The 57,259-nt window shown below is 53.2% G+C and carries 59 protein-coding genes (2 of these 59 running past the window's edge); 22 read left to right on the forward strand and 37 right to left on the reverse strand.

All coding sequences use genetic code 11. The annotated features are described in order from the left end of the window. From RIC05_RS18765 to RIC05_RS18775, 3 genes are all read right to left on the reverse strand, one after another. Positions 1-62: the 5' portion of a peptidase C39 family protein gene (locus tag RIC05_RS18765; protein ID WP_350041326.1), read on the reverse strand. 1,066 nt of this gene lie to the left of the window's left edge; 62 of the gene's 1,128 nt are visible here — the first part of the coding sequence; the start codon lies at positions 60-62; its stop codon lies off the left edge, out of view. Between the two features lie 400 nt (positions 63-462). Then, positions 463-876, reverse strand: a complete 414-nt coding sequence (locus RIC05_RS18770) for a protein tyrosine phosphatase family protein (RefSeq protein ID WP_350046053.1) — start codon at positions 874-876, stop codon at positions 463-465. Positions 877-1,046: 170 nt separating this feature from the next. After that, on the reverse strand, positions 1,047-1,271 hold the full coding sequence (locus tag RIC05_RS18775) for a YgaP family membrane protein (RefSeq protein WP_350046054.1): 225 nt from the start codon (positions 1,269-1,271) through the stop codon (positions 1,047-1,049). Between the two features lie 188 nt (positions 1,272-1,459). Between RIC05_RS18775 and RIC05_RS18780 the strand changes: the two genes are divergently transcribed. Both RIC05_RS18780 and RIC05_RS18785 read left to right on the forward strand, forming a co-directional pair. Then, a complete protein-coding gene (locus RIC05_RS18780) occupies positions 1,460-2,185 on the forward strand; it encodes a TenA family protein (protein WP_350046055.1) in 726 nt (241 codons plus the stop codon). Continuing rightward, positions 2,182-2,664 (forward strand): GNAT family N-acetyltransferase, encoded by a 483-nt coding sequence (locus tag RIC05_RS18785; protein ID WP_350046056.1) that lies wholly within the window; start codon positions 2,182-2,184, stop codon positions 2,662-2,664. The genes RIC05_RS18780 and RIC05_RS18785 overlap by 4 nt, the downstream gene beginning before the upstream one ends. 63 nt (positions 2,665-2,727) lie before the next feature. On the opposite strand, the gene RIC05_RS18790 is transcribed toward RIC05_RS18785, so the two are convergent. The 8 genes from RIC05_RS18790 to pcaD all read right to left on the reverse strand — a co-directional run bounded on the left by RIC05_RS18790 (position 2,728) and on the right by pcaD (position 9,755). Further along, positions 2,728-4,170, reverse strand: coding sequence for a 3-carboxy-cis,cis-muconate cycloisomerase (locus tag RIC05_RS18790; protein WP_350046058.1), 1,443 nt, complete (start codon positions 4,168-4,170; stop codon positions 2,728-2,730). A gap of 82 nt (positions 4,171-4,252) precedes the next feature. Then, positions 4,253-5,458, reverse strand: coding sequence for a 3-oxoadipyl-CoA thiolase (gene pcaF, locus RIC05_RS18795; RefSeq protein WP_350046059.1), 1,206 nt, complete (start codon positions 5,456-5,458; stop codon positions 4,253-4,255). Between the two features lie 23 nt (positions 5,459-5,481). After that, on the reverse strand, positions 5,482-6,255 hold the full coding sequence (locus RIC05_RS18800; protein WP_350041319.1) for a CoA-transferase subunit beta: 774 nt from the start codon (positions 6,253-6,255) through the stop codon (positions 5,482-5,484). A 14-nt stretch (positions 6,256-6,269) separates the two neighbouring features. Next, positions 6,270-7,124, reverse strand: coding sequence for a CoA transferase subunit A (locus tag RIC05_RS18805; RefSeq protein ID WP_350046060.1), 855 nt, complete (start codon positions 7,122-7,124; stop codon positions 6,270-6,272). A 147-nt stretch (positions 7,125-7,271) separates the two neighbouring features. Then, positions 7,272-7,859, reverse strand: a complete 588-nt coding sequence (gene pcaG, locus RIC05_RS18810) for a protocatechuate 3,4-dioxygenase subunit alpha (RefSeq protein WP_350046061.1) — start codon at positions 7,857-7,859, stop codon at positions 7,272-7,274. 3 nt (positions 7,860-7,862) lie between these two features. Then, complete coding sequence (pcaH, locus tag RIC05_RS18815) at positions 7,863-8,564, reverse strand: protocatechuate 3,4-dioxygenase subunit beta (protein ID WP_350046062.1); 702 nt, start codon at positions 8,562-8,564, stop codon at positions 7,863-7,865. A 5-nt stretch (positions 8,565-8,569) separates the two neighbouring features. Further along, entirely contained in the window at positions 8,570-8,962 is a 393-nt protein-coding gene (pcaC, locus tag RIC05_RS18820; RefSeq protein ID WP_350046063.1) for a 4-carboxymuconolactone decarboxylase, read from the reverse strand. Continuing rightward, positions 8,955-9,755: a 3-oxoadipate enol-lactonase gene (gene pcaD, locus RIC05_RS18825; RefSeq protein WP_350046064.1), complete on the reverse strand. Its 801-nt coding sequence runs from the start codon at positions 9,753-9,755 to the stop codon at positions 8,955-8,957. The genes pcaC and pcaD overlap by 8 nt, the downstream gene beginning before the upstream one ends. Before the next feature lie 143 nt (positions 9,756-9,898). On the opposite strand from pcaD, the gene pcaQ reads away from it, so the two are divergent. The 5 genes from pcaQ to RIC05_RS18850 all read left to right on the forward strand — a co-directional run bounded on the left by pcaQ (position 9,899) and on the right by RIC05_RS18850 (position 15,424). After that, on the forward strand, positions 9,899-10,840 hold the full coding sequence (gene pcaQ / locus RIC05_RS18830; protein ID WP_350043578.1) for a pca operon transcription factor PcaQ: 942 nt from the start codon (positions 9,899-9,901) through the stop codon (positions 10,838-10,840). A gap of 227 nt (positions 10,841-11,067) precedes the next feature. Then, positions 11,068-12,099, forward strand: coding sequence for a TRAP transporter substrate-binding protein (locus RIC05_RS18835; protein ID WP_350046065.1), 1,032 nt, complete (start codon positions 11,068-11,070; stop codon positions 12,097-12,099). A gap of 349 nt (positions 12,100-12,448) precedes the next feature. Continuing rightward, positions 12,449-12,946, forward strand: coding sequence for a TRAP transporter small permease (locus tag RIC05_RS18840; protein WP_350046066.1), 498 nt, complete (start codon positions 12,449-12,451; stop codon positions 12,944-12,946). Then, positions 12,939-14,330, forward strand: coding sequence for a TRAP transporter large permease (locus tag RIC05_RS18845; RefSeq protein WP_350046067.1), 1,392 nt, complete (start codon positions 12,939-12,941; stop codon positions 14,328-14,330). The genes RIC05_RS18840 and RIC05_RS18845 overlap by 8 nt, the downstream gene beginning before the upstream one ends. A 125-nt stretch (positions 14,331-14,455) precedes the next feature. Beyond that, the gene (locus RIC05_RS18850) at positions 14,456-15,424 is read left to right on the forward strand and encodes a helix-turn-helix domain-containing protein (RefSeq protein ID WP_350046068.1); all 969 of its coding nucleotides are present in this window, start codon (positions 14,456-14,458) and stop codon (positions 15,422-15,424) included. Positions 15,425-15,471: 47 nt separating this feature from the next. On the opposite strand, the gene RIC05_RS18855 is transcribed toward RIC05_RS18850, so the two are convergent. From RIC05_RS18855 to RIC05_RS18865, 3 genes are all read right to left on the reverse strand, one after another. Next, on the reverse strand, positions 15,472-16,317 hold the full coding sequence (locus tag RIC05_RS18855; protein WP_350046069.1) for an ABC transporter permease: 846 nt from the start codon (positions 16,315-16,317) through the stop codon (positions 15,472-15,474). Continuing rightward, positions 16,307-17,080 (reverse strand): ABC transporter ATP-binding protein, encoded by a 774-nt coding sequence (locus RIC05_RS18860; RefSeq protein ID WP_350046070.1) that lies wholly within the window; start codon positions 17,078-17,080, stop codon positions 16,307-16,309. Before RIC05_RS18860 ends, RIC05_RS18855 begins: the two co-directional genes overlap by 11 nt. 83 nt (positions 17,081-17,163) lie before the next feature. Continuing rightward, complete coding sequence (locus RIC05_RS18865; protein WP_350046071.1) at positions 17,164-18,237, reverse strand: ABC transporter substrate-binding protein; 1,074 nt, start codon at positions 18,235-18,237, stop codon at positions 17,164-17,166. Positions 18,238-18,689: 452 nt separating this feature from the next. Here RIC05_RS18865 and RIC05_RS18870 point away from each other — a divergent pair, with 452 nt between their 5' ends. Both RIC05_RS18870 and RIC05_RS18875 read left to right on the forward strand, forming a co-directional pair. Further along, positions 18,690-19,889, forward strand: a complete 1,200-nt coding sequence (locus RIC05_RS18870) for a TIGR03862 family flavoprotein (RefSeq protein WP_350046072.1) — start codon at positions 18,690-18,692, stop codon at positions 19,887-19,889. An 84-nt stretch (positions 19,890-19,973) separates the two neighbouring features. Further along, positions 19,974-21,149 carry a hypothetical protein gene (locus RIC05_RS18875; RefSeq protein WP_350046073.1) on the forward strand — a complete coding sequence of 392 codons (1,176 nt, stop codon included), beginning with the start codon at positions 19,974-19,976 and terminating at the stop codon, positions 21,147-21,149. Positions 21,150-21,631: 482 nt separating this feature from the next. Here RIC05_RS18875 and RIC05_RS18880 read toward each other — a convergent pair whose 3' ends face one another. Together RIC05_RS18880 and RIC05_RS18885 are read right to left on the reverse strand one after the other, a co-directional pair. Further along, positions 21,632-22,288: a hypothetical protein gene (locus RIC05_RS18880; protein WP_350046074.1), complete on the reverse strand. Its 657-nt coding sequence runs from the start codon at positions 22,286-22,288 to the stop codon at positions 21,632-21,634. A 74-nt stretch (positions 22,289-22,362) separates the two neighbouring features. Beyond that, on the reverse strand, positions 22,363-22,554 hold the full coding sequence (locus RIC05_RS18885; protein ID WP_350046075.1) for a hypothetical protein: 192 nt from the start codon (positions 22,552-22,554) through the stop codon (positions 22,363-22,365). Between the two features lie 157 nt (positions 22,555-22,711). Between RIC05_RS18885 and RIC05_RS18890 the strand changes: the two genes are divergently transcribed. The 4 genes from RIC05_RS18890 (at position 22,712) to RIC05_RS18905 (ending at position 26,368) form a co-directional block, all read left to right on the forward strand. After that, on the forward strand, positions 22,712-23,383 hold the full coding sequence (locus RIC05_RS18890; protein ID WP_350046076.1) for a class I SAM-dependent DNA methyltransferase: 672 nt from the start codon (positions 22,712-22,714) through the stop codon (positions 23,381-23,383). Positions 23,384-23,693: 310 nt separating this feature from the next. Continuing rightward, positions 23,694-25,103 carry an MFS transporter gene (locus tag RIC05_RS18895; RefSeq protein WP_350046077.1) on the forward strand — a complete coding sequence of 470 codons (1,410 nt, stop codon included), beginning with the start codon at positions 23,694-23,696 and terminating at the stop codon, positions 25,101-25,103. 10 nt (positions 25,104-25,113) lie between these two features. Next, positions 25,114-25,569 (forward strand): MarR family winged helix-turn-helix transcriptional regulator, encoded by a 456-nt coding sequence (locus RIC05_RS18900; protein WP_350046078.1) that lies wholly within the window; start codon positions 25,114-25,116, stop codon positions 25,567-25,569. 16 nt (positions 25,570-25,585) lie between these two features. After that, on the forward strand, positions 25,586-26,368 hold the full coding sequence (locus RIC05_RS18905; protein ID WP_350046079.1) for a siderophore-interacting protein: 783 nt from the start codon (positions 25,586-25,588) through the stop codon (positions 26,366-26,368). Positions 26,369-26,454: 86 nt separating this feature from the next. Here the strand turns inward: RIC05_RS18905 and fdhA are convergent, their stop codons facing one another. After that, the gene (gene fdhA, locus RIC05_RS18910; RefSeq protein ID WP_350046080.1) at positions 26,455-27,651 is read right to left on the reverse strand and encodes a formaldehyde dehydrogenase, glutathione-independent; all 1,197 of its coding nucleotides are present in this window, start codon (positions 27,649-27,651) and stop codon (positions 26,455-26,457) included. Between the two features lie 440 nt (positions 27,652-28,091). Between fdhA and RIC05_RS18915 the strand changes: the two genes are divergently transcribed. After that, positions 28,092-29,414, forward strand: coding sequence for a permease (locus RIC05_RS18915; RefSeq protein WP_350046081.1), 1,323 nt, complete (start codon positions 28,092-28,094; stop codon positions 29,412-29,414). A gap of 22 nt (positions 29,415-29,436) precedes the next feature. Then, the gene (locus tag RIC05_RS18920) at positions 29,437-29,667 is read left to right on the forward strand and encodes a thioredoxin family protein (RefSeq protein ID WP_350046082.1); all 231 of its coding nucleotides are present in this window, start codon (positions 29,437-29,439) and stop codon (positions 29,665-29,667) included. Between the two features lie 64 nt (positions 29,668-29,731). On the opposite strand, the gene RIC05_RS18925 is transcribed toward RIC05_RS18920, so the two are convergent. Continuing rightward, a complete protein-coding gene (locus RIC05_RS18925; RefSeq protein WP_350044546.1) occupies positions 29,732-29,950 on the reverse strand; it encodes a DUF3126 family protein in 219 nt (72 codons plus the stop codon). A gap of 368 nt (positions 29,951-30,318) precedes the next feature. Between RIC05_RS18925 and RIC05_RS18930 the strand changes: the two genes are divergently transcribed. After that, positions 30,319-31,065: a glutathione S-transferase gene (locus RIC05_RS18930; RefSeq protein WP_350046083.1), complete on the forward strand. Its 747-nt coding sequence runs from the start codon at positions 30,319-30,321 to the stop codon at positions 31,063-31,065. 27 nt (positions 31,066-31,092) lie between these two features. On the opposite strand, the gene RIC05_RS18935 is transcribed toward RIC05_RS18930, so the two are convergent. From RIC05_RS18935 to RIC05_RS18950, 4 genes are read right to left on the reverse strand one after another with little or no spacing between them, the layout of a single operon-like run. Then, positions 31,093-31,407 (reverse strand): AtuA-related protein, encoded by a 315-nt coding sequence (locus RIC05_RS18935; protein WP_350046084.1) that lies wholly within the window; start codon positions 31,405-31,407, stop codon positions 31,093-31,095. Beyond that, positions 31,407-32,744 (reverse strand): acyclic terpene utilization AtuA family protein, encoded by a 1,338-nt coding sequence (locus RIC05_RS18940; protein ID WP_350046085.1) that lies wholly within the window; start codon positions 32,742-32,744, stop codon positions 31,407-31,409. Before RIC05_RS18940 ends, RIC05_RS18935 begins: the two co-directional genes overlap by 1 nt. Continuing rightward, on the reverse strand, positions 32,741-34,609 hold the full coding sequence (locus RIC05_RS18945) for a TRAP transporter permease (protein WP_350046086.1): 1,869 nt from the start codon (positions 34,607-34,609) through the stop codon (positions 32,741-32,743). Before RIC05_RS18945 ends, RIC05_RS18940 begins: the two co-directional genes overlap by 4 nt. Positions 34,610-34,641: 32 nt before the next feature. Beyond that, a complete protein-coding gene (locus RIC05_RS18950) occupies positions 34,642-35,610 on the reverse strand; it encodes a TAXI family TRAP transporter solute-binding subunit (RefSeq protein WP_350046087.1) in 969 nt (322 codons plus the stop codon). A 138-nt stretch (positions 35,611-35,748) separates the two neighbouring features. Here RIC05_RS18950 and RIC05_RS18955 point away from each other — a divergent pair, with 138 nt between their 5' ends. Both RIC05_RS18955 and hpt read left to right on the forward strand, forming a co-directional pair. Next, entirely contained in the window at positions 35,749-36,702 is a 954-nt protein-coding gene (locus tag RIC05_RS18955) for a LysR family transcriptional regulator (RefSeq protein ID WP_350044553.1), read from the forward strand. 198 nt (positions 36,703-36,900) lie between these two features. Further along, positions 36,901-37,437, forward strand: a complete 537-nt coding sequence (hpt, locus tag RIC05_RS18960) for a hypoxanthine phosphoribosyltransferase (RefSeq protein WP_350044554.1) — start codon at positions 36,901-36,903, stop codon at positions 37,435-37,437. A 34-nt stretch (positions 37,438-37,471) separates the two neighbouring features. Here hpt and RIC05_RS18965 read toward each other — a convergent pair whose 3' ends face one another. The 4 genes from RIC05_RS18965 to RIC05_RS18980 all read right to left on the reverse strand — a co-directional run bounded on the left by RIC05_RS18965 (position 37,472) and on the right by RIC05_RS18980 (position 41,041). After that, positions 37,472-37,972: a hypothetical protein gene (locus RIC05_RS18965; RefSeq protein ID WP_350046088.1), complete on the reverse strand. Its 501-nt coding sequence runs from the start codon at positions 37,970-37,972 to the stop codon at positions 37,472-37,474. Then, a complete protein-coding gene (locus tag RIC05_RS18970; RefSeq protein ID WP_350044556.1) occupies positions 37,969-38,262 on the reverse strand; it encodes an ElaB/YgaM/YqjD family protein in 294 nt (97 codons plus the stop codon). Before RIC05_RS18970 ends, RIC05_RS18965 begins: the two co-directional genes overlap by 4 nt. 506 nt (positions 38,263-38,768) lie before the next feature. Beyond that, on the reverse strand, positions 38,769-39,935 hold the full coding sequence (pobA, locus tag RIC05_RS18975; RefSeq protein WP_350046089.1) for a 4-hydroxybenzoate 3-monooxygenase: 1,167 nt from the start codon (positions 39,933-39,935) through the stop codon (positions 38,769-38,771). A 221-nt stretch (positions 39,936-40,156) separates the two neighbouring features. Beyond that, positions 40,157-41,041, reverse strand: a complete 885-nt coding sequence (locus tag RIC05_RS18980) for a substrate-binding periplasmic protein (protein ID WP_350046090.1) — start codon at positions 41,039-41,041, stop codon at positions 40,157-40,159. Positions 41,042-41,335: 294 nt separating this feature from the next. Here RIC05_RS18980 and RIC05_RS18985 point away from each other — a divergent pair, with 294 nt between their 5' ends. Together RIC05_RS18985 and RIC05_RS18990 are read left to right on the forward strand one after the other, a co-directional pair. After that, positions 41,336-42,175 (forward strand): HAD-IIB family hydrolase, encoded by an 840-nt coding sequence (locus RIC05_RS18985; RefSeq protein ID WP_350046091.1) that lies wholly within the window; start codon positions 41,336-41,338, stop codon positions 42,173-42,175. Continuing rightward, positions 42,168-43,400: a glycosyltransferase family protein gene (locus RIC05_RS18990; protein WP_350046092.1), complete on the forward strand. Its 1,233-nt coding sequence runs from the start codon at positions 42,168-42,170 to the stop codon at positions 43,398-43,400. Before RIC05_RS18985 ends, RIC05_RS18990 begins: the two co-directional genes overlap by 8 nt. A gap of 52 nt (positions 43,401-43,452) precedes the next feature. Here RIC05_RS18990 and RIC05_RS18995 read toward each other — a convergent pair whose 3' ends face one another. The 6 genes from RIC05_RS18995 to RIC05_RS19020 form a co-directional block, all read right to left on the reverse strand. Further along, a complete protein-coding gene (locus RIC05_RS18995; RefSeq protein ID WP_350046093.1) occupies positions 43,453-43,947 on the reverse strand; it encodes a PAS domain-containing protein in 495 nt (164 codons plus the stop codon). A 15-nt stretch (positions 43,948-43,962) separates the two neighbouring features. Beyond that, positions 43,963-44,460 carry a hypothetical protein gene (locus RIC05_RS19000; RefSeq protein WP_350046094.1) on the reverse strand — a complete coding sequence of 166 codons (498 nt, stop codon included), beginning with the start codon at positions 44,458-44,460 and terminating at the stop codon, positions 43,963-43,965. A gap of 88 nt (positions 44,461-44,548) precedes the next feature. Then, complete coding sequence (locus tag RIC05_RS19005) at positions 44,549-45,022, reverse strand: hypothetical protein (protein ID WP_350046095.1); 474 nt, start codon at positions 45,020-45,022, stop codon at positions 44,549-44,551. Positions 45,023-45,189: 167 nt separating this feature from the next. Beyond that, positions 45,190-47,004, reverse strand: a complete 1,815-nt coding sequence (locus RIC05_RS19010) for an alpha-amylase family glycosyl hydrolase (protein WP_350046096.1) — start codon at positions 47,002-47,004, stop codon at positions 45,190-45,192. Positions 47,005-47,148: 144 nt separating this feature from the next. Next, the gene (locus RIC05_RS19015; RefSeq protein ID WP_350046097.1) at positions 47,149-47,565 is read right to left on the reverse strand and encodes a cupin domain-containing protein; all 417 of its coding nucleotides are present in this window, start codon (positions 47,563-47,565) and stop codon (positions 47,149-47,151) included. An 853-nt stretch (positions 47,566-48,418) separates the two neighbouring features. Continuing rightward, positions 48,419-50,146, reverse strand: coding sequence for a thiamine pyrophosphate-requiring protein (locus RIC05_RS19020; protein WP_350046098.1), 1,728 nt, complete (start codon positions 50,144-50,146; stop codon positions 48,419-48,421). A gap of 127 nt (positions 50,147-50,273) precedes the next feature. Between RIC05_RS19020 and RIC05_RS19025 the strand changes: the two genes are divergently transcribed. After that, on the forward strand, positions 50,274-51,035 hold the full coding sequence (locus RIC05_RS19025) for an IclR family transcriptional regulator (RefSeq protein ID WP_350046099.1): 762 nt from the start codon (positions 50,274-50,276) through the stop codon (positions 51,033-51,035). A 19-nt stretch (positions 51,036-51,054) separates the two neighbouring features. On the opposite strand, the gene RIC05_RS19030 is transcribed toward RIC05_RS19025, so the two are convergent. Then, a complete protein-coding gene (locus RIC05_RS19030) occupies positions 51,055-52,005 on the reverse strand; it encodes an AraC family transcriptional regulator (protein WP_350046100.1) in 951 nt (316 codons plus the stop codon). Between the two features lie 202 nt (positions 52,006-52,207). On the opposite strand from RIC05_RS19030, the gene RIC05_RS19035 reads away from it, so the two are divergent. Beyond that, positions 52,208-53,434, forward strand: a complete 1,227-nt coding sequence (locus RIC05_RS19035; protein WP_350046101.1) for an MFS transporter — start codon at positions 52,208-52,210, stop codon at positions 53,432-53,434. A 302-nt stretch (positions 53,435-53,736) separates the two neighbouring features. Here the strand turns inward: RIC05_RS19035 and RIC05_RS19040 are convergent, their stop codons facing one another. The 4 genes from RIC05_RS19040 to araD1 all read right to left on the reverse strand — a co-directional run. Next, positions 53,737-54,228 carry a toll/interleukin-1 receptor domain-containing protein gene (locus tag RIC05_RS19040; protein WP_350046102.1) on the reverse strand — a complete coding sequence of 164 codons (492 nt, stop codon included), beginning with the start codon at positions 54,226-54,228 and terminating at the stop codon, positions 53,737-53,739. Positions 54,229-54,941: 713 nt separating this feature from the next. Then, on the reverse strand, positions 54,942-56,171 hold the full coding sequence (locus RIC05_RS19045) for a hypothetical protein (protein WP_350046103.1): 1,230 nt from the start codon (positions 56,169-56,171) through the stop codon (positions 54,942-54,944). After that, positions 56,137-56,793: a hypothetical protein gene (locus RIC05_RS19050; RefSeq protein WP_350046104.1), complete on the reverse strand. Its 657-nt coding sequence runs from the start codon at positions 56,791-56,793 to the stop codon at positions 56,137-56,139. Before RIC05_RS19050 ends, RIC05_RS19045 begins: the two co-directional genes overlap by 35 nt. Positions 56,794-57,048: 255 nt before the next feature. Beyond that, positions 57,049-57,259: the 3' portion of an AraD1 family protein gene (gene araD1, locus RIC05_RS19055; protein WP_350046105.1), read on the reverse strand. Its footprint extends 779 nt past the window's final position; the window shows 211 of its 990 coding nt (coding positions 780-990); its start codon lies off the right edge, out of view; it ends in the stop codon at positions 57,049-57,051.

The following is a 57,259-nucleotide window of genomic DNA, read 5'->3' on the forward strand; positions in this document are numbered from 1 at the left end:
GCATCAATATCGTCGCCTTGTGCCAATCGAAATTCAATATTGGCGTTTTCACGCGTCTTCACTATCACACCTGTATCAGACGATCATGCCTAGGGCCCAGACTCATTCACATAATCACCCCGGTCACCCGGATTTGTGCGGATACGCGAAGCAAAACCGCAGGAAGATATACATCTTTCAAGGTTTTGCGACAAAGTAGCCCGTGCAAATCCGGGAGATCCGAAGGACAACTGATATAAGAGAAAACTCTGCGTCAAATCCCTTGACCGGGGATCACCCCGCTCTGCGGTCTTTTCCTAGTGTTTTCTCTTATATCAGTTGCCGGGGCGGTTATGTGAATGAGTCTGGACCCTAGATATTCCGCCATGAAAAGCCGAAAAGAGATAGTGCAATTATGGCAGGCGTGCTGCGCAATTATGCGATGCAGCCGATCAGCACATCGCATAACCGGGAATAAGAAGATCAAGCGCGCGCTGCAATACGTGGCAAAAGTGGCGACATATCATAACCGGCATCTGCCGCAGATTTGATGATGTCTTGCACCGGTAATTTCCCCGCATTGGCAAGCGACCAAAGGATCGTGCAACGGGTCCCGCTTCGGCAATAAGCAAAGACCGGCTTTGACGCACCGGCAAGATTGGCGGCAAAGGCATCTGCATCCGCATCGGAAACATTGCCACTTGCAACGGGCTGGAACACGGCTGTCATGCCGACTTCTTCGGCCTTGGTCGAAATCTCGGCAAAGGATGGCTGACCGGGATCTTCATCATCTGGACGGTTACAGATAATGGTTTTGTATCCGGCCTTGGCAATCTCTTCGATCGCATCAAGTGGCAATTGCGCAGATACAGTCAGTTCATCACTCAGGCGTTTCATTTTTCTATTCCGTTGTTCGTGACCATCAAGGTTCCCGCAACCCAAACCGGTTGCGGGGCCCATTACATCACGCGTGCAGCACATGACATCCGTTTAACGGATGCCACTATACCGTGCTGCTTGCAACAGTTCGAATAGAAATTTGTTGTGATCTAACAAACACCAAGCCCCTATTTGGAGATCGGACACGTCCGCAAACCAAACAACATATAAAGCGGGCAAAACCGCAATGCGGCACTCACCAGCATCACCACACCCGCAACAATCATGACCCAGCCATAAACGCCAAATGCCATGATCTCACCTTCGGGTGCTTCTGCCAAAAACGGCACCGCAAGCAAGACCAGTCCACCAACAGCCCGTATCAGACGATCTACCAATCCAACATTTTTCATGATCTTCTCCTTTGGAAGTCTTGTAATTCATGAAAACACCATAACATCATCATTTAATGTTTTACGTTGATGTACATCAGTCACGCGACGCTGGACGATCAATTTTCAGATCATACGTTTAGGCATCTTGCACTCGATCTAGGAGCATGTAACAAAAAGAAAAATTCAGGAATTTCAGGAAAAGTGCCGTGCCGATTGATATCAAACGAACCGACCTAGATTATCCGCAATGGCAACACGCCACCCAAAACCGCAGATTTTCAGATTGGCTAAAGGCATCAAATGCTGATCAATGGCATGGGGTAACCCATCATCCATTTACCGATGCGTGGGGTCAGGCATCCCTGCCCAAAGCCAATCTTGAAAACTATCTTATTCAGGATCATCGCTTCATTGATCGCTTTGTCGCGCTATTGGCTGCGGCTGTATCGCGCGCCCCGACGCTCAAAGACCGCATTCCCGGTTGTCAGTTCCTCGCCCTTCTGACTGGCAAGGAAAACACCTATTTCGAACGTTCATTTGAAGCCCTTGGGGTGTCGGACCATGACCGCGAATATCAACCTGACTGGCCTGCCACGGCCGCGTTCAAGCAATTGATGGCAGATGCGGTTGATACCAACAGCTACGCCAATATGCTTGCCGTCCTTGCCGTCGCCGAAGGCACATATCTTGGTTGGGCGGATCGGGTGAACAGATCACTTGTGAACCGTCCGACTGAATTTTGGTATGTCGAATGGCTTGATCTGCATGTCGGTGAGTATTTTGAAAGTGTAATCGCCTATCTCAATACCCAACTTGATAATATCGGCCCGGACCTGTCCGATGACGAACGCGCAAGCTGCCTGCGTTATTTTCGGCGTGCGACGGAACTTGAACGTCAGTTCTTTGATACGGCATGGAAAGAACAAGAATGACCAATATTCGCCCGTTCCGTGACAGCGACGCCCCCGTCATGGTCGAGATTTTTCGACGTGCTGTTAATGAACTTGGCAGTTTGGCGTATGGCCCGGAACAGGTCGCTGTTTGGGCAAGCCTTCAACCAACCCCGGAACGCTTTGCCGAATTGATGAAGGATGGACGCTGCTGCCTTGTTGCTGTTGATCACGACGATCAGGTCGTGGCCTTCACCGATGTCGAGAAAGACGGGCATATCGGCTTTTTATATGCCCTGCCCGACATTGCCGGACGCGGGATAGTCTCGGAACTCTATGACGCGCTTGAGGCCGAGGCAAAAGCCCAGAACATCGGCAAACTTTATTCCGAAGCCAGCGAACAGGCGAAATCATTCCTGCTGAAAAAGGGATTTTCCGTCGTTGAACGCCGCGATTTCGAAGTCGCAGGCGTTCCCATCCATAACTATGCGGTCGAAAAACGCCTGCGGAAACCGAGCTAACCTTCGCAGCAAGGCACAATATCCAAAGAACAAAGGCTGCCATCAGGCAGCCTTTGCTTTTAATCAATCACGCAATCCGCGCTTGGCTGTGCTTAAAACCCGATCGACAAACACATCCGCCTGCCCGACATAATTGGCCGGGTTGCGCACATGCGCCCAATCCACCGGGGCATCGGTCAGTTTCGGCAATTCATCAAACAGGTTTGATCTGTTTGCCGCCGATTGCGCCACGGCTTCTTTGACCAGCTTATCGGCCGCATCACGCCCGATATGATCAGCCAGTGCAAATGTCGCCGCCTCTGCCAACATCGCCCCACGCGACAGTTCAAGGTTTTCGGCCATTCGGTTTTTATTGACCTTAAGGGCCGGCACCATATCAACCGCCTGCGCCAATGCCGTTCCCGCCGCCATGATGATTTGCGGCAAGGTCAGCCATTCCAAAAGCCAGCTTGACCCGCTGCGTTCATGATCATGGATCTGTGATTGGCTAAACACGCCAATCTGCCCGGCATTGAACCGTGCTAGGGTCACAAGCATTTCGGCCTGAACCGGATTGGATTTATGCGGCATGGTCGATGACCCGCCACCCTTGCCCGGCTGCACTTCGGCGATTTCTGATTGCGCCAGTAAAACAAGGTCCTGCCCCATTTTACCAAGCGCACCGGTTAAGGCGGTGAGCTGAGCAGCAAAATCCACCAACACATCGCGCTGGGCATGCCAAGGCATATCAGATGCCGGAAGTTCAAGTTCTTCGGCAAGGTTGCTTTCAACCTCGCCCGCCTTGACGCCGATGGATGCCAATGTCCCGGCCGCACCGCCAAAGGATATCCGTAACAAATCATGTGACAGGCTGTCGATCCGGCGATCAATCCGCACAAGCGGGGCCAACCATCCTGCGGCCTTTAACCCGAATGTCGTCGGCACAGCCTGCTGTGATCGCGTCCGGCCAATCATGATGGTTGTGCGATGGGTATCGGCAAGACCAGACAATGCCTTGGCCAGTTTGCGAATACGGCGGCGGATAATACCAATGGCATCGCGCAGACGCAAAACAAGCCCGGTATCAACCACGTCCTGACTGGTCACACCGAAATGCACATAGCGGGCATCATCCCCGCCAATTTCCGCCTTAAGGGCCTTGACCAGTGCCGGAACAGGCACCCCCGCACTTGCCGTACCCGCCGCAAGGCTTGCCGGATCGGGGTTAAAGTCCCGACACACATCTGCAATGCGCGTTGCACTTTCGGTCGGAATAACACCCGCACGGGCTTCGGCCGCGGCAAGGGCTGATTCAAACAGCAACATGGATGCAATCTGCGCCTTGTCATCAAACAGGGCGGCAATTTCCGGATCGGAAAACAGATCACCAAGCAAGGCAGAATCAAAAGGCGAAATCGTCATCAGGCTTAATCCACCATCGTAAACAGGTGTGAAATCAGTTTGATAAGGCCGTATCTTTACTTTGGCCCACAGTGTCGCGCCACCAACCAACTTGGTCAACAACACAAAAAAAGCCCCTGCCCGTCAGATACGGCACAGGGGCATCTTTTATAAGATCATTTTGCGGTCATGGCATTGTTCTCAGGGCCTAGACTGCCTCAAGCGCAATCGCAATGCCCTGACCAACCCCGATGCACATGGTTGCCAGTGCATATTTGCCACCTGTGCGCTTCAACTGAAGGGCCGCCGTACCGGCAATGCGTGCACCTGACATGCCCAACGGATGGCCAAGTGCAATCGCCCCGCCATTCGGGTTCACACGGGCATCATCATCGGCAATGCCAAGATCACGAAGGGTCGCAAGACCCTGTGATGCAAAGGCTTCGTTCAGCTCGATCACGTCAAGCTGATCGGTTGACCAACCAAGACGTGCCAGAAGCTTCTTGCTTGCCGGTGCAGGGCCAAAGCCCATGATACGCGGTGCAACACCTGCGGTCGCCCCGCCAACAACCTTGGCAATCGGCGTCAGGCCATATTTCTTGACCGCCGCTTCCGATGCAATGATCAGGGCAGCCGCCCCGTCATTCACACCTGATGCATTGCCTGCTGTGACCGAACCACCTTCGCGGAACGGGGTCGGCAATTTGGCAAGGGTTTCGGCTGTCGTGCCGGCACGCGGATGTTCATCCTTGTCGACAACAATCGCATCCCCCTTGCGCTGAGGAATGGTGACCGGGGTAATTTCCTGCCCCAGAATGCCGTTTTCCTGTGCCGCAACGGCTTTGTCTTGCGAACGTGCAGCAAACACGTCCTGATCAGCGCGCGAGATATTGAAATCTTCGGCAACGTTTTCACCGGTTTCCGGCATGGAATCCACGCCATACTGTTTCTTCATCACCGGATTAACGAACCGCCAGCCAATGGTCGTGTCATAGATTTCCGCATTGCGCGAAAAGGCTGATGTTGCCTTTGGCATCACGAACGGCGCACGTGACATACTTTCAACACCACCGGCAATCATGATTTCCTGCTCGCCCGATTTGATCGCACGTGCGGCAATAATGATCGCATCCATGCCAGAACCGCACAGACGGTTGACCGTAGTGCCGGTAACCGTTTCGGGCAAACCGGCCAGAAGTGCCGACATGCGGGCAACGTTACGGTTATCTTCACCTGCCTGATTGGCACAGCCAAACACGATGTCATCAACAGCCGCAAAATCAAGACCCGGATTACGGTCCATCAGCGCCTTAAGCGGCACCGCACCCAGATCATCCGCACGTACCTGCGACAAGCTGCCGCCAAAACGGCCAATCGGGGTACGGATATAATCGCAAATATATGCGTCAGCCATTTTATAGATCCTTTTTAATGCTCTTACTGCTGGTCGCCATGCGCCTTGGCAGTCCGGGCATGCAGTTCACGCAGAACCTGCAATTCTTTTTCGGTCGGGATCGCAGTTTCGGCGACTTCGTCGGCAAACTCAACAACCCAACCGGTGTTTTCAATGATTTGTTCGCGGGTGACGCCCGGATGGATCGACGTCACGATGAAGTTCTTGCCAACCGGATGCGGTTCCATGATGCAAAGATCGGTAATCAAACGCGACGGGCCTTTGGTATCAACGCCGTAAGATGCGCGATCATCCCCACCCTTGCCATGACCAAGCGAGGTGACAAAATCGATCTTCTCCACAAACCCGCGTTTGGTCTGCTTCATCACCAGAAATACCTCGCCACAGCTGGTTGCGATTTCCGGCGCACCGCCGCCGCCCGGAAGACGGACTTTCGGATCGTCGTAATCACCAATCACGGTGGTGTTGATATTGCCAAACTTGTCAAGCTGGGCCGCACCAAGGAAACCAACGGAAATCTTGCCGCCCTGCAGCCAGTAACGGAACATTTCCGGCACAGCAACGGTGTTCACAGCGGTTTCGCAAAGCTCGCCATCGCCAATCGAAAGCGGCAAGACATCGGGCTTGGTGCCAATCGTGCCACTTTCATAAATCAGGGTCAGTTCAGGTGCATGGGTCAGACGCGCCAGATTACAGGCGGCCGATGGCATACCGATACCAACAAAGCACACATCGTCGTTTTTAAGCGCACGTGCGGCGGATACCGTCATCATTTCAGTCGGGGTATATTCAACCATGATCTTTTCTCCGCTTAGCCCTTGTTTGCTTCACGTTTGGCCGCGAAATCTTCGGGACCGCCATTCATGACATGCTCTTCGATCCAGGCCAGGAACGCTTCGCGATCGCGTGCGATCGGGTCCCAGGCTTTGTAAAACGCATTGTCGCGTTTGTAATATCCTTGGGCATAGGACGGATGCGCCCCACCCGGAATTTCAACAATCGCCGTCACTGCCCAGTTCGGCAACATCACGGCATTCGGTGAAATATCGCCGAAATCATCCACGATCTCTTCGACTGTAATGATGGATTTCTTGGCGGCCAGAACGGCTTCTTTCTGAACACCGACAATGCCTTCAAACAGGACATCGCCCTTTTTGTTGGCTTTCTGGGCATGGACAACCGTTACATCCGGTCGGATCGACGGCACAGCGGCCAGACTTTCACCGGTGAACGGGCATTCGATGAATTTGATGTTCTTGTTCACACGCGGCAATTCAGCACCGCGGTATCCTTTAAACACTGCGCACGGCAGTCCCGCAGCCCCCGCGTCATAGGCATTGGCCATCGCAGCGTGGCTGTGTTCTTCGATTTCTAGTTTGTGCGGCCAGTGTTCCTGAACCGCTTCACGCAAACGGTGAAGGGATCCGACACCGGGATTTCCGCCCCACGAGAAAACAAGTTTCTTGGCACAGCCAGCACCGATCAACTGATCGTAAATCATATCAGGCGTCATACGGATCAGGGTCAAATCCTTGATCCCTTGGCGGATGATCTCATGACCAGCGGCATGCGGGATAAGATGGGTGAAGCCTTCCATCGCGATGGTATCGCCATCCTTGACGCAGGACGCGACAGCTTCTTTAAGCGACATGAAACGTGCAACCACGGCAAACTCCTGTGGTATCAAACCAAAACGGAACAAACGCAGGGCCAATGCCCTTATGCGCAGGAAATAAGGTCGACAAATAAGGTCGATGGCTGTGATCGCCGGCTTTCCCCAAAGCAGCAAACACAGCCATCGGGCCAAATCGATTTACACGTCGAAGAACACGGTTTCCGCGTCCCCCTGCATGTGAATATCGATCTGGTATTCAATCCCCGTCGGGGTCTCGATGCGCTTGGCAACCAGGCTATTGCGACGGTCTGCCGGAACCGATTGCAACACAGCATCCTGTGCATTCAATTCGGCTTCATCATCGAAATAGAAACGGGTAAAGGCATGGACCAACATGCCGCGCATAAACACGATCACGTTGACAAACGGGGCTTTCGCATCTTCGACCACACCCGGCTTGATCGTATCAAACCAGAAACGGTTATTGGCATCCGTCCCCGTACCGCAACGGCCAAGGCCACGGAAACCGGTATCGGCAACATCAATCGGTTTTTCGCTGTATACGCCATCGGCATCTGCCTGCCAGATTTCGATCATCGCATCATTGACGGGATTATTTTCACCATCAAACACCGTGCCGGTGATGCGGATATGTTCGCCCTTGGCGTCCGGACCGGCAACGGTCGGGGTGACGATATCGGTAAAGTCATACCCATACTGTCCGGCGGTCAAGCCATAGGCGAAATACGGGCCAACCGTCTGTGAGGGTGTTTCACCATATGCCATGACTTAATTCTCCATCGGGGTGGCGTTACGTCCGCGCAGGACAATGTCGAACTGATAACCCAGCGCAAAGCCTTCCTCGGTCTTTTCGATCGAGAACTTGGAAATCAGGCGTTCGCGCGCTGCCGCATCCCTGGTTTCAAGGAATATCGGATCAAGATCCAACAACGGATCACCCGGGAAATACATCTGGGTCACAAGACGGGTGGCAAAACCCGGACCAAAGACCGACAGGTGAATGTGGTTCGGACGCCACGCATTGAAATGGTTGCCCCACGGATAGGCCCCCGGCTTGATGGTGTAGAACATGTAATTGCCGTTTTCATCGGTGATGCAACGGCCCGAACCCCGGAAGTTCGGATCAAGCGGCGCGTCATGCTGGTCAACTTTGTGAACATAGCGACCAGCAGAGTTCGCCTGCCAGACTTCCACAACAATATTGGGCTGCGGACGGCCATCGGTATCAAGAACCCGGCCATGGACAACAATGCGCTCGCCAATCGGCTCACCATTGGTGACACCGTTTTTGGTCAGATCATTGTCAAGTTTACGCACTGCCGCCGGGGTAAAACGCGGACCTGTGCCCTCGGTCAGGCCTGACTGGATGGCAAGTGCCGGGCGTGTCGGACCACGCAAAACGGTGGATTTATATCCCGGGGCGATGAACGGGGCGTGGGATCCCCAGTCACGCGGTTTAAAAGTGGACATGTGGCTTACTCTCCCTTGGATGCCGCGTCGATCTCGGCATAGGTTTGTTTGGCAATGCGGAATGCCGTATTGGCGGCAGGAACGCCGGCATAGACCGCAACATGCATAAGGGTTTCACGGATATCATCGCGTGTTGCCCCGGTATTGAGCGTCGCCCGGATATGCATGGCGAGTTCTTCTTCATGGCCAAGCCCGGCAAGCAGGGCAATGGTCACGATCGAGCGTTCACGCTTGGTGAACTTTTCACTCGTCCAGACACCGTTCCAGACATTTTCGGTGATATAGCGCTGAAAACCTTCGTCAATTTCAGTGATGTTTTTTGATGCACGATCCACATGCGCATCGCCCAAAACAGAACGGCGGGTTTTCATGCCAACGTCATACCGGCTCTCAGACAAGGTTATTCTCCTTGGTAAATCGGTCGATCAACCGGGTAAGCAATTCCGGGGTTTCAATACAGGGCAAATGCCCGACCCCGTCTATCAATTCAAATTTGGCGTTTGGGATCATGGATGCCATCTCGCGCACGACATCGGGCGGCGTTGCCAGATCGTCCGATCCACAAATACAAAGTGTCGGCACGGCAATTTTACGTGCTGCATCGCGCAGATCACCATCGCGAAGGGCGATGCAAGTGCCGATATAGCCTTCTGCGGTCGTGCGAACCAGCATGTCGCGATACATCGCGGTTTCAAGCGCACGGTCCTTGCGGAACCCCTGTGATAACCAGCGTTCCATGATCGCATCGCCAAGGACTTCAATCCCGTCGGCTTTAATCGCCTCGATCCGGGCGTTCCAGCCGTCATAATCGCCAAGCTTGGGCGCGGTATCGCACAGGATAAGGCCGCGAACACGTTGGGGCTGCTGTTCGATCACTTTCTGGGCAATCAGACCACCAACCGACAGGCCGCAAATGATCACTTCATTCAGACCAAGATGATCCAGCAACCCGATCAGATCATTGGCATGCAGCGAAATGTCATATGGCGCATCGCCAATGCCCGACAAACCATGACCGCGCTTGTCATAGGTCACGATGTTAAAACGTTGCGAAAGAACGCCGACAACATCATCCCAAATGCGCAAATCCGTGCCGAGTGAATTGGCAAACACCATCACCGGGCCATCTTTCGGGCCGGTTTGGCTATAATGGATATGTGTCCCGTTGATCGGGGCAACTTGTAAACTCATATCGTTTCCACCCTGCTTATTTCAGCCTACATTCGCAGACCATTTTGGTTATGTAAAATGAGGATTTGCGTATTTTGCATAACTATATAATTATGAATGATCAGTCGATAAGTTCATTCTACACCGTCGCGACATAGGCACGCATGCTTGATCAACGCATTAAATTCCGCCATCTGACCTGCTTTCTTGAGGTTGCCCGTCAACGAAGCGTCGTCAAGGCCGCTGATACATTATCCATCACCCAGCCGGCCGTTTCCAAAACCATTCGCGAACTTGAAGAACATCTTGATGCGCGTCTGTTTGACCGCTCCAAGCGCGGCGTCACTTTGACCGATTTCGGCAAAGTATTTTTGCGCTATGCCGGGGCCAGCGTCACCGCCCTTCGCCAAGGGGTCGACAGCATCAGTCAGGTCCGCATGCAAGGCGGGCTTTCGATTAATCTTGGCGTCCTGCCGACAGTCGCGGCCAGTGTGATGCCCGCCGCCATTCGACGGTTCAAGGCGCTTAGCCCCGATACCACGGTAAAGGTGGTTGCCGGACCGAATGTCATGTTGATGGGGCAATTGCGCGTCGGCGAGCTTGATCTTGTTGTCGGGCGCTTGGCCGAACCCGATCAGATGTCCGGGCTGTCCTTCATACATCTGTATTCCGAACATATATCTTTGGTCGCCCGCCCCGGCCATCCATTGATGGCGGACAAAAATCCCGACATTACCCGCATCCGTGAATTTACCGTTCTGGTGCCGCCCAAACATGCCATCATTCACCCGACGGTCGACAAGATGCTGATCGCGCACGGAATTGGCGCACTCCCGGATCGCATCGAAACCGTTTCGACATCGTTTGGCCGCGCCTTTACCCGCGAAACAGATGCGATCTGGATTATCTCGAACGGGGCTGTTGCATCCGACATTGCCGATGGCCATCTTGTCGAATTACCCATAGATACAAGTGATACCTTCGGGCCGGTGGGCTTAACCACACGTATTGATTCGCCAATATCCCCACCTGTCGAAATGCTGATCAATGCCGTGCGCGAAGAAGCCGCACAACATCACAAGACTCATTCAAGCCCCAACACATAATCATTTGGTTATGGATATGCGCTTACATATCATTATACATAACCATCACGCGCCCATTAGATTGGTTCCAATTCGGTATGGCAGAACTGCGCTTAACGCAGACCATTCCGAAAAGAATAATAAAAAATAATAACCAAGTGTCTTGGAAAACTTCGTACGCTAGATGCGCATCGTGGCTGAAACGTTTGTCGCTGCCAAAAAGACGATAAACGTTCAAAGGAGGAAGAATGAAACATATCACCAAATTGCTTGCTGGTGCTGCCGTCGCGACCATGGTGTCGTTCGGCGCACACGCACAGGAAGTCACCCTGACCGTTCACCATTTCCTGGGTCCGAAAGCACCGGCTCAGTCGAAAATGATCGAGCCATGGGCAAAGAAAATCGAAGAAGAATCAAACGGCCGTATCAAGTTTGAAATCTTCCCGTCCATGTCCCTTGGCGGCAACCCGCCGGAACTTTATCGTCAGGTCCGCGATGGCGTTGCTGACATTGTATGGACCCTTCCGGGTTATACCCCGGGCGTATTCCCGCGCATCGAAGTCTTCGAACTTCCGGGTGTTCACCTTGGTGATGCCCGCGCAACCAACCTTGCGATCTGGGACATGAAGGACGAATTCGCAGAAGACCTTAAAGACATCCACCCGCTTGCGGTTCATGTCCATGCCGGTCAGGCGATCCATCTGACGGAAAAAGAAGTCCGCACCGTTGCAGACGTTAAAGGTCTGAAACTGCGCACCCCGACCCGTACCGGTGCCTGGGTTATTGAATCCTGGGGCGCAGAACCTGTTGGCATGCCGGTTCCGGCTTTGCCGCAGGCAATGTCACTTGGCGTCGTTGACGGCGGTCTGGTTCCGTTTGAAGTTGTCCCGCCGCTGAAACTGGCTGAGCTGATTGCTTATTCTGTTGAAGGCGAAGGCGTAAATTCACGCTTTGGCACCTCGACCTTCCTGTTCGCAATGAACAAAGACCGTTACGAGAGCCTGCCAGATGACCTCAAAGAAATCATCGACCGTAACTCCGGTCAGGATTTCGCAGCTGAAATTGGCCAGATCTTCAACGATGTTGAAGAAGTCGGCAAACGCATGGTCAACGAAGGCAAAGGTCAGGTCGTTGAACTGACCGCTGCCGAAAAAGCAACCTTTGACGATGCAGCAGCACCTGTTGTTGATCGCTGGATCGAAGAATCCAAGTCAAGCGGCATTGACGGCGCGAAACTGGTTGAAGACGCCAAAGCTGCCGTTCTGGCTCATACCAAGTAACGGTTAGGGTCTGCCCTCAATTGAATGTTTAAAATGGCATCAGAACAATCAAGAAATGCAAGGAAATCGCCACAGCGCGGGGTGTTGCCCCACGCAATGGGATTGACGCCGCAGTTCGCAGATTGTCCTGATGTCCTTCGGATCGGAGGAATTTGCACGGGCTATTGCGTCGCATCTACCTTGCAAGGCAGCGAGCCTTGCTGCGGTAATGCTCCTGATATCCGCACAAATTCCTCGCGACCATTTCAAACATTCAATTGGGGGCAGACCCTAGGTTACTGGAAAATCTTGTGGGGTCACGTATCATGTTGATGCGTGACCCTGTTTTTCCCGCGAGATTGTTAGACATATGAAAAACGTGCTCAATAAGGCCGCATCCTGGTTTGCCGTTGTCGGCGGCCTGCTTGCCCTCATGATCGCCGTTGTAACGATGGTTAACGTTACCGCCTTTGGTCTGGATAAACTGGCCCGACTGTTTGGCGAAAATGTCCCTGCCATTATCGGCTATGAAGACTTCGTCAGCATGATCATCAGCTCGGCCGCCCTGATGTTCTTCCCCTATTGCCAAGCAAAACACGGGCATGTTGCCGTTGACGTGTTTATTAAAATGTTTCCAACCTGGTTTGCGCGTTCTGTCGACGTTATCTCGGGCATCCTGATGACGGCTTTGGCGCTATTCCTTGGTTACATGATGGTTCATGGCCTGATCGAGGTGCGCAGCGACAATACCCTTTCCGCAATTCTGGGCTGGCAAATCTGGCCGTTCTATCTCCCGGGGATCGCATCGATGTTCCTCTGGGCTGCAATTGCCGGAACGCAGATTTTCGAAAGAGAAGCAGATGTCTGAACGCGAACTAATCGGCCTTGGTGGCCTTGCCCTTCTCTTTGTCATTTTGGCCCTGCGGGTTCCGGTTGGCCTTGCCATGGTGGGTGTCGGTATCGGCGGCAACTATGTGCTGAGCATTTTCTTCCCGTTCCTGCGCTTTGACCCCTATCTGCAGCAGTTCAAATCCCTGTTTTACGGGATTGTCTCGAACTACGAACTCTCGGTCGTGCCGCTGTTTGTATTGATGGGCTATCTTGCCAGTCAGGCAAATCTGTCACGCGATCTGTTTCAGGGCGTAAATGCCATTCTCGGCCGGTTCCGCGGTGGTGTCGCCATGGCAGCGATTGGTGCCTGTGCCGGTTTTGGCGCGGTGTGCGGATCATCGCTTGCGACCGCATCGACCATGGGTAAAGTTGCCCTGCCCGAACTTGATCGTCTGAAATATTCGCCGCGTCTGGCAACCGGCACACTTGCTGCCGGTGGGACATTGGGCATTCTGATCCCGCCATCCGTCGCCTTGGTGATTTACGCCGTGACGGTCGAAGCATCAATCATTCAGATGTTTCAGGCCGCGATCATTCCGGGCATCATTGCCGTTATCTTCTTTATGGGCGTGATTGCCATTCAGGTGCGGCTGAACCCGTCCCTGGCACCGATCCCTGAACCCATGCCCGCAGCAGAACGCAAAGAAGCCCTGCTGCGTCTGATCCCTGTCATGGTGATCTTTGGATCGATCATTCTCGGTCTTGGGGCTGGCCTGTTTACCCCGACCCCGGCTGCGGGCGTTGGCGTCTTCGCCATTCTGGTTTACGGCGCCTATATGCGCTGGAAGGGCAAAGGCGGTCTGTCATGGGGAGGCCTGCGTAAATCGCTTAAAGATACCGCAGTTACATCTTCGATGATTTTCTTCATCCTGCTGGGTGCCGAAATCCTCAAAGGGTTCTTTAGCCGTGCCAACCTTCCTGCCTATATGGCAGAAGCCGCCGCAACCAGTGGTCTTGATCCCTGGCTGATCATGGTTCTGATGCTGCTTGCCCTGATCTTGCTGGGCTGCTTCATGGAAAGCCTGTCTATGATTGTCGTGGTTATTCCGTTCTTCTGGCCGGCCTTGGTCGACATCAATGGCGGTGACTGGGCGACGGCAGCAACGGCGGCCTATGGCATGGGGGCAGAAGACCTTAAAATCTGGTTTGGTATTCTGGCCCTGATTGTCGTGGAGCTGGGGCTGATAACCCCGCCGGTTGGCCTGAACGTGTTTATCATCAATGCGCTCGCCAAGGGTGTCCCGATGAGCGAAACCTTCCGGGGTGTCATGCCGTTCTTTGCCGCCGAGATCGTGCGCATTCTGATCCTGATCTTTATACCGATCCTCACCCTGTTTGTGCCATCGGTACTGGGCGGATAGCCAAACCAAAACCGATTGATAAAGCCCGCCATTTCCGATGGCGGGCTTTTCTTTTGGTCCGGGGTAAAACAGGCTAAACTGCACCAAACCAGTTCCGAGTATCCGGCCCCCTATATCAGGACGCCATGCGCAACAGCATTCCGATCTATAAACTTTACGGCGAACGTGACGCCACCCGGCCGAAAACCGCGACAGATGAATTTGATCTGTCATCGGTCGATGATACCGGCGCAAGCGACCCGCAACCGATCACGGAACCGGAATTCTTTCATCTTGAAAGCATCCCCGAACGATCCCGCCTGCATGATCTGCATATCAAACCGCACCGTCATACCAACCTGTTTCAACTGCTCTATATCACAAGCGGACAGGCCGAAATCAGCTTTGATGACCAAAACCTGACCATGCAGGCCGGGCAACTGATCACGGTGCCACCGGGAACCGTGCACGGGTTTAAATTCAGTGACGATATTGATGGCTGGGTGATTTCGCTCACCGATTATCATCTGGAGCAAATTCTCGCCCCTGCCCCGAAATTGCTGGCCCATCTGGATCAGGCGATCTGTGTTGATACCAATATCAACGCAAACCGGAACACCCCGACTGACACCATCAACCCGGTCGATTTCCTGATATCGCAACTCGCCCGCGAATATTACAGCCACAATACCGGCAGGCTCTTTGCGCTGCGCCACATCCTTGGCCTGTTGCTGCTTGATGTCGGGCGTACAGCCCCGCAGGGTGATCCGGCCCGCCTGTCGCGACAGGAACAAAAAACCGGCAAGTTCCGCAAATTCCAGATGCTGGTCGAGACATTTTACAAACAGCACAAATCGCTTGAATTCTATGCCCGCGAAATCGGCGTCACCACGACACAGCTTAACCGCATTGCCAAGGATATCTATGGCATGACCGCAAGCGAAGTCGTGCAAAACCGCCTGATGCTGGAAGCCAAACGCACCCTGATCTATACCGACATCGCCGTCCAACAAATCGCCGGTGAACTGGGCTTTCGCGATGCCGGATATTTTTCGCGCTTCTTCGCCAAAAAGACCGGGATCCCTCCGGCAGAATTTCGTCGCGACCACCGCTAAAAAAGAAGGCCGGGATCAATCCCCCGGCCTTCAGAATTCAGATCAGTTTACCGCCAGCCCAAAAGCCAGCGATCCAACCGGCCCAGAAGCCAGGAAACACACAGCCCCATAAGCGACAAAACCACCACACCGGCAATCAACTGATCGGTCTGATACAGGTTCCCGGCCGCCAGAATAAGCGCGCCAATACCATATTGCGCCCCGATCATCTCGGCTGCGATCAGCAAGATAATCGCGATCGAGGATGAAATACGGAACCCTGACAAAATGGTCGGCAAGGCACCGGGCAGGATAATTTTACGCACCACCGACCACATCGGCAGATCAAAGCTTTGTCCCATGCGGATCAGGTTGCGTTGCACATTGTCCACCCCGCCAAATGTATTGATCACGGTCGGGAAAAACACGCCAAAGGCAATGGTGGCAAATTTCGATGGCTCGCCAATACCAAACCAGATGATGAACAATGGCAGTAACGCGATTTTCGGGATCGGAAATAAGGCCGACACCAACGCCACACCGGGCGACCGCGCCCATGTAAACATGCCAACCAGAAAACCAACGATCAATCCGGCAACCGTCCCCATGATCCAGCCCCCGACAAGCCGCTGTATTGATGCGCCCAGATGCCGCCAAAGGTCCCCCGATATAATCAATTGCCAAAGGGCCTTGGCCACTGCAACCGGGCTTGGCATCGCCAGTTCGGAAATAAAGCCGGTACTTGATCCCAATTGCCAAAGGGCAATCACCAGAACAAAGCTGCCCCACGCCGCAACCGGATTGGATTTCGGGTTAAAGCCAATGGCGCGGAACCGCACCTGATTGCTTGGGCTTGCCGCGCTTGCTGGTCTTGCCGCATTTGCCGCGGCACTCTGCTCAAGATCATGCGACATGCTCAAGCTCCTTATCCGCTGCAATCGCTTCATCACGGATCAAATGCCAAAGGGCTTGTTCATGGGCAATCAATTCCGGCATGCCCTCTACCCGGTCCTTGATCGGCACATCAATCCTATGGATTTCCTTGATCGTGCCCGGACGGCGGCGCAATGCCACCACCTTATGGGCCAGCCGCACCGCTTCGTTCAGATTATGGGTGACATACACCGCCGTCATGCCGGTACGGGCAAACAGATCGGAAAATTCTTCAAGCAGCAATATCCGTGTTTGCGCATCCAGGGCCGATAACGGCTCATCCATCAACAACACCGCCGGGCGCACCGCCAACGCGCGCGCAATGCCAACGCGCTGCTTCATGCCGCCCGAAAGCTGCTTTGGAAAGGCATCGCGAAAATCCGAAAGATTGGTTTGCGCCAGCACTTCATCAATGCGCGCATCGCGTTCGGATTTGGATAGTGCATGGTCTTCAAGCACCAGACTGATATTGCCCGCAACCGTTCGCCAGGGCAGCAATGCAAAATCCTGAAACACATAGGTCAGCGGGTTCAGGCACCCTTCGGGCGTTGCCTGATCACACATCAGGACTTCGCCGCCCGTTGGTGCCAACAACCCGCCAATGATGGATAACAAGGTCGATTTACCGCAACCAGACGGCCCGATCAGGGCCACGACCTCGCCCGGCTCAATACCAAAATCAATGTCGCGTAATGCTTCGACCTGATCATAGCTGTGACTGACATTTTTAATATGAAGGCGCATGGCGCTCTCTTTTTTAAAAGGAACAAACAAATGCAAACCGGGCCGAAGGCGGTTGCTTCGGCCCGGTTTAAAATCAAATCATTTTACTGACCCAGCGGGGCGATAAAGCTGGTATCGATGAATTCATCCGGGTTGGCATCGCCGTTAACATATCCGCGGTCCTGATACCATTTGACCTGCGCTTTGACGTCATCAACGTCAAGCTTGCCTTCCTCGGTAATGAACATCGCGCCATTACGGATTTTCGGATAGGCCTTCTCGGCCGGATCGTCGCTATAAACGTACTTATGCACGATTTCGAGGATCTCGTTCGTCGTGTCGCTTTCAATCAGCTTGCCATCTTTATCGGTCGCCAGAAGGCCCGCACGGTAATCCGCAACGCCTTTCTGATAGGCGCGAACAAACTTTTCGACCACATCACGGCGTTCTTCGATATTGCGCGACGATGTGAACAAACCACCGACCTGATAGGGCACATAATCCTTAACCCAGCCAATGATGTGTGCTGCACCGGCATTGGCCAGCGGCTTTGCAATATGCGGGACAATGATCATGCTATCGACCTGCCCGCTTTTAAGCGCACCGATCATGTTCGGAACCGATTGAAGCGGCTTAAGCTCCATCGTTTCGATATCAACACCGGCCTTTTCCGCAACATTGCCGATCATGTAGTGGAAGCTTGAACCGACCTGGGACAATGCAAAGCTATGCCCGCCAAGCTGATCAACCGATGTCAAACCGGCCTCAAACGCCTTGTTCGATGCAAGGATGGCGGATCCGTCATACCCGGCATCTTCATGAAGCTGCGCGCCAATAACCTTAAGCGCACCCTTGCCCGCAAGGTTAAAGAACCCGCCGGTAAAGGCCGTTACGCCAAAATCGGCATCCCCGGCGGCAATTGCAACCGCAACCGGCTGTGCTGCACGGAAAAAGGTGATTTCCGCATCAAGCCCTTCGTCGCTGAAATAGCCCTTTTCCTTGGCAATAAACAAAGGCGAGCTTGAAACGAATGTCAGCGCGGCAATGTTAATTTTCTCTGCCGCCTGAACAGCCCCGGCCCCCAGAATAGTTGCCCCAACAGTCGCACCAAGTGCCACTGCCAAAACCGAACGACGGGTGACCTTACCAAGGCCCCGCATCAAATCATGTGAACGCATGTTTCCTCCTCACGTCTTTTTTAAGTAATTTCCTTCTTGCGAATTTTGTTAGCCTATCTGCGACCAAATTGCCAATGTTTGGCGCGAAATAGCACCAAATTGGCGGCTTTTGCCCCAATCAAGCACTTAGGACGAAACGATCTTTCGCCCAAAGGTGGAACATGTCGCACGATCCCCGCCGTCGCGGGGATGACATGATCTCCACTATGCCAATCTACAACCGTCGTTCCCGCGAAGGCGGGAACCCATCTCAAACAGGAAACGCATGGCCCCATAAATCCCAGCCTACCCGGGATGACGCGATCTCTTGCCGTGCTGCCTAAAACACCGTCACCCCAGCGAAGGCGGGGGCCTCGCACTACACGCACCACCGCACACGCCACACAAATTGCCACACCCCGCGAAACACGATAGAACCAGCACATCGTTTTTCCCAGCACACAAGGCGCCCAATGCCAAACATCATCCCGCCCACGCCCTCCAAACCAAACGGCAAGACCGCCATGATCATCGGTGCCGGTCCGGCGGGCCTGATGGCCGCGGAACGGCTGGCGGGGGATGGCTATGCCGTCGCGATTTATGAAGGCATGGCCAGTGCCGGGCGCAAATTCCTCATGGCCGGAAAATCGGGGCTTAACATCACGCATAGCGAAGATCTTGAAACCTTCCTGACCCGCTATGGCACATCGCGCGCGCGCCTTGAACCGCATTTGCGCAAATTCGGCCCCAATCAAATTCGGCAGTGGTGTACCGGCCTTGGCATTGAAACCTTTGTCGGATCATCTGGCCGGGTCTTCCCGACCGCGATGAAGGCAAGCCCGCTTTTGCGCGCATGGCTGCGCCGGTTAGAAGGGCTTAGCTGCACCATTGCCTATCGCCATTACTGGACCGGCTGGGATGACAACGATAACGCCGTTTTCAAAACACCAAACGGCGATATCACCGCAAAATCCGACATCACGGTTCTGGCCTTGGGCGGCGGCAGCTGGAAACGGTTGGGATCAGATGGCAAATGGATGGAAATCCTGAACACAGCCGGGATCACATGCAACCCGTTCAAACCCGCCAATTGCGGCTTTGACGTCAACTGGACCGATCATTTGATTGAAAAATGTGCGGGTCAACCGGTCAAACCCGTAACGCTGACCTGTGGCAACCAGTCTGTGCGCGGCGAATTCGTGATTTCCAAAAACGGGATCGAAGGCAGTGGGGTTTATGCCATCTCGGCAACCTTGCGCGATCAGTGGCTTGAAACCGGGGATGCGACGGTCATGCTTGACCTGACCCCGGACCGCGATTTAACCGATGTCACCACCCGCCTTGCCAAACCACGCGGTAAAAACTCGCTTGGCAACCATCTGCGCAAAACGCTTGGCCTTGATGCGACCAAAACCGCCCTGATTTTCGAAGTCACCCCGCGCGACATCCTGAACGATCCCGCCAAACTCGCCATGGCAATCAAAGACCTCCCCCTCAAAATCACCAAACCCCGCCCGATTGATGAGGCGATCAGCACCGCAGGCGGTGTGGCATGGGAAGAACTCGACGAAAACTTCCAACTCATCAAACGCCCCGGCACCTACTGCTTGGGCGAAATGGTCGATTGGGAAGCCCCGACGGGGGGGTATTTGTTGAGTGGGTGTTTTGCTTAAAATACATCGCCTCGGGAAACTTTCTTTTTTAGGTAATATTTCAAGTTCAGTCCTCGGTTCATCCATAAACCAATGGAAAGTTCAATGCGACAAGACTTCAAAGAGATAGGCCACACTGGCGGCAAAATCAGTTTTTCGATATTCGGTGACGATGATGGAAAGGTTTCTTTTAGCACTGAGTACTCAAGCAGCTCTCCATTCCCGGCCACGCTCTCCGGTATTTATGCTCACCACACTATCGGAATTTGCAGTACGCTAAAACTAGGCGGGATGGGAGAGCCGTTCAATGAACCGCCCCTACCTGAATGCATTCCTGTTTTCCTTGCATCAGACAGCGAAGGAAAGTTTGGTCACGACTGTCCAGTTTGCAACAAACATTTCAGGTCAGAAAGCTTACCGGTTAACTCACCTCTGATATGTCCTTACTGTGGCTTACACGCCGCTGCACACAAATTTATAACCAAGTCCCAAACCAAATACGTCGAACACTATGTAAGTCAACTTTACATGGCCTTTGAAACTGTGCGCCCAGGTAGTGAACAGGTTTGCGAGATCGACATGGATTCCATTGCAGGAGACCTCGAGAAAGAACCAGTGCCTGATTATTACTACACATCTACAGCCCAACAGACCGAGTTCAAATGCCAAGCATGCTCTAGGTATAACGATATACGCGGCAGATTTGGTTATTGCTCCTCATGTGGCACAAGAAACAACAAAGCTTCGTTCAAAGAATATTTGGACACCGTCCGTGAACAAGTGAACAAAAAGGGGGTACGTCCTGAAGATGCTATCAAGCAGATAATTTCAGACTTCGACAGCACCTGCAGAAACTATGTCTCCGAGCTTGTCAAAAAAGTTAGAATGAAACGCTCCCGTAAGAACGAGTTGACCAAGATAAAGTTTCACGAAATTGACCACTTCTGCGAAGTACTCGAACGAAATTTTGATTTTAAATTAAAAAAGCCGCTATCTCAGAACGAATATTTAGTCGCTAAGAAGTTGTTTTTGAGAAGGCATGTCTATGAACACAACGGAGGAGAAGCAACAGAGCAGTATATTCGTGAGAGCGACGACACATCCGTACAAATTGGTGAACTACTCCGGGAAAGCATCGAAAATGTGCACTCGTTGTCGAATATTCTCTCCAAAATGATCGATGTTCTTCATGATGATTTCCTTGAACTCTTTCCTCCAGAGAAATTCTTCATTGAAATAAAGAAACAACGCGATCAACGCTGGTCAAAAAATAAAGAATAGAAAAAAGGGGGACAGATTTCTTTTGCCCGCTAGCCAGAAACACTCTTGTGGCCAAGGCTTCAGATCATCTTCGTCAGCTTTGATGGCAGACGCAATTTTCATTGCCAGCTTTTATGGCAGTGGGAGCGCACAACGTTCGACGGCACCGATATATGCCCTTAAAAAGGTGACGGATTTATTTTCTGACTCCCCCAAAAATACTCAATAACAATGCACCGTGCCCGCCTTGTTATCCAAGTGGCAGCACTGACCAGGCGGGGAGCTTTTGCGGCAGCCGCCGCCATGCTCAACACTTTGCGTAAACGTTTGATCAGCACCCGTCACGTCCACGAGGAGATCAGCACCGTCGGCGGTGTCGCATGCGAAGAACGCGACGAAACCTTCCAACTCCTAAAGCGCCCTAGCACTTACATGCCTAGGCCGAATGGTTGATCGCGAAGCTCCGACGAGGGGCTAATTAGAGCCTGTGCCAGCCTATGAATTCAACCAATATGGTATTCCATGGATCGAGAACACCATTTTGAATACATTTGAGCAATACACTCAATGGCTTCTAACCTTTCCTTGTAGTTCGTCTCCAAAACAGATCCTTCTTCCATTCCTTCAAATTTAAATAAATCTTTTTCAAAATGACCTGACTTAATAAGTGTTTTATCTACTCTGCCATTATTATGAACCAGAGCATTTCTCCCCTGCCTATAATCGAAAAATATCTCTTTAAAATCATCATCTATAATTGCATTATCAACTGAATATTTCACAGAAGCTGTTAAGCTATTTATTTTTGAATCAAAACCTGACAAATATGTCTTCATGCTAAATTCAGCGGCAGAAAGTATATTGACAAAAAGATTGTCGAGAATTGTAGATATAGTTCTTTTTTCTTGATGTTCATCGATATTTTCTTCTCCTTCATACGAGTATGAAATAAAACTTCTCCTCAAAACTAAACACACCCTGTCTATTCTATTCGCAATAATTGACAAACCCGATACTGGATGAAAATCTGAATTTACATCATATCTTTCTGTAATTATTTTAATCCTAGAATCGCAAAAATTAGATGTAGACTTTAGATTGTAATAAATAAAAAAGGCAGTTTCTTTAACCCCTGCCTTTCCATAAATTAGCTCTTCCATTTATTAATCTCCTCCAAAATAGACGCAAAAAACGGGGCGGATTTAATCCCTACCCCACCCAAGAAACTACCACCTTAATGACAATGCACCGAACCCACCTTGTTATCCATGTGGCAACACTGACCGGGAGGAGAGCTTTTGCGACACCCACCGCCATGTTCCATCATCTGATCAGATACAATCACGCCACCTGCTGCCCGAACTGGCGCAATCTCACCGCCAAGTGCAAACAGGGCAGCAATCCCCAGAACCATCATTGTTTTCATCATCTTCCTCCCGATGCGTTCTTTAGATGATACGCACCTGATACGCGGTCGGATACTACTCGCAAGGTCAGGCGCGATTTGCATTCATGCGCGGCCTATGCCTTAATAACCTCTCCCAAGCCAAACAATCCAAAAACAAAAACAGCGAGGCAAAACCATGGTGAACGCCAGTAATGGCGCGGCCAATCGTCATGATATTTCTAAAAGCGCGGCTGAGCTCACCCGCATGAGTGATGCCAGCCCCGAAGACCTTGCCGCCTATTACGACAAGTGGGCCGGTAGTTACGATACCGATTTGCCCAAAATGGGTTATGACGCGCCAATGCGTGCGGCTGCGATCATGCAGGGCCAAAATGTTGCGCTTGACGCGCCGATTTTGGATGCCGGATGTGGCACCGGATTAACCGGGTTGGCCTTGGCCGATCTTGGCTATCGCGACATTACCGGCATTGATATTTCGCTGGAATCCCTTCAGGCGGCCGAAGCCAAAGGCGTTTATCGGCACCTTAAAAAGCGCGACATGAACAAGCCGCTGGCATTTGGCGATAACGGCTTTGGTGCGGTTCAGTGCATTGGCACCCTGACCTATGTCCGCGAAATCAAAAAGATGTTTGCCGAGTTTTGCCGGGTGGTCAAACGCGGCGGGATTGTCAGCTTTACCCAGCGCGCAGATCTGTATGACGGCCCGTTTACCAAGGCCATTCAGGCCACCACCCGTGCCGGACTTTGGGAACAGATTTCGCATTCCGATCCGATGCCCTATTTGCCAAACCATCAGGATTTCGGCGATCAGAAACCGATTTTCTATGACGTGTATCGCGTTAAATAGGCGCTCTGCCTAATCCACCCCCCCCCGTCAAATCCACCATCTCCCGCGATCCTGGCTATCCCCGCCACCGCCACCATCACCGCCCCCCTCCATCAACAAATGCGACCCATTCGCAAAATTATAGTTGACATGATCAACCACCTTGATGTAGTTGATTTAGTCAACCAGTTGGATATGCGCATTTGCAAGGATGCCGACACAGCGCCCCACGCTTTGACCATTCTTGCCGTACCATCCAATAACCCCCTTGCGCCGCCACCAGCAGCGCCACCGCGCCACCGCGCATGTCGTATGAAAGTGACCTCGCCCCATGTCCTTTGCCCTTAAAGTTTCAACCAAGGTTTACCCGGACGGATTGCCAAGCCCGCGTGCAGGCTTTGCCGCCATTGCCGTTCTTTCCACCATCATGATGGCCGTGCTGGATGGCACGATCATGAATGTCGCACTTCCAACCATTGCACAGGATCAGGGGGTTTCCCCCGCCCATGCGATCTGGGTCATCACCGCCTATCAACTGGCCATTGTCGTATCGCTTTTACCCCTTGCCGCCCTTGGCGAGGCCATCGGGTTTCGCAAGGTCTATCTGACCGGCATCGTGACATTCGGTGTGGCGTCTAGCCTCTGTGCCATGGCCCCGAATATTGAATTTTTAACTGCGGCGCGTGTGTTACAGGGCCTTGGCGGTGCGGCGTTGATGAGCATCAATGGTGCCGTCATGCGCCATATCTTCCCGCAGGCAAAACTGGGCCGCGCCATTGGCTGGATCGCCATGACGGTGTCGGTATCTGCCGCAGGCGGGCCGACCATCGCATCGGCCATACTGGCGGTGACAAGCTGGCATTGGCTGTTTTTGATCAATGTGCCGATTTCGGTTTTTGCCGTGATCATTGGCTATTTCACCCTGCCGTTTAATGCGCCGACCCGCACCCGGTTTGATTTCATCAGCGCGTTTTTAAACGTTCTGGCCTTTGGTGGCCTGATCGCGGCCCTTGGCAATGTCGGCACTGAAAGCCATCCGGTTCTGATTACCGGGCAATTTGCCATCTCGATCATTGCCGGGGTGTTTCTGGTCCGCCGCCAATTGTCCAAAGACCGCCCGATGTTGCCGCTTGATCTGTTGAAACTGCCAATCTTTGCCTGTTCTATCGGCTCGTCGGTCTGTGGTTTTTCCGCCCAGATGATTGCGTTCGTCACCCTGCCGTTCTATTTCCATGACGTGTTGGGATATAGCCCGACCGTCACCGGCCTTTTGATGACGCCATGGCCCCTGGCCACCGCCATCGCCGCCCCCGTCGCCGGACGGTTATCCGATAAATATTCACCAATCCGCCTGACCGGCATGGGCATGGCGTTATTTGCCCTGGGTCTTTATGCAACAACATGGGTGCCGGTTGATGGAAGCTATGTCTGGATCATTGCCGCCCTTGCGCTGTGTGGCATCGGCTTCGGGCTGTTTCAAGCACCCAATAACCGCTTGATGTTAACCACATCCCCACGTGATCGTTCCGGCGGGGCCAGCGGGATGCTGTCAACCGCGCGTCTGACCGGTCAGTCAATCGGGGCGGCCATGGCCGCCATCCTGATCGGGACCAGCGGATCATTTGAACTCGACACCATCATGAGCTTTGCCGCCGGGGCCGCATTGCTTTCAGCCATCATATGCGAAGGCCGCCGCCATGCCCTTCGCACCGGATGGATCACAAGCCCCGCAGGCGCATAAGGAAACGATCATGACAACCGACTTGCAGGATGTAGATCAGGTGCATATTTCCGGTGAAACGCTTCACCGACTGATTCATTCCTATAAACGTTCGATCATGAACACCATGAGCAACGCCGATATCCCGATGCCGTTTTCGCACAAACGGGTGTTGAAATGGGTCTTGCGCATGCCGGGCATCACCGCCCAGCAAATGGCCGAAAAATCCGGTCAGGACAAAGGCCGGATCACCCGGCTTTTAAAAGAAGTTGAAAATGACGGGCTGATAGAACGCCGCCCGCACCCGATTGATCGACGCAGCCAGACACTGCATTTAACCGCGGCTGGTGAGGCACTGATGAACGATGTTCAAAGTGTCGAACAGGATGTCAGAACCCGAATGACACGCGGTCTTACGCCACAACAAATCAGGGACTTTGTCGAGATCGCCAATCTGATGGCCGATAACCTCGACCCCTGTGGTTAATGACCAGGAGTATCTTATGAACAGACCTGCCCCACGTGTTTTTACCGTGATCAGAAAATCCTATGTCACGCCCAACATGCTGCGCGTCACCCTTGGCGGCGATGCCATGGCATCCTTCCCCGAAGATCAGGCAAGTGCTTATGTCAAACTGATCTTCCCGATTGACGGCGATGAAAAGGACCGCGTTTTACGGCGGACTTACACCGTGCGTCATGACCGCATGACCGATCAGGGGCGTGAAATCGACATTGATTTTGTCATGCATGGCGATGGATCGGATCAGAACGACCATGGCGGTCCGGCCTCAAACTGGGCGGTGAATTGCGCGCCCGGTGATGCCATCACCATTGGCGGCCCCGGCCCGAAAAAGCTGGTTGATCCGACGGCGGACTGGTTCCTGATTGCCGGTGATATGACCGCCCTTCCGGCGGTGTCGGTCAATCTGGAAATCCTGCCCGATGATGCACGCGGGTATGCGGTGATAGAAATCCAGTCCGAAGCCGACATGCAGGATTTGCAAAAACCGGCCAACATCACGATTGAATGGGTGATCAATCCCCATCCCGGCCAATCCAACACAGCCCTTAGTGACGTTGTCAAAAAGCTTCCATGGGGCAATGGCCGCGCATCGGTCTGGGCCGCATGCGAATTCACATCGATGAAGGAATTGCGCGATTATTTCCGCAAGGACCGGGGCCTTGGCCGTGATGATTTCTACATCTCAAGCTATTGGAAGCTTGGCATGAACGAAGACAATCACAAGGCCATCAAGGCCGAAGACGCCAAATCTGCGGCCTGATCAATCAACCGCTTGCATATTCCGGGTCCCGCCACATGACGGGACCCGGAAGACCCGGAAATAACCAAAAATCGACACTGCTGCTATCAGGCAGCAACACTGCCATGCGGATCAATGACGAATTTCTTCGCCGCCCCGCCATCAAAATCGGCATAGCCTTTGGGCGCCTGATCAAGATTGATCATTTGCACATTGACCGCCTTGGCGATGTCGATCTTTTCAAACAGGATCGCCTGCATCAGGTTGCGATGATATTTCATCACCGGGCACTGACCGGTATGCAACGAATGGGATTTCGCCCAGGCAAGGCCAAACCGCATGCTGAGCGCCCCGACCTTGGCCGCATCATCGACCGCACCGGGATCCTCGGTGACATAAAGCCCCGGAATGCCGATCTGACCGCCCGCGCGGGTGATCTGCATGGCAGAGTTCAGCACCGTCGCAGGCGCTTCGTGGCCATGGTTGCAGCCACAGCCGTGCGCTTCAAACCCGACGCAATCGACAAAGCAATCGACTTCACGATCGCCAAGGATGGCTTCAAGCTTATCTTCCATCGATCCTTCCTGTTTAAGATCAATGGTTTCACACCCGAAACTGCGCGCCTGTGCAAGACGATCATCGATCATATCGCCCACAACAACGCAGGCTGCCCCTAAAAGATGTGCCGATGCAGCAGCCGCCAGACCAACCGGACCGGCCCCTGCGATATAAACCGTTGATCCCGGCCCGACCTTGGCGGTGACACAGCCATGGAACCCGGTCGGGAAGATATCGGACAGCAAGGTCAGGTCGCGGATTTTCTCCATCGCCTGATCGGCATCGGGGAATTTCAAAAGATTGAAATCGGCATAGGGCACCATGACATATTCGGCCTGCCCGCCAACCCAGCCACCCATATCGACATAGCCATATGCCGCACCGGGGCGCGATGCATTCACATTAAGACAAATGCCCGTTAAGCCCGACTTGCAATTGCGGCACCGGCCGCACGCAATATTGAACGGCACCGAACAAACATCCCCGACTTTCAGGAATTCAACATCCCGGCCGGTTTCAACGATAACACCGGTGATTTCATGGCCAAGGACAAGGCCTTCCTGTGCCGTGGTACGACCGCGCACCATATGCTGGTCGCTGCCGCAAATATTGGTGGTGATGACTTTTAGAATGACGCCGTGTTCGCATTTGCGCTTACCCAGTGCCAGTTCTGGAAAGGCAATCGTTTCGACTGCAACTTTTCCGGCACCTTTATAGATAACGCCACGATTTGAAGAACTGCTCATTGTACGTTTCCTCTCGCCTGATAATGATGGGTCAGGATGATGCGCATCGCCTTGGCTGTTTCGCCAACTTGGGGCCTTTGTTTGTGTCTTCAAACAATCAAACCCATAGCGTTTTTATGATGTCGCCATGCACAATCTAAACGGTATTTCCCGCCTTGATATTTTGTCAAACGAACTGAACGCGAGCCCCCTAAACATCCTCTTGTGGTCGGAACATTTGCGACGTTTGGGAAAAACGAACAAAAAAACGCCCCGGCCATTGCCCCATGTGCCCACCGGTATCATTTCCCCCATCCATGATCAGATCCCTGATCCCTGATCCCTGATCCCTGATCCCTAACCTCCAAGCAACGCCGACTTGCTTTACATCAAGGTTGGACACCCCCGAACCAGATAGGGTGAAAGCAGATGTCGACCATTTTGGTCATGCGGGGCACATCATGTTCAATACGCTTAAAACCCTTTATCGTGATAATCCGCGCGAAGGGCGGCTGTTTGCCTTCATCGCACTTGGCTTTCTTGCGATCTATTTTATTCCAGCCGGTACCGGCCGGTTTGACAATGCCGTTCTCGAAGCGATCTATCTGACAAACTGGTACGCTCGTGAACATGTCATTCTCTGTCTGCTTCCGGCCTTTGTCATTGCCGGGGCCATGGCTGTTTACATCAGTCAGGGGTCGGTCATGCGCTATCTCGGGCCGGATGCTTCGCGCCCGGTGGCACTCGGCGTCGCATCGGTTTCGGGAACATTGCTTGCCGTTTGTTCCTGCACGGTCTTGCCGCTATTTGGCGGGATTTACAAGCGCGGTGCGGGCCTTGGTCCGGCGATTGCGTTTTTGTATTCCGGACCTGCGATCAATATCATAGCGATTGTGGTTACATCCAAGGTTCTCGGGGCCGAGATCGGCATTGCCCGTGGGGTTGGTGCCATCGTCTTTGCCATTGTCATTGGCCTGATCATGCATGTGATCTACCGCCGTGAAGAAAGTGAACGGGCGCTAAACTCCAAACGTGGCTTTGGCGCAGCCGATGACGACAAGCCACTTTCAATTACGGTTGGTTTTTTCGCCCTCATGATTGGCGTTCTGGTCTTTGCCAACTGGGCATCCGTACCAGACAGCCCCGCCTGGATGGCGATCTATCAGGCGAAATGGATCATTACGGCTTTGTTGGCGGCTGCCTTTGGCGGGCTCCTGATCTGGCAATGGCACTGGTCAATCCGTCAGATTGCGACACTGGCCGCAATTGTCGTTCTTGCTGCTGTGATCTTCCCGCAACATCCGCAGCTTGCCTTTGCCATCGGCGTAATCGGCCTGATGATGATTGCCTTGTCACGCAGTGAAGACCGCGAATGGGTGACGCAAAGCTGGGATTTCACCAAACAGATTTTGCCCTTGCTCGTCATGGGGGTTTTCATTGCCGGTTTGCTGCTTGGCCGACCGGGCCATGAAGGACTGATTCCCAATGAATGGGTCGAGGCCGCAGTTGGGGATAATTCCCTGACCTCAACAGCACTCGCATCGGTTCTGGGCGCGTTTATGTATTTCTCGACCCTGACAGAAATCCCGATTGTCGAAGCCCTGATGGGGGCTGGCATGGGCAAAGGACCGGCATTGGCCCTTTTGCTGGCCGGACCGGCCTTGTCACTGCCCAACATGCTGGTGATCAGAACCGTCATCGGCACCCAGAAGACACTGGTTTATTGCGCATTGGTGATCGTCATGGCGACCCTGTCAGGGTTTGTCTATGGCAATTACCAATAGCCTTACCCAAAGGAGACAACAGGTGAAATTCACGATTTACGGCAGCGGATGTGCCAAATGTCAGTCCCTTGCCAAAAATGCCGAAGCCGCAGCACAGGCGCTTGAACTTGATTACGACATCGAAAAAGTCACGGATGTTAACAGCATCATTGATGCCGGGATCATGCGCACCCCTGCTCTGATGATCGATGACGACATTGTTGTCGAAGGCAAAGTCGCCACCCCTGATGAAATCAGGCTGATGTTGTCATAAAATGAAAAACGCCCCGACCAGTCAAGGTTGGGGCGTTTTGAATTTTACCGGTGCCGTCCAAAAATCACGGTGCCGGCGGCAGGTCTTCTTCAAGAATAACCAGGGTCAGCGAATAGCTGACTTCGCCTTCATCCTCGTCACGATGCACAACACCGACGAATTCATCGCCAACACGCATTTCGATCGGATAGCCTTTTTTCTTCGGCGCATCCACGGCGATCCGGTTGTTATCAAAGGTGCGGCGCAGGTAATCCGTTACGCGCGCGATTTCGGTCGGTGTCATAGGACTTGTCCCTCGTTCATTTCAGTCGGCTTTATCGGTTAGATCACAGAATATCGCATACGCACTTTGGCGTCTGCCCTCAATCCTGCGTCTTTTGAATCTGAAGCCACTGTCCTTTCACAAACAGCCACCGGAAATCAAGCCCGCAGGACCAAAAAAGACCGATTTAGTCGATTTTTTATCGCCGCGATGCTCCGGGGCATTTAATCATCAATGAAATAACAGCATTATTTCATCTATCCCAAAGATAGGAACCCGTCACCGAAATGTCTATTCATCCCATACCATCGCCGTGATTTGCGGCGTTTTGCCCAATGAAAATCGCATAAGCAGTTGCAATCGCGCCAAGCAGCGTTTAATCCGAATATATGTCTGAAATTGATCTTACGCCGCAAACCAAAGCTTCGAATTCTGCCAATACCGGCAGCTCATCCAATGATGACGCGCCGACCAATGCGGCCGATCCATCCCGCCCGATTTTGTACAGTTTCCGTCGCTGCCCCTATGCCATGCGGGCCCGCATCGCCCTTTTGGCCGCCGACATTGATGTCGAATTGCGCGAAGTGGTTCTGCGCGACAAACCCCAAAGCATGATCAACGCATCGCCCAAGGCAACCGTGCCGGTACTGATCCAGCCGGATGGCAGCGTGATTGATGAAAGCCTTGAAATCATGGTCTGGGCCCTGGCGGAAAATGATCCGCTGGAATGGCTCACCCCGGAAAGCGGAACCCTTGAAGACATGCTGGTGCTGATTGCCCAGAATGACGGACCGTTCAAGCACCATCTCGACCGCTTTAAATACCACACACGCTACGAAGACGCCGACCCGGCCGAGCATCGCCGCGATGCAGAGAAAATCCTTAACCGTCTTGATGGCCGCTTGGCGGTTGGCAAATATCTGTTTGGCTCCCGTCCGGCACTGGCCGATTTCGCCATTGCCCCCTTCATCCGCCAGTTCGCCAATGCCGACCGCGAGGCGTTTGACGCCATGCCGTTTGTCCATCTGCAACGCTGGCTCGAAGACTTTCTGGCATCCGGTTTCTTTGAACGCGCCATGACCAAATATGATCAATGGCACGAAGGCGACGCGCCGATCATTTTCAAGGCAGCCTAAAGGCGCTTGGGCACTACGGCGTAGCGCCTATGTGTCTGCTTTCTCGATCGGCATCGTCAGGATCAGCGAACTCAGGCACTTGCCATGCGGATCAAGCGCAAGCGAACGGGTCACCCCGCCGCCCAAGGCGTCATGCATCACAAAGTTAAGCGCGCCGATCTGCGGTAACTCATAGCGCACAACATCACCGGAAACCATTGTTCCGAAATGCGCGCGCACACGTTCCGCCGTCACCTGATTGACCAGCAATGGCCAGTCTTCCGGCCGAAAGGCAATCACCGACACATTGGAAATGTTGCCTTTGTCCCCGGTGCGTGAATGGGCAATGTCACGTAAAAACATCACGCCTCCATCATTTCAAAATATGTTTTCAAATGCTCTTCGCCGAGTAATCCCGATACGATGGCAACAATTTCGCGTGTGGATTTGGTCACACCGCCGCCCCCTGCCGGCCCGTTGAGATAAAGACTTTCGACTTCCTCCCCAATCCGCGCGGCACTGGCAAGATCATTTGTTCGAACGACAAAGCGCAGGCGGACTTCAGCCGGATCGTCACGCGGTGTCGTGCTTTCGGGAACCACCGAATTCACCCCGATCAGCTCACCGCGGATTTCTTGGGACGGGATATTGGCCAATTCCAGCCGCTGATGCAGAATATCAAGCGCAAGCCGCCCACGGGCAACCGCCCCCGGCCCGGCATAGGAAATCTGACCTTCCCCGACACAGGAATCGACATAGCCGATAGACACTTTAAGACTGCCGGTTTTCGGCAAGCCATTCCCGCCGGAAATCGCCACCCGGTCCGGTCCGATTTCGGCAATCTTTACCGCCGAAAAATCGGCAATAACATCGGGCTGAATGTATCTTTTGGGGTCATGCACCTCGTAAAGAAGCTGCTCCTTACAGGTTGCTTCGGTAACGCATCCGCCTGTTCCTGAAAGCTTGGTAATAACCGCATTGCCATCTTCGCCAACTTCGGCAATCGGGAACCCCAGATGCGCAAGATCAGCAACATCCTTGATGCCCGGATCGGCAAAATACCCGCCCGTGATCTGACCACCGCATTCAAGAAGATGACCGACAAGCGTCCCGCGACCAAGTTTGGTCCAGTCATCCATTTTCCAGCCAAATTCAAAAATCTGCGGGGCGAGAAACATCGACGGATCCGCCGCCCGTCCGGTTAAGATGACATCCGCACCTGCGGCAAGTGCATCAACAATCCCGCCTGCCCCCAGATAGGCATTTGCCGAAACAACCTGCTTTTCAAAATCGCCCAGCACACAGTCTGCTTCATCGATGAAAAACGTGTCTGATGCCAGAACATCAAGAACATCATCGCCCTGCACCGCCGCAACGCGAAGCCCCGTCAAACCAAGCTCACGCGCAATATCGATTGTGCATTTGGCAGCGGCAACCGGATTGGCTGCCCCCATATTGGAAATGATCCGAATGCCCTTTTCCTGACAGATCGCAAGAACCGCCCGCATCCGGCGTTCAAGCAACGGGTCGAACCCGGCACTCGGGTCACGCATTTTGGCCTGTTGGGCAAGCGCAATGGTGCGTTCTGCCAGACATTCAAACACCAGATAATCGATCTCGCCGCGCTCGGCCAATTCAACAGCCGGTTCAATCCGGTCGCCGGAAAACCCGGCACCGGTTCCGATGCGGATTGTTTTCATTGCGCGCCCTCCTCTGCCGAACGGCGGGCATTCCGCCCAAAGAACAAGAACCCGCCAAGCAAGGCTGCCGCCACCACAGGTGTTGCGAATGCCGGCCAAAGCGCAATGCCAATGACAATCACCAATATGGACCGATCAAGCCACACCCGCCCCAAAAGCGGCTGTCCACCCAGCAATGCCGGAATGGCGACAACAAGAACAAGCCCTGATAAAATGGCATTCATCACCGCCATACTGCCACCACCGCCGGTCATACCGGGATAAAGCAGCAACATAAACGGCACCACATAGGTCAAAGCGCCAAGGCGCACAGCCTCAAACGCCGCAGGCAGCCAGTTGGTTTTGGCAATGCCCGACGCAACAAACACCGCCACACAAACCGGCGGCGTAATCACCGAAATGGTTGCAAAGTAAAACACAAAAAGATGGGCTGTCAGCGGCTCGATCCCGACTGCGATCATCGCCGGGGCTAGAACCGCTGCCACCAGCACATAGGCCGCCGTTGTTGGCAAACCCATCCCCATGATCAGACAGACCAGACCGACAATCAGCGCCACCAGAACAATTGAATCCCCGGCAATCGCGACAATCATGGAACTCAGCGTCACGCCAATGCCGGTCATATTGATCATGGAAACAAGGATTTGGGCCCCGGCAAGCAATACACCAATGATCACCATGCCTTTTCCGGCATCGGTGACACCGGCAAGAACGCGGGCACACATATCGCGCACCGACAACTGCCCGATCGAGGTCGCGACAAACGCGATCAAAAGCCCGCCCATCCCGTAAAAGGCCGATGTCGCCACCGAACGGCCCATGAAAATACCAATTGCAAGACAGCCAAGGGCCGCAACAATCGGCAGAACTTTACGAAGGGCAAGAATGTCCGACCAGGCCGGAAGTTCATCTTCGGGCACCAGACTAAGATTGCGCCGGGTGGCGACAATATGGACGGTCACGAACACTGACAGATAAAACAGAACGGCTGGAATGATCGCTGCAACCATGACATCGACATAGGCAATGCCAAGGATCTCGGCCATGACAAAGGCCGCGGCCCCCATGATTGGCGGCGCAATCTGACCACCGGTCGATGCCACGGCTTCTACCGCCGCCGCAAGGGGCGCGGGATAACCAAGCCTGCGCATCATCGGAATGGTGAAATTGCCGGTTGTCGCAACGTTGGCAACAGCCGATCCGGAAATCATGCCAAACAGGCCACTGGAAATAATCGCGATCTTGGCCGCCCCGCCGCGCTGGCGACCGCCAAGCCGCATGGCCAGATCCATAAAGCTTTGCCCGCCGCCTGTATGAAGCAACAAGGCACCAAACAGAACAAAGGCCGCAATCACCGTGGCCGCAACCCCGGTCAACATGCCCCAGATACCAAGATCCCCAAGGAAAATGGTTTCCGTGACAAATTCGATATCAAACCCGCGATGACCAAGACTTCCGGGAATGTATTTACCCAAAAGCGCATAAAGCAAACCGGTAATGACAAGGGCCGGGAAAATCGCCCCGACCGCACGACGGCCAACTTCAAGAACCGTCACCACAAGTCCAAGGGTCAACATCATATCAAGCGAGGTTGCCCACGGAAGTGTGGTCATGATTTCATCGTAGTTCACAACGATATAGGCACAGGCACTGACCGTTATCGCAGCCAGGATCAGGTCGATCATCAACCCGAATTTGCGCCAGGACGAACCCTGTCCCAATGGATAAAGGCTCAGCCCCAAACACGTCACAAGTGCGAGGAAAACCGCCCTCTGAATCAAACTTTCAAACGGGCCTGTAGCGGCAGTATAGAAAACAAATATGCCGACAAGTAACGCAAACCCGTCGCGGATGCGCACAGACATGGCGGTTTCCCCCATAATATTTTAGTTTCTTATTACTTGGCCGGATCGAGACTGGCCGGGATTTCATACCCGTTTTCGCGGAACCATTTGGCCGCACCCGGATGCAGCGGGATGGTCGCATATTGCAGCGTAAGCTCGGCCAGATTGACCCCCTTTACACTTGCCATAGCAGCGCCCTGAACATCGGTATCGGACATGATGGCATCGACAATTTTATATGCCGCGTCTTCTGACAGGCTCGCACCCGCACCCACACCAACGCCAAAACTCCAGGTCGAATAGGCCGGGATACCATCAGCAGCACCTTCGGGAATATCAACCACGGAAACATCCGGCATCTTGTCAAGCAGGGTCTGTTTCTGCGCATCGGTAAGGCTCAGAACCTTGATCGGCGTAAAGGTCGCAATATCAAGTGTGGAGCTGTCAAGTTTAAGACCGGCACCGGATTTAACATACCCGGTCACACGGTTGTCCTTGATCATATCAACCACATCGGTGGTCGATCCGCGCACATAATCCGAAGACAGACCAAGGGCTTCAAAAACGGCTTCGGTCGTGCTTTCGGTGGCCGATCCCTTGATCCCCGGATTGAACCGCTGTCCGGCAAGTTCTGCCAGACTGGAAATGCCGGCATCGTCACGCACAATCACGTTCTGCGGGGCGCCGGTATAAACCCAAAGCAATCCCAGATCGGCCATCGGTTTACCATCAAAACCCTTGGCACCTGCATGTGCATGCTGGGCGACGTTGGTTGTCACCAATCCAAGGTCAATCTGGTTGCGTTCGATACGGCGCAGGTTATCCATCGTCGCACCTGTTTCAACAACCGATGCCTCGATACCGTTATCACCATCATTGATCAGTTTGGCGACCGAAACGAAATAACCGTAATGCGACGAAGAAGCCGACGTTGAACCGATCAGCAACTTTTCCTGTGCGAATGCGGGCAGCGAAAGACCAAAGGCTAACGCACCCGCCAAGGCGAACTTGGCAATTTTCATAATGTATTCCTCCCTATGCCTGTTCAGGCATGTTTGACGTCCCGCCAGCAAGTTTTATGCATTCATTATTCTTGGCGGATGGAAAGTGTGAATGAGATTTTTTATTGCAGGAAGATCAAATAGTGAGATAATTGATGCATGAAACGCATCAATCTGGATACAGACGAAATCCGGTCATTCTGTATCTTGGCGGAAACCGGCAGTTTCCGTCAGGCCGCACAACGACTTGGCATTTCCGGATCAACGCTCAGCCGACAAATCAGCCGCCTTGAAGAACGCACACAAGCCCGCTTGTTTGACCGCGACACGCGCAATGTTGCCCTTACCGATCAGGGCCGGACATTCCTGAGACTTGCCGAACGTGTTCTCAACACCACAGAATCCGCCTTGGCAGAATTTGATACCTATCTCAACACCCGCCGCGGGAAACTGACCATCGCCGGGTTGCCATCGGTGACAGCGGGGCTTTTGCCGCCGTTGATTTCCGATTTCATGGATGCCCATCCCAATGTCGATGTTCAACTTAATGATATGCTGTCCGAAGGCGTGTTGCGCGAAGTTGAAATGGGCCGGGCCGATCTTGGCTTTACCGCCGATGTCGTTGAAAACAGCGACAACCTGTCGTTCCAGCGCCTGCTAAGCGATAAATTCATCGCAGTGGGCGCACCGCACAGTTTCCTTGAAGAAAACCGCACCTATCACTGGGAAGAAATCCTGTCACAGCCGATGGTCGCGATGTCACGCGAAACAAGTGTGCGTGCACTGATCGACGCGGCCTGTGCGCAAAACAGTCTTTTGTTCCGCCCACGATTTGAAGTCGCCCATCTGGCCACCGCCGGGGCCTTGGTATCACAGGGCCTGTGCATTACTGCCCTGCCGTCTTTGACCTTGCCCGTGCTTGGACGATCTCCGTTGATTTTCAGACCCCTTGAAAGTCCGATACTCCTGCGTCAGATCGGATTGATCTGGCGATCGGGGCGCACATTGCCCCCGGCGGCACAGGCATTCCTTAATCTGGTCCGAAGCCGCAATCTCGGTGCGCTGCTTCCCAACTCGACCATTGAAAACACCGGTTTTCCCCCAACATCCTAGCTGTGCCCGAAAACTGCTGCGCGAAACGTGGGGCAACGTTTCTTTTTTGGTGTTTTTCCGTTCTGGTCACAACCAAAAGGCGACCGAGCGGGCGCATCGTCATGATTATACTTCTGTTACCATTCAAAGGCTGGTCAAGGATCATTCCCTGTGCTAGCAAACTGCACATCACACCATAACGCTTCAGGACCGGAATTTATGGCCGATTATGATGTCAAGCCGCTGATAACGGCAGACGAAATTGCCACCAAGATCGACGCACTTGCTGCCTCGATCAATGAAAGCTTCAAAGACACTGAAAAGCTGATTGTCGTAGGCCTGCTGCGCGGTTCCTTCGTCTTTATCGCTGATCTTGTCCGCAAACTGACCGTTCCGGTCGAAGTCGACTTCATGGTCGCATCTTCGTACGGCGATTCCACCGAAAGCTCGCGCAATGTGCGCATCATGAAGGATCTTGATGGTCAGATCCGCGGCAAGGATGTGCTGCTGGTCGAAGACATCATTGATACCGGCTATACGCTTTCCGAAGTGGTGCGGTTGCTTAATACCCGCGATCCCAATCGTCTGGAAATCTGCACCCTTCTGAACAAACCGTCACGGCGCGAAGTCGAAATCCCGATCGGGTTCTGCGGCTTTGATATTCCTGATGAATTTGTGGTTGGCTATGGCATTGATTATGCCCAGAACAACCGCAACCTGCCCTATATCGGAACCGTGCATTTCCACGGCGAATAGGCCCGGACAGAATTCAGAAAAAAGGCGGGAAAGCTTAGCTTCCCGCCTTTTTTGTTTCATCATCCGGGTCCTTTTCCGGATCATCATCCGGTTCGGGCCGTGGTTTGGGTCGGTCAAACACGCCAAGCGCATTCAAATCATCAACCATCCGTTCCAGCCCGGTCTGCATGCCCGGGTTGTTGCCCTGCCCGGTGGCATAGCCCGCCGTTGCGGCATGGATCAAAAGATCAAACACAACGTCATCGTCGCTTCGGGTGGCTTTGGGGTCTGAACCGGCTTTTGGCTTTTCAATGCCTTCGCCGGGATCGCGTTGCATCATGATGGCAAGCGCCACCAAGGCCAGCACGATCAGTCCGGTGCCAAAGGCAACCGCGGCTGCGATTGCGCCGAATTTGGCCGCCACCGCCATAAAGGCCGCCGCCAGCAAAAACCCGATACCGATCAAAATCACCAGCCCGATCACGGCAAAAACCGCAAGCCTTGCGGCTGCGGCCTTTGCCAGTTCGGTCAGTTTGTCGGTTAACTGATCAATCATTTCTGAAGCAGACGACCAATCAACAACCCGACACCAAACGTTATGGCGACAGAGGCCAGTGGACGGTCGCGAACATGATCGACGGCCGCATCCCGGGCATGATCAAACTGATCACGTGCCTGGCCGGACACCTCACGAATGCGTTCTGCTGCGGCTTGCGTTCTGGTATGCGCAGTTTCTCCCGCCATGGTCTTAAGCGTCTTGGTCACTTCAGCCAGATCTTTGCGAAGGGCATCGACATCGGCCTGAAGTTTTGCGTTATCAGCAGTCGTCTCGGTCTTGGTCACCATGGTTTTCTCCTGTTGTCTTGAAAACAGCAACACACACCTAACGTGCTAGTCCGGCAAACAGTTCCACACTTAATTGTGATCTTTTGTGGGCAACCATACGTTGCGCCCTTCTCACGGCATTTGTCACGCAAAAAAAATGAACGGCCCGCGTGGGTTACGGGCCGTTCTTTAGAGCGTGCTGCATTTAATCTGCACCGTTTTGCCGGAGGCAGCCTTCTGTCCTGCAAGGAATGGGCTGCAGAGCGTAGCAGGGCTACGGTCAAGGGCCTTGACGCTGCGGGGCGGAAGGCTGTCCCGGCCCGCAGGGTTTGATTTTGGCAACGTTTCGCGACGTTACACCGTTTAACCGATGCGCCGCATCGCTCTGCACGCTGTGCCTTGCCAAACATCGCCAAAAACAAACAAAATGGCGCAGATTAAAAGCAACACGCTCTACCCTGTCGGAAATTCTGGGCGGAACAGGAAGCGGGAAGCCTCCTCGGGGGTGGGTATCCCCGTTACATCGATCAGTAAGGCAAACCGACGTAATTTTCCGACAGGTTCGTTAACCCTGCCTTGGAAGACAGGATATACTGCAATTCGGCATCGCGGATGCGGCCGTCAAATTCGTTCTGATCCCCGAATGTATGCAGCATCGAGGTCATCCACCATGAAAACCGCTCGGCTTTCCACACACGGGCAAGTGCCGTATCGGAATAGGCCGACAGCAGATCATTTCGGTTGTTTTTGTATTTCGCAATCAAGGCTTCGGACAGGTAATGCACATCACTTGCCGCAAGGTTAAGCCCCTTGGCGCCGGTTGGCGGCACAATATGCGCAGCATCCCCGGCCAAAAACAGGCGGCCATGCTGCATGGGTTCGGCCACGAAACTGCGCAATGGCGCGATGCTTTTTTCAAACACGTCGCCTTCATTGACCAGCTCGGCATCTTCTTCACCAAGGCGGGTGCGCAGCTCGTCCCAGAAACGATCATCTGACCAGTCTTCGATCTTGTCCGTGCTTGGCACCTGAACATAATGGCGCACCACAGTTTCTGATCGCATCGAACACAGCGCAAATCCACGATCATGCTTGGCATAGATCAGCTCGTCGGCCACCGGCTTGGCATGGGCCAAAACCCCGAGCCAGCCAAACGGATAGACCTTTTCAAACTCCCGAACACCCGGAAGGCTTTTGCGGCCAACACCGTGGAACCCGTCACAGGCCGCGATATAGTCACAGCTGATTTCGACTGCGTTGCCGTCTTTGAGATATCGAACACGTGGCCTGTCACTGTCGATATCATGCAGGCTGACATCTTCGGCTTCCCAGACGATCTCGCCACCATGGGCAAGGCGTGCGGCAATCAGGTCCTTGGTCACTTCGGTCTGCCCGTACACCATCACCGTCGAACCACCGGTCAGTTCTTCGATATTCACATGGGTCCGCTTGCCATTGACACTTATATAGATGCCACCATGAATGATGCCTTCTTTGGTCATCCGCGCATCAACACCGACCCGCTTCATCAGATCAACCGTGCCCATTTCCAAAACACCCGCCCGCACACGACCTTCGACATAGTCACGGTCTTTGCGTTCAAGAATGACCGACGCAATGCCCTGCACATGCAAAAGATGGGACAGCAACAGGCCGGCGGGGCCTGATCCGATAATTACGACAGGGACATGCATGGCGGTTTCCTCACAAGATCACGGTTTTTGGTTCAATTTTTTAATAGGAACAAGAACCATTCCATTGCGGAAACAATACGCCTGTTCCCGGTTTGACAGAATGGACAAACCGGGAAAAAGATTGGACAAATCGAACATGTATTTCGGGTTGGTTATGGCTGATTGCCATTCCGGTTTTACAGTGGTGCAAACCGGTTTGTGCACCCGCAGGGTCAGGTGTGTCAGTTATGTTCCGCGATATGCGTCTCGCAGATATCCCATCTCACACACATCAACTGCCCTCTGGGCGTATCCATAAAGGCCTCGAACTCGGCTTGCAGCCGCGGGCCGTCCGGGTGATTGCGCGATATCAATATAAACATGGAATCGGTAGTGATCGGCTCTGTGATCGCATAGGCCTGCGTCGCGTCAGGACCAAGATTCCGCATCAGGTCAAGCCAGCCGACCTCTTCTTCTTCAAACAGAATGTCCGCCCGCCCGGCATCCAGAAACCGCCAGGCCGATTCAGGATTGGCGACAATTTCGGCCTCTATGCCCAGTTTGATGAATTCATTTTCCTGCCAATAGCTTGCAATCCCGACCGGCCGCAGGCCCAATGTGCGCAAATCCTCGAACCGGGTGACATCAAGCCCGCCGGGAAAACGCGATTTCCGGTAAAATCCCCTTTGATAGGCCTGCGCAACCGGATAGCGCGGAACAAGGAAATCACGTGCGCGTTCCGGCGTACTCAACCACGGGAAAGTCCCGACATATTCGCCGCGTTTGGTCAATTCATATGACCGCTGCCATGACAGGAAATCAAACTGCACCCGATACCCCATGGCCGCAAAAATCTCGGTCACACGGTGCGCATGCTTGCCGAAATTGGCCATGGTTTCTGTCACCATCGGCGGCCATTCAGCAACTGCAAACCGTATCTTGTCTTCATTGGCAACCCGGTGCGATATCCCTGCTTTCTGTGTTGTCGTGTTCGGGCCGTCCGATTGCGCAACATAAGATCCGGCATATGCCACAGCCACGCCGGAAAAGGCAGCATGCGCATACATCAATGCAACAAACACAAAAGTCCCAACCCTGTATCCTGCCCGCTGCACCGCGCGCGTCATATGCTGCTCCAACGATTTGAACTTCTCACTCTGGTACCAGTCCGTGTCGGCAACACTGACATATCCGGCCTGCCCCGACACCTTACTATATATGGGCGGCGCAGAATCTTGTTTCGAGCCCCAAATTACCAATGTCACAATATCTTACCGCCCGCACGTTTTTTGACCACGAAATTTTCATGTCTAAAATTTAATCCCTAGGCTGTCGATCCCGGCCCATCACTGTGCTAAGCTCTTGGTCAAGATATCCAATGACGGTCTCGACCATGTTTAAAACCGCGACAGAACGGGATGATGCAACAAAGCCGCGCCATCGCCATTTTCACAGACCTTGACGGCACTTTGCTTGATCATGACACCTATAGCTGGGAGGCCGCCCGCCCGGCGCTGGATCGTGTCAAACTCCTTTCCATACCGCTGATTGCTGTTTCCTCGAAAACCCTGGCCGAACTTGAATTCCTTAATCAGGGCGCACATCTGTTTGATGGTTTGATCGGGGAAAATGGTGGCATCATTTCGCTCAATGGCGAAACCGAACAACATGGCCCGTCCGAGGAAAAAATAGACTCTGCCCGCCGCCTGATCCAGGCTGCGGTAAATGTCCCGCTCACCAGTTTCCGCACCGTTTCACCAGAAGTCATTGCCGCTGAAACCGGGTTACTGCTTGAAGATGCCATTCGCGCCGGACAACGCCATTGTTCTGACCCGCTGATCTGGCAGCCATCGCCCCAAGACGTCGCCATCGCGCGTGAAATCGCGGCCAAATTGTCGCTTAACCTTGTCAAAGGTGGTCGGTTCCACACCCTGTGTGGCCCGTCAAGCAAGGGTCAGGCAATGAAACGCATGCTTGAACGGCTTGCCGTTTTCAAACATGACAAAACACAAACCGCACGCCCCGAACGCTTTACCACCATTGCCCTTGGCGATTCCCCAAACGATATCCCCATGCTGCAAGAAGCCGACATTGCCGTTCAGATACCGACAAAACACGGCGTTCGCACGTCACCATTGCTAGATCACAGCAACTTGCGCGTTGCCCCCAAATCCGGCCCCGAAGGCTGGAATGCTGCGGTGAATGCAATCTTGGACCAACTCATCAATACCAATAAAAACAGCGAGGTACTTCATGGCTGATTTCCATCAGGGTGGCCCGATCACGACCCTTCATCGAATTCTTGACCGAAACCCGGAAGAACTCGCCTATGAGATGGCTGCCTTTGCCCGGCAAAGACGCCAGACCCTGATCCTGCCGTGCCTCTATTCCGAACTTGAAACCCCGGCCATGACCACCATCGTCAACGGGTTAAAACAGGCAACCTATATCGATCAGATCGTTGTCGGCCTGGACCGTGCCAATGCGCAGCAATATCTCCATGCCCGCGAATTTTTCAAAGACCTGCCGCAGCATGTCCGCATTCTCTGGAATGATGGCCCGCGCCTGCGCGGTGTCCATGACCGGTTGGCCGAATTTGATCTCGCCCGCTATGAGCCGGGCAAAGGCCGCAATGTCTGGTATTGCATGGGCTATACGCTGGCCTCGGGGCGAAGCTCGGTCATTGGCATTCATGATTGCGACATCGCAACCTATACGCCCGATCTCCCGGCCAAGCTGATGTATCCAATCGCCAATCCGGCATTTAACTTTGCCTTTGCCAAGGGCTATTATGCCCGCGTCGCCAACGGCACGCTTAAAGGTCGCGTTTGCCGCCTGTTTGTAACGCCCCTGATCCGCGCGCTTAAACAGGTTGTCGGCAAGACCGATTTTCTGAACTACCTTGATTCATTCCGCTATTCCCTTTCGGGTGAAATTGCGATCAGAACCGATGTGGCCTATGGCCTGCGCGTGGCATCGGACTGGGGGCTGGAAGTATCCATGCTTTCGGAAATGTATCGTAACCACACGGTTCATCGTCTCGCACAAGTCGATATCGCCGATATCTATGACCATAAGCACCGTGAATTTGACCCGGCAGAAAAGGATGACGGCCTGTCACGCATGGCAAGCGACATTGCCAAATCGCTGTTCCGTAAACTGGCAACACAGGGCACGATTTTCTCGCATGAAACATTCAGAACACTTAAAGCGACCTATTACCGCATGGCGCTTGATCTGATTGAACAATACCGTGCGGATGCGATGTTTAACGGCCTTAAGATCAACCGCGACGAAGAAGAAAAATGCGTCGAAGTGTTGTCCGAAGTCATCATAAGTGCCGGTCAGCACTATCTTGAAAACCCGCTTGAAAGCCCGTTCATCCCAAGCTGGCAACGGGTTGAAAGTGCCATGGGCGATATCTTCGAGCATCTTTCAAGTGCGGTCGAAGATGACCTCAATGATCTGGGGATCGGCAAGGAATAAGGCCTGCATTTACTATCACCGTCACATCGCGACTTTGACGCTCTGTGACGTGTTACAACATCAAATCACGCATCGGAAAAATCGCAAGGAAGACCTGACAAACATCTTCCTTGCCGTCTTTTTGCAATATCACCGGCAGCAAAAGCCGCACCCCGCGGCGCCATTCCTTTTGAAATATTTGCAATTGATGGATTTGCGGCTGGCCTGTTCTTCGTGCCAGCGAAAGTGCGGCATGCAGGCCGGTTGAAAAATGGCAATCGACCTCACGCGAAAATGCACCGCGCCAATCTTCGCCGGTCAAGGCAATGATATTTTCGCCTTCCAGCAATATCTGAAAGTCGTCTTTCTCGGGGTGATATTCGTAAATACTGATATCTTCGTGCCACGGCGCGAGGTTTTCAGCATTAAAATCATCTCGGGTTGGCGTGCGCCCCTGATTGGCGAATTCTTGCCAAAGGGCCAGCAACTTGCGCGCTTCGCGTGGGGCATCATCAGATAATTCCTGCAGCAAGATTTCCTTTTCCTGCGAAATTTGCAGATCCGCCATCCGTCTTCCACCCCGCTAAATGTAATGTACTGGCTCGTAGTTGAAACGCGCGCCAAGCACCTGATGAACTGGATCATTGAACTGATCTACAGTTCGGGTCGGCAACAGAACCCGCAACCAGTGACGCTGTTTTCCATATGCATTGATCAGATTGACATACTGAAAAGTTGGCCGTTTTTCGTTCATCGTTCTAAACAGTGCGCCCATCAGGTTGGTGCCGTATTTAAGATCAATTTCGCGCGGCGTTGTGCCCTGAAAACTCTCCCCGCTCAGGGTTATGATCGACGGTGCGTCTATCCGGACAAGGAAATCATTTTTGACCGGCTGAAATTCATAAATGCTGATGTCATCGCGCCATTTACCAAGGCGCTCCGCAGTTAAAACGGAACGCGGTGGAACGTCATTTTCCGTGCATTGTGCGGATGCCTCAAGCCATGCATCGACAAGGGCAACAACGTTCTGGTCAACGTCCTCCGCCAAGCCGTCCAACTCTATTTCTGCTGAATCATACATTCGCCAAGGCGTCCTGGATTTCTTCCCACTTATTTACGTGGTGAAAATCTAATATAAAACAAGCATCCAGCCCGCAGATTTCCGGAAATCAGCCGCCGCGATAGAAAAAATGTGAAACAAACACCTGCAAGACCACATTGCCATCACGATCTGACGTCTTCACAGGCAACATCAAACGCAACCATTCTTCCCAGACTTTAAGTTCAAGCCCGACCCGGTGAAACGCCGGTTTTCCTTCATCAATCACGCCAAGCAGCGTTGCATGCGTGGTTGTGCCGTAATCCAGATCAATCTGGCGCGGTGAACAACCAAGATAGCTTTCACCACTGGCAGCAATGATATTCGGGCCGTCAATTCGAATGATAAAATCGCGCTTTTTGGGAAGATATTCATAGATGCTGATATCATCGACCCACGCCGCCAAAACATCGCCATTCAGAACCTTGCGATGCGGCACCGCGTCGCCACGCTTCGCATTGTGCCATGTCTCGAAATACGCCCGGACACGATGGTCGACATCATCGGGCAAATGCGGAATTCGAACTTCCTGCGCATACGCCATTGCGTATCATGCCCCTTGGTCTTGTTTGGTCATCCAGCTTTGCAAAGCATGCTCGCAGACGCAACAATAAATTCCAACAGACCAAAAACTTTTGTTTAAGTATAAATACTTACCATGATTTCAGGCATTTGAAATATCCCGCATCATCCTGATAATCGGGGATCCGATCAAACCGGCATCGCATCGCGATAGCGTTGTAAAAGACGGCTTTCGGTGCGGTTCCGACCATCAAGATTGGAAATCCAGACGATCTGATACGGGGCCAACGTCATGATCCCGTCGTAATCTTCGATCACTTGCTGCGTGATCAAATCCTGCCAGCCTTCGGTCATGATCAGATTGATTTTCGACAGATCAAGTTCCTGTGGCGTTTCCGTCAGATTGAATACGCAAAAGATGCTTTGTTCATTCAGATGCGATTGCCGCCAGACCCCCAAAAGACTGGGTCCCAGACTAAGGGTATATTGCGTGGCGTTCGGATGGAATGCCGGTTGCCCCATGCGGATCGACATCAGGGCGCGCAACTGATCAAAGGCCGATTTCGCCGGGCCTTCGTCGCTAAGAACCTTTTCCGCATCTTCAAGCTGCCAGACCTTGCGGTTCAGGCGGCGCGGAATGCCGGTGTCTTTATAAGCCTGCTGATCGTTCTCGGTCGCCAGAATGGTCTGGACATAAATCGCCGGAATGCCTTCAAGCGACATGGCAATCGCCTGGCTCATGACAAACCGCTCCAGCCCCATTGCCGCCTCGCCGGCAAAGTTTTCCGCCAGCATGCTAAACAGCGTGACATTCAACTCATACGGCTTCTGCCCGCCGCCCTTAAGGGCCCGGAAACTGACCTGCCCGCCCATCTTGATCGCATGGTCCTTTAACCCGTCAATATCTTCATCCGGGATCAGGTTTTCGGCCGGGCGCAGGCCGATGCCATCGTGGCTGGCGGTAAAGTTAAAGAACGTGCAGCCCGCCGGTGCCGGGGGCATCGCCATGATGCATTTCCGGATATAATCAGACCGCCCGCTCAAAAGCGCATGAATGATCACCGGCGGCAGGGAGAAATTGTAAATCAGATGCGCTTCATCCTGATTGCCGAAATAAGAAAGGTTTTCCAAAAGCGGCAGGTTGGTTTCTGTAATAAACAGAACATCCGGATAGATCGCATTGGCGGCAAGACGCAACGCCTTGATCAATTTATGAGTCTGTTCAAGATTGATCGATGTCGTCCCGACTTCTTTCCAGATAAAGCCAATCGCATCAAGGCGGACAACCCGCACACCGTTTTTCAGATAATTAAGAACGACTTTCAGAATTTCAAAGAAAACGTCCGGGTTGCCGTAATCCAGATCCACCTGATCATAACTGAACGTACACCAGACATGCTTTTCACCGTGTTTGGTGATGACGTCATTCAGCAACGCATGGCTGCGCGGGCGCACAACATCCGATAGATCATCTTCAAGACGGGCGGTCTTGATGTAGTCCACGCCCGGCTTATCGCCTTCAAGGAATTGCTGATACCATTCATGGGATGCCGAAATATGGTTGGCCACCAGATCGGCCATCACCGTGCCATGCTTGGCCAGTTCTTTGACATCGTCCCAGTCGCCCAGTTCCGGGCGCAGCACGTTAAAATCACTGACCGAAAACCCGTCATCGGATGTAAAGGGATGAAATGGCAGGATATGAATGCCGATCAGCCAGTCCTTCAACCATTTCTGATGGAACTCGCCAAGGCTTTGCAGGCCCTTCTTGCCGTCCTGATGGATGCTGTCGCCATAGGTGATCAGAAACGCATCGCGCTGATCCCATTTGCGCAAATATTCTTCGCACGGCTCCGGCCCGTCGCCTTCAATCGGAAGACCAAGAACCTCAAACGCGCGGCGCACCAGATCTTCATGGTCGTGGCCGGGATAGACATCCGCAAGCAGGTTGCGCATCGCACTGGCAAACGCAATCCGTCCTGATGTTCCGACAACACGATCCATGGTGGCTCCTTTAGGGCAGGCAAATCAAATCATACGCACCAATGAAATAATGAAACTGCCTGTGATGCAAGCAGGCATTTCAACCTGCTAGCAAACTAAGCAACATTATGCCACAAGTCATTTAACATATTGGGAAATATCGTTTTAATCAGGCACGCCTTCTGGCTTGTAAATCACGTTTTCTGCCCCCTCGGCCCCCATGAAAACCACAACAACCCGTGCCGGGATATCGCCGTCATTGATCCCTTCATGCCAGTAATCCATGGCTTCAAGCACCCCTTCTCCGGCGTGATAGGTCGTCTTTCCGGCATCGCCATAATCGACTGTGATCTGACCTTCAAGGATGTATCCATATGTCGGAACACCATGTTTGTGCCAACCGGTCTTCTGCCCCGGCGCCATGGTCGCCAACATCGATTTTATCCTGGCTTTGCCCTTGGGATAGCGCACCTGCTCGCCGACGAAATTCACCCCGCTATCAAGCAACGGCACCCCGTCATGCACATCAACGGCAGGTTTGTCGTTACCCGCACCACTATTCCGCCCTTCTGGCTTTGCCATATTCTGAAAATGCCCATGTGTTATTTAAAGCCGTTCTACAACTGTTGCGATCATAGACAGATAAGACCCCAAAACCATAAAAAACGGGCATCGGTCAAACGCGCTGAAGCATTAAGAAGCTACAGTTTCACCCTAAAAGCCCGAAAACCTTGGTTCGCTTATCAAAACCGAACAAGAATCTGACCACAAGCGGCCGCCAAAACAACAATATGGTGAGTGTAAAGAATACTGCAAAGAATGCTAAAGCTGGCAATAGAACAGTCGCTTCAGCATTTGCAAACAACGCATACCAAAAGGCAATGAATGGCCCGTAGAAATGCCCCAAAATCAGCTCGCACTTTGGACAGGACCGTCGCCTCCATCCCTTGGGTGTTGGCTTGCTTGCGATATTGCGTAGCACTCGTCGACGACGAGGCGTACACACAATAAGAAGGGAACCGAAAACACCTATCGTTAGGTTCAACCATAACGTTGATGGCAAGACATCACTGTAATCGAGATAGCCGCCTACAACCGGCCAAGCATAAAGACTTAAGAAGATAAACTTGAAGAGCTTGGACCTGAAAAAACCAACGTAAATACGCAACGTTTCATACTTCATACTCATCGAAAGAAGCTCACAACTGATACCAAGTCGGGGTCAGGACTCTTCAACTCACACTAACTTGCGCGACGCAAAGCACCCAAGATTCTTGTCCGCCCTTCTGGCTTTGCCATATCCTGAAAATGCCCGTTTGTTATTTAAAGTCGCTCTACAACTCCCGCGATCATAGACACATAAGACTCCAAAACCATAAAAAACGGGCATCGAATTCACGATGCCCGTTTTCCTGTCTGCTAACATCGCCGGATCTTACGGCGCAATCGTTACTTCAACAAACGCATGGGTGCGTTTGGTGTCAATATGTTTGATCGCATCGCGCAAAATCCCCGGTAAGTCTTCGGCACGCTTGGCCTTGGCAACCCATGCGCGGCTGGCCTCGGCGACCTTGGTGAAATCAGGGCTAGGTTTAAGCGCCGTCAGGGGCATTTCATTGGTTTTCGCCGCATAACCATCGGGATACATCCCGGTCACGGACTGGCGCACCGCCCCCCATTCATTGTTGTTTAAAACAAGGATCAGGATCGGAAGTTCCAGCGCCTCGGCAATCTGATGACACGCCGTCGGGTTGGCAAACATGTATGATCCATCGCCCATGGTCGCGACAACCAGCTTGTCCTTATCGGCCAGCTGATAGCCCATCGATGCCGGGAAGGACCAGCCAAGCCCGCCCGAATGCGGCTCCTGGAACCAACTGCTATGCGCTGACAGCGAAAGCGGCTCAAGCGGGCAGCCAAGTTCGGAAAACACCGTGGCCGGACGGTTGGCAATCGCATCTGAAAGACAGCGCGATACATAAGCCTTGGTCATCGGATCCACCGACCCTGCATCCGCCGCCACCAAGGCCTTTTTGCGGGTTTCGGCATTAATCGCGGCAACCTTGCCCCGGCGCTCCGAACAGATCGCTTCATGATCGGCATGGCGACGATCCATGGCCGCCGCCAGCATCATGATCACATCGCCCGTCTCGCCGCAAAGCGACAGGTCAGCAGCAAAATTACGCCCCGGGAAGCGGGAATAAAGCGGGTTCTGCCCGATCTGCACAACCTTGCAATCATCGCGTAATGTGTGGATTTCCGGTGACCAGGGGGCAAGGCAATCAATCACCACCACCGCATCGGCATCTTTCAACCACGGTGCCGGATCCATGCCAGCATGCATCGCATGATCGGTGCCAAGGGCCAATTGAATGGCCCAATATTGCACAACCGGAATGCCCCACTGATCGACCAGTTTGGCAAAACGATCAAACGCCTCATTCGTTCCCGTACCGCGCTGGGCAATGATCACGGGGTTCTTGGCATTGGCAAGAATGTCTGCTGCGGCTTCCACACTGGCCTGTGGCGGGGCGACTTGCACCGGTTGCTGGCGCAGCGGCCCGTCAATGTCATCACTCGGGCAAGGTTCACACAAAACTTCCCGCGGCAGGCTGACATAAACCGGGCCCTTGGGCACCGAGGATGCAATCGCATAAGCACGATCCACCACATCAGGCACTTGTTCCGGGAATTTAAGCTCATATTCCCATTTGGTGGATTCCCGCACCAATGCCGCCTGATCGCGCATTTCCTGGCCCCAGCCAATCGGAACCGTGCGTGCGCCAAGTCGGCCCTTTTCCATCACCGGCGTTCTGCCCGACATCAAGATAACCGGCACCTGTTCGGTCGCGGCATTGATCGCGCCAATCGCACAGTTCGCAAGGCCAACATTGGTATGCGCCATCACCGCCTGGGCTTTCCCGGTCGCAAGGTAATAGCCATGCGCCATGCCCATCGCGGCATTTTCGTGCGGCATGATCAGCGCGTGTGGCAGGTCGATATCCTTTGCCGCGGCCTCGGCCAATCCTTCAATGATCGGCGGAAAGTCCGTACCGGAATTGGCAAAAATATAATCAATCCCGATCGCCTTCATCCGGGCCAAAACAGCCCCGCCCGCCGTCAGGGTGATCTGGCCGGTTTTTTCCTGCGTGTCGTTTTGCATCAGACGCCTCTTGCTCTTTTCATTTAATATTTCTATATTTGAAATATGATTTATAATATAGTTTATTATTGAAATCCGGTCGTCGTCAAGCAGGACGACCACCCCACCGTGATGTGAATGGAAACTCATGACCAGCCAACTCAACGGATCTGTGCTTAAGGCGTTTAAAATTCTTGATCTGTTTGCATCGGGAAAGTCCGAACTGACGGCCAAGGAAACCGCCGATGCGCTTGGCATCAACATGATCACCGCCCACCGGTTTTTGCACACACTGGTCCATGCCGGGGCCCTTCGGGCATCGGCGCGCGGCGTGTTTCGACTGGGCTATATGTTTGCTGATCTGGGGGATCGGGTGCTGCGCGATGGTGATCTGCCAACGCTTTTACAGCCGATCCTTGATCAGCTTGCGATCGAGACCGGTGAAGCCTGCATGGCGACCGAATTTGATCGTGACATGGCGGTTTGTATTGCCAAGGCCCTGCCCGACCGCCCGCTTTATGTCGATATCCGCATCGGATCGAAGCTTGATGCCTTTTGCACAGCACACGGCAAGCTTTGGCTGGCGCACATGAACAAGGACGATCAGGACCGCTATTTCAAAAACGCCACCCTGACCGGCATGACCGACCACACCATCACCGATATCAAAACCTTAAAAACCGAACTTGAAACCATCCGCGCCCAAGGCTTTTCCACCAACAATGGCGAACGCGAAAACGACATCTATGCCATCGCCGTGCCCGTCACGACCCAACACGGCAAAATGATCTCGGCCTTTTCGGTGTTCGGCGCATCGCCCGCCACCCTTGATCAGAACCGTATGGATTTGATCGCAAAGCTCACCGCCGCCGCCCATACCGCCCAAAACACTCTTTACCGCCCGGCATAATGCCCGGAAGGCCCAAGGCCTACGCCGCCCGCACCGTGCGAATGGTGCCCGGCGATTTGCCCGTCGTGCGCTTGAACGCCCGGCTGAATGCGGCCTGCGAGCCATAACCAAGCCGGTCCGCCACCACATCAATCGCCATGCGGTCGCGCCCGATCCACTGGCTGGCAAGCCGCATGCGAAGCTCGGTCACATAGCGAAGCGGCGTCACCCCGGTCACCTCAAGAAACCGTTCGGCAAAGACCGACCGCGAACTGCCCATTTCGGACGCCATCGCCGCCACGCTCCAGTTGCGGCCCGGCTCCCGGTGGATCGCCGCAATCACCCGGCCCATGCGCGGATCGCGCAAGGCCTCGACCCAACCGGCGGCATCGCCGCACCCGCATTCGACCCAGCCGCGCACGATAGAGGCCGATACCACATCGGCAAGCCGGGTCAGGATTCCGGCAAAACCGGCCCGCTCCGCACTGACTTCGCGCGCCATCGCCTCAAGCACGGGCAGGATTTCGGGGTTTCGATCAATCAGGGTGCCGACCTGCATCACCTCGGGCATCATGGAAACCAGCGGATGCATCCCGCCAAGATCAAACTCCATGCAACCACTGAAAATAAGCGCATCGGTGCTGCGGCACATTTCCGCCTTGCAGGCATGAATGTCATCCACCCGGCGGCAAATCGTCGTCACGCTGTAATCGGTGACATCAAGGCACGGAATGGCCGGATCGGACAGCAAGGCATGAATGCCCCCGCGCGGCAAAAGCACCGCATCGCCTGCCTCAAGCGTATGGACAACCCCGCTATCGGTGCGCAGATACACCCGGCCGCGGGCAATAAAATGAAACTGCGCGCGCGTCGGGTCCTCGCCAAACCGCACCCCGAAGGGCGGTGAAATCTGGATGCGATTGTAATGCAGCCCGTCAAGCCGCATCCCCAAAAGAAGCTCGCTGATCAGGTCACTCGAAAGCATCTGCATGGCGTACATCCCGTTAATCCCGTTAATCCCGTCAATCCTGTCGGTCCCGTCACTCCGGCTCTCCGTCGCCCTGACCCGTCGTCATTCCGGACGAATGATCAATAATGGCAGATAAACTGGCATAGACCGTCCAACGGGTCCAGTCTATTTTGTGTGCAATGCACCAATCTGGGGCCCTGCCCCTTAACTCAAAGGACTCCCCATGAGTGAAGCTCAATCTGCCCCCCAGCCCGCGGCAGCGCAAACCACTGCGCAAACGCCCGCGGCATGGGGTGCTGTCATTTCCCTGACCCTTGGCGTCTTTGGCCTGGTCACGGCCGAATTCCTGCCCGTAAGCCTTCTGACCCCGATGGCCCGTGACCTCAATGTCTCCGAAGGACTGGCCGGACAGGCCATTTCGACCACCGCGATCTTTGCCCTGATCACAAGCCTTCTGATCGCCACCGTCACCCGCCGGTTTGATCGCCGTCATGTCTTGCTGAGTTTTTCGGTCTTTCTGATCATTTCAAGCATCATAGTCGGCATGGCGGAAAACTTTGCCTTCCTGCTGCTTGGCCGTATTTTGCTGGGCGTTGCCCTTGGCGGTTTCTGGGCCATGTCGGCGGCAACGGTTATGCGTCTGGTTCCGGCATCGGATGTGCCGCGTGCCTTGGCCATCATGTTCAGCGGCGTTTCCGCCGCCACCGTCTTTGCCGCCCCGGTCGGAAGCTATCTTGGCGATATCATAAGCTGGCGCAGCGTGTTTTTGCTCACCGCCGGTGTTGGCGCGATTACCTTTGTCGCCCAATTCATCACCTTGCCGTCCCTGCCCCCACGAGGACGGGCAACCTTGCGCACCCTGATTGATCTGATCAACCGTCCGGGCATGAAGCTTGGCCTGTTTTCACTGGTCCTGATCATTACCGGCCATTTCGCCCTGTTCACCTATGTCCGCCCGTTCCTTGAAAACGTCACCGGCGTTGCAACGGCGGGGGTTTCGGGCGTGTTGCTCGGCTTTGGCCTTGCCAATTTCGCCGGTACCTATCTGGCTGGCGCGCTGATTTCACGCTCGCTCCGCATGACCATCGCCCTGATGCCGCTCCTTATGGGGCTCTGTGCGCTTGGCATGGTGGCGATTGATGGTGCGCTCAACCCGACCATCGTTCTGGTCGCAATCTGGGGCATGGCCTTTGGCGGCGTTCCGGTCGCTTGGTCAACCTGGATCACGCGCACCGTGCCTGATGAAGCCGAAAGCGGCGGCGGATTATTCGTTGCCGGTTTCCAGACCGCGATTGCCAGCGGGGCTGTCATTGGCGGGGTCATTTTCGATCATGTCGGATCGCTTGGCGTGTTTAGCATCGGCGGCGTCATCCTTGTCGGCGCAGCCCTTTTCGCCACCATCGTCCTGCGCACGATCTCGACCGTCACCCCGGCAACCGAACAAGCCTGACCGCAAACCTCCCCCCATCGCGTCCACCAACGCAAACACACCACAAACAAAAAGGGCAGCGGAATACATCCGCTGCCCTTTGTGATTCTGCCTATCCCAACCAACCCCAACCAACCCCAACCAAACCGAACCCAACCACCCCCGTCATTCCCGCGTAGGCGGGAATCCATCTGCCAAACCGTACGATACATCACGTATTGCGCCAGATTTTACCGTCACTCGCCCATCTCAGCGGCAGAAGGCTGTGCAAGCTCATCTACATCCAACGTGAATGTAGCTTTGCTTGAGGTTGAATCTCAATACTACTCAATGGAGACCAGCTCGGCGATTTTGGCGGCAACTTCCGACATTGCCTCTTCGCTAGTGCTCAACCCTGCCCGGGAGGCCAGCAAGAGACTAACCTTTTCCAGCTCTTCATAAGTTGTTCCATGAACAACTGGCACGAGCCGCTCACGCCGGAGGAGAGCCGAAAGCTCTTTATCTGCAACACCTTCTGCCGGGAGGCGTCGTAACATGGCCGGGGTAACCAAAACAATGCCGACGCGCGAGTTCACCAAGCCCTTGTCGATCGCCCGCATCATAGGCACTCCGAGACCAAGGTCCTTCTCGCTGAACCATACTCGAACGCCGAGTCCTTCAAGTAGATCATGTAATTCTTTGGCGGCCCCTTGCCTATCATCCCACGCGTGACAGAGAAACACGTCTCGAAGTTCAGGTTGTGAGACGGCTAGGTTTTCCACATTTTCTCGAACCGGCGTGAGTGCTTGCACTTGTTCAGGTGTGTACAATACCACCGAGCCCCCCCCCGACCATCGCGGCTTTACTGCGCGTCGCCCCGAGCTACCGCTACTAGTGATCCTTGATGAGGAATATGATGGTCGAGTAGAACTTTCGTATCGGTTGTAACCACCGCCATACCCGCCGTAACTGCTGAAGCGGCTACCCCGACTTCCGCACGCGGGACAGTCGGCTGCAGCAGCAGACGAACGATGCCCCCTTACTGGAGCAGTACATCTAGCCATGTCTTTATAATCCTTCACAATTCCGCCAGCTCACCAATTTATTGATTTGCTTTGTCGGTCATTCAAATTGACTTGTAGATTGTATCGCACACATCGAAGACGAGCAGCGCCTCACACCTTAAACCTTGAACTCAGAAAGCTGCGTACGACCACTACGTCCAACATTCCCAGCATAAAGATTTGCTCATATAAAACTTACGCGGTCGATGGCCATCAAGAGTAGTTTACCTAAACAAAAGTAGTAGGATAGGCCGCTCAGAAGACAATTTGAGAACGTTAAATGTTCTTACTGAATGGCTGATAACCATTGATGAAGATCAGGTAACTTGACTCGGCGAAAGCAATATGCCCCAAATTCCGGGCGAAGATTACGGTCATTCCAGATGTAAAATGATGGTTTGACACCTCGGGCAAAGGGTTGAGCCCACAGTGAATTCTGGGCCTGCCCTAAGCTCCACCCGGACTGCTTAAGCACACATAAACAACTAACCCGCAATCTTCTTTCTTGAACGGCTGACTACCACTGCGTCCAAGGACGCCCCGGTAGCGAGTCCTGCAATCATGCTTAAAGCATCCTCAAGCTCGCCTCGGACGTCCGTTGGAATCTTATCATTCAGAAATAAATCATATGCCCATTTTGCTGCAACCGATGCAAATCCCCCGTATGGAACTCCACTGGTAATAAGTGCTCCGGCCCCCCCTCCAACTAATGCACCCACGTTCCAGCGACGGAGGCGTTCTGAACGGCGCTCAAAAAGTCTTACGTCAGCATTAATCTTAGAGATAGCGTCTCTTAAAGCCTCCTCATCCGCAGAAGATGACATAAGTTTCTTTGCCACATTCCGAAAACGGACAGCAGGCAAAGAATGGAAGTTCTTTACAACTTCAAGGGGAGAGATACCTGAAACAGAGAGCAAACCATCAGTTACGGTATGAATACGATTAGCAACAGGATCAGCAGGAATTGCTTTCGTACCGCCTAAAAAACTCGCAATTATTTGGCTATTCCCTGTCTCGTCGAAACCTCCAAAATTTCTTGGAATGTAACTAGCGCCCAAGGCAAGAGCCCATTCAATACCAGCGCCACAAATCGCAAGTTCGAGACGGGCATCCCGATTGAGGAGCTTAAGAAAAACATCTCCAAGGTAAGTGCCCACCCCATAACCAAATGACGCTAGTGCTCCCCGCATCATAAACGTATCGTGTTGTCGAATGAACAAATCGCCGTAACTCTTGACCAGTCCTCTATGTTTGTCGTCTTTCGTTACCTTATGCATAGCAAAAAGGATTGCTGCGCGCTGGCTGGACGTCAGGGGAGCGTAAAGAAAAGGTTCTTTTTTTTGCCCACGGATAATAGTTCTTGTGGCCAAAGAACGGGAAAGGACAACAGAAGAAGAATCGGCCTCGAATGCTGACTCAATTAGCGACGAAGGGTAATCATTTGCAGAGTATGGCAAGATTACCCGCACTCTTTTGAGTCGTATTAGCTCTTGTAGATCCTTTAACGGAACTTGATGCTTTGACGTCCATCCAAGATGATTTCTCTCGGGCAGTATATCGACCCTGTCATATAAGGTCAGAAGCTCGGAAAGCCGACTCTCACCACAATGTTCCGCATCATATAAACATGCAAAACTTGATGGTGAAGCCGTTTCAGGTTCAATGATCTCCTGAGAGGCCCTACGACGCAAAAAAAACACGCCATTCGTCTTCATCTCGTTCGACCAAGTTTTTGAGGGTGTCTGGTCCCCGCGTGAGCTCCCGGCTTGTTATTAGATCGAGGCTATCATGTGTTCGAGATGAGTGACCGTGACGCATCGATGGCGGCACTACAATAAAATCTATTTTTTGAGTTATACCCGTCTTATTTACAGCTTTATCAACCGTCGTCTTTTCGGTCTCTGAGAGGGGAGTTGGTGACTTGAATACCCAACGGTGGGCTTCATGGTCAAAATCCACTCCACCTTCTGGTAGCTTGGACTCTGCCAAAAAAATCAATTTGTTTAATTCTGAAGAATTGAGAGGCTCGTCATTAAGCCAAAGCTCAGACTCATAGCTGACTTTTCGATCAATAATAGACCCGAAATTCTTTCTACTATTAGCTAAAGTGATATTGCATGTAATCGGTCGAATTTTGTCGTTGAACAACTCAGACAGACTCGAGAATTCCTCATTTGGACAATTTTCGATGTATATCGTGAAAGTATATTCCGAACCATAGAGAGTTAGTCTGAGATCGGGGTATAAAAATCCCAGCCGTCTAGCTGACCAAATAGCAAAATTCGTGTGAATGGCTAGCATTGAATTGTCTTTTGAAATAGCCCCGCCAACTGTCATATATATTTTCCAGTACTTGAACTATCAGACAAATAATCTCGTGATAGGAAGCTAGAGCCAGATTTAATTCCCGTCTAAATCGCGGACTCCCAATATGTACTTTAGCAGAACACGAACCACGCTAATCCACAACCTAAAGTTAAAGCTAAACAAGAAAAACCCGGCCCAATTGCTTGAGCCGGGGAAGGTTGTGTCGTTCGGAGGGAGACGGGGTTTTCACACCCCTTGGAAATAACGATATCCCCGAAAAAGCCGTTAGATGGTTTTGACAACCACCTTGCGTTCGGCTTGTGTTTTCAGGCGGTTGCGCAATGCGCGACCAAACAGCGGCGATTCAATTTCGAACTCGTCGCCATCCCGGGTTTTGATGCCATCGGCAAAGGAAAGCGTTGCTGTGCCAAAGAAATGCGCATGCACATCGCCCGGACGGCAGAACAGATCATATTTGAAATGATGGTATTCAAGG

Source organism: Thalassospira sp. (assembly GCF_040218635.1).
Lineage (GTDB): Bacteria > Pseudomonadota > Alphaproteobacteria > Rhodospirillales > Thalassospiraceae > Thalassospira.

Bases quoted from the DNA above. Each gene is read 5' to 3' on its own strand.
- RIC05_RS18785 (WP_350046056.1), top strand. From the start codon at position 2,182: ATGACCAATATTCGCCCGTTCCGTGACAGCGACGCCCCCGTCATGGTC.
- RIC05_RS19020 (WP_350046098.1), bottom strand. From the start codon at position 50,146: ATGCAAAACGACACGCAGGAAAAAACCGGCCAGATCACCCTGACGGCG.
- pcaD (WP_350046064.1), bottom strand. From the start codon at position 9,755: ATGAGTTTACAAGTTGCCCCGATCAACGGGACACATATCCATTATAGC.
- RIC05_RS18940 (WP_350046085.1), bottom strand. From the start codon at position 32,744: ATGAAAACAATCCGCATCGGAACCGGTGCCGGGTTTTCCGGCGACCGG.
- RIC05_RS18885 (WP_350046075.1), bottom strand. From the start codon at position 22,554: ATGAAAACAATGATGGTTCTGGGGATTGCTGCCCTGTTTGCACTTGGC.
- RIC05_RS18970 (WP_350044556.1), bottom strand. From the start codon at position 38,262: ATGGTGACCAAGACCGAGACGACTGCTGATAACGCAAAACTTCAGGCC.
- pcaQ (WP_350043578.1), top strand. From the start codon at position 9,899: ATGCTTGATCAACGCATTAAATTCCGCCATCTGACCTGCTTTCTTGAG.
- RIC05_RS18995 (WP_350046093.1), bottom strand. From the start codon at position 43,947: ATGGCGGATCTGCAAATTTCGCAGGAAAAGGAAATCTTGCTGCAGGAA.
- RIC05_RS19045 (WP_350046103.1), bottom strand. From the start codon at position 56,171: ATGAAGACGAATGGCGTGTTTTTTTTGCGTCGTAGGGCCTCTCAGGAG.
- RIC05_RS18875 (WP_350046073.1), top strand. From the start codon at position 19,974: ATGCGACAAGACTTCAAAGAGATAGGCCACACTGGCGGCAAAATCAGT.
- RIC05_RS19030 (WP_350046100.1), bottom strand. From the start codon at position 52,005: ATGCAGATGCTTTCGAGTGACCTGATCAGCGAGCTTCTTTTGGGGATG.
- RIC05_RS19050 (WP_350046104.1), bottom strand. From the start codon at position 56,793: ATGACAGTTGGCGGGGCTATTTCAAAAGACAATTCAATGCTAGCCATT.
- RIC05_RS18985 (WP_350046091.1), top strand. From the start codon at position 41,336: ATGCAACAAAGCCGCGCCATCGCCATTTTCACAGACCTTGACGGCACT.
- RIC05_RS18860 (WP_350046070.1), bottom strand. From the start codon at position 17,080: ATGCGCCTTCATATTAAAAATGTCAGTCACAGCTATGATCAGGTCGAA.
- RIC05_RS18775 (WP_350046054.1), bottom strand. From the start codon at position 1,271: ATGAAAAATGTTGGATTGGTAGATCGTCTGATACGGGCTGTTGGTGGA.
- RIC05_RS18935 (WP_350046084.1), bottom strand. From the start codon at position 31,407: ATGTTTTTACGTGACATTGCCCATTCACGCACCGGGGACAAAGGCAAC.
- RIC05_RS19025 (WP_350046099.1), top strand. From the start codon at position 50,274: ATGACCAGCCAACTCAACGGATCTGTGCTTAAGGCGTTTAAAATTCTT.
- RIC05_RS18835 (WP_350046065.1), top strand. From the start codon at position 11,068: ATGAAACATATCACCAAATTGCTTGCTGGTGCTGCCGTCGCGACCATG.
- RIC05_RS18840 (WP_350046066.1), top strand. From the start codon at position 12,449: ATGAAAAACGTGCTCAATAAGGCCGCATCCTGGTTTGCCGTTGTCGGC.
- RIC05_RS18950 (WP_350046087.1), bottom strand. From the start codon at position 35,610: ATGAAAATTGCCAAGTTCGCCTTGGCGGGTGCGTTAGCCTTTGGTCTT.
- RIC05_RS18895 (WP_350046077.1), top strand. From the start codon at position 23,694: ATGTCCTTTGCCCTTAAAGTTTCAACCAAGGTTTACCCGGACGGATTG.
- RIC05_RS18930 (WP_350046083.1), top strand. From the start codon at position 30,319: ATGTCTGAAATTGATCTTACGCCGCAAACCAAAGCTTCGAATTCTGCC.
- RIC05_RS18965 (WP_350046088.1), bottom strand. From the start codon at position 37,972: ATGATTGATCAGTTAACCGACAAACTGACCGAACTGGCAAAGGCCGCA.
- RIC05_RS18990 (WP_350046092.1), top strand. From the start codon at position 42,168: ATGGCTGATTTCCATCAGGGTGGCCCGATCACGACCCTTCATCGAATT.
- RIC05_RS18925 (WP_350044546.1), bottom strand. From the start codon at position 29,950: ATGACACCGACCGAAATCGCGCGCGTAACGGATTACCTGCGCCGCACC.
- RIC05_RS18800 (WP_350041319.1), bottom strand. From the start codon at position 6,255: ATGGTTGAATATACCCCGACTGAAATGATGACGGTATCCGCCGCACGT.
- RIC05_RS18870 (WP_350046072.1), top strand. From the start codon at position 18,690: ATGCCAAACATCATCCCGCCCACGCCCTCCAAACCAAACGGCAAGACC.
- RIC05_RS18915 (WP_350046081.1), top strand. From the start codon at position 28,092: ATGTTCAATACGCTTAAAACCCTTTATCGTGATAATCCGCGCGAAGGG.
- RIC05_RS18855 (WP_350046069.1), bottom strand. From the start codon at position 16,317: ATGTCGCATGATCTTGAGCAGAGTGCCGCGGCAAATGCGGCAAGACCA.
- RIC05_RS18980 (WP_350046090.1), bottom strand. From the start codon at position 41,041: ATGACGCGCGCGGTGCAGCGGGCAGGATACAGGGTTGGGACTTTTGTG.
- pobA (WP_350046089.1), bottom strand. From the start codon at position 39,935: ATGCATGTCCCTGTCGTAATTATCGGATCAGGCCCCGCCGGCCTGTTG.
- RIC05_RS19015 (WP_350046097.1), bottom strand. From the start codon at position 47,565: ATGGCAAAGCCAGAAGGGCGGAATAGTGGTGCGGGTAACGACAAACCT.
- pcaG (WP_350046061.1), bottom strand. From the start codon at position 7,859: ATGGCATATGGTGAAACACCCTCACAGACGGTTGGCCCGTATTTCGCC.
- RIC05_RS19010 (WP_350046096.1), bottom strand. From the start codon at position 47,004: ATGGATCGTGTTGTCGGAACATCAGGACGGATTGCGTTTGCCAGTGCG.
- RIC05_RS18865 (WP_350046071.1), bottom strand. From the start codon at position 18,237: ATGCGTTCACATGATTTGATGCGGGGCCTTGGTAAGGTCACCCGTCGT.
- RIC05_RS18770 (WP_350046053.1), bottom strand. From the start codon at position 876: ATGAAACGCCTGAGTGATGAACTGACTGTATCTGCGCAATTGCCACTT.
- RIC05_RS18890 (WP_350046076.1), top strand. From the start codon at position 22,712: ATGGTGAACGCCAGTAATGGCGCGGCCAATCGTCATGATATTTCTAAA.
- RIC05_RS19035 (WP_350046101.1), top strand. From the start codon at position 52,208: ATGAGTGAAGCTCAATCTGCCCCCCAGCCCGCGGCAGCGCAAACCACT.
- RIC05_RS18880 (WP_350046074.1), bottom strand. From the start codon at position 22,288: ATGGAAGAGCTAATTTATGGAAAGGCAGGGGTTAAAGAAACTGCCTTT.
- pcaH (WP_350046062.1), bottom strand. From the start codon at position 8,564: ATGTCCACTTTTAAACCGCGTGACTGGGGATCCCACGCCCCGTTCATC.
- hpt (WP_350044554.1), top strand. From the start codon at position 36,901: ATGGCCGATTATGATGTCAAGCCGCTGATAACGGCAGACGAAATTGCC.
- RIC05_RS18900 (WP_350046078.1), top strand. From the start codon at position 25,114: ATGACAACCGACTTGCAGGATGTAGATCAGGTGCATATTTCCGGTGAA.
- RIC05_RS18945 (WP_350046086.1), bottom strand. From the start codon at position 34,609: ATGTCTGTGCGCATCCGCGACGGGTTTGCGTTACTTGTCGGCATATTT.
- RIC05_RS18955 (WP_350044553.1), top strand. From the start codon at position 35,749: ATGAAACGCATCAATCTGGATACAGACGAAATCCGGTCATTCTGTATC.
- RIC05_RS19000 (WP_350046094.1), bottom strand. From the start codon at position 44,460: ATGTATGATTCAGCAGAAATAGAGTTGGACGGCTTGGCGGAGGACGTT.
- RIC05_RS18850 (WP_350046068.1), top strand. From the start codon at position 14,456: ATGCGCAACAGCATTCCGATCTATAAACTTTACGGCGAACGTGACGCC.
- fdhA (WP_350046080.1), bottom strand. From the start codon at position 27,651: ATGAGCAGTTCTTCAAATCGTGGCGTTATCTATAAAGGTGCCGGAAAA.
- RIC05_RS18845 (WP_350046067.1), top strand. From the start codon at position 12,939: ATGTCTGAACGCGAACTAATCGGCCTTGGTGGCCTTGCCCTTCTCTTT.
- pcaF (WP_350046059.1), bottom strand. From the start codon at position 5,458: ATGGCTGACGCATATATTTGCGATTATATCCGTACCCCGATTGGCCGT.
- RIC05_RS19005 (WP_350046095.1), bottom strand. From the start codon at position 45,022: ATGGCGTATGCGCAGGAAGTTCGAATTCCGCATTTGCCCGATGATGTC.
- RIC05_RS18905 (WP_350046079.1), top strand. From the start codon at position 25,586: ATGAACAGACCTGCCCCACGTGTTTTTACCGTGATCAGAAAATCCTAT.